At 44.1% G+C, this 57,671-nt stretch carries 44 protein-coding genes and 4 tRNA genes (2 of these 48 running past the window's edge); 32 read left to right on the plus strand and 16 right to left on the minus strand.

Annotated elements, in window-relative coordinates; translation table 11 throughout:
- The 3 genes in view from ACQEXS_RS01810 to ACQEXS_RS01820 are tightly spaced (at most 56 nt apart) and all read right to left on the minus strand, a layout consistent with a single transcriptional unit that may run on beyond the window.
- On the minus strand, positions 1-1,645 hold the 5' portion of the coding sequence (locus tag ACQEXS_RS01810; RefSeq protein ID WP_427012597.1) for an Hsp70 family protein. Its footprint begins 1,181 nt before the window's first position; only the first 1,645 of its 2,826 coding nucleotides appear in the window; its start codon is at positions 1,643-1,645; the stop codon falls past the left edge of the window.
- Positions 1,646-1,701: 56 nt separating this feature from the next.
- The gene (locus ACQEXS_RS01815; protein WP_427012598.1) at positions 1,702-3,666 is read right to left on the minus strand and encodes an Hsp70 family protein; all 1,965 of its coding nucleotides are present in this window, start codon (positions 3,664-3,666) and stop codon (positions 1,702-1,704) included.
- Positions 3,666-4,298, minus strand: coding sequence for a DUF2760 domain-containing protein (locus ACQEXS_RS01820; RefSeq protein ID WP_367988813.1), 633 nt, complete (start codon positions 4,296-4,298; stop codon positions 3,666-3,668). Before ACQEXS_RS01820 ends, ACQEXS_RS01815 begins: the two co-directional genes overlap by 1 nt.
- Positions 4,299-4,600: 302 nt before the next feature.
- Between ACQEXS_RS01820 and ACQEXS_RS01825 the strand changes: the two genes are divergently transcribed.
- Together ACQEXS_RS01825 and ACQEXS_RS01830 are read left to right on the plus strand one after the other, a co-directional pair.
- Positions 4,601-6,130, plus strand: a complete 1,530-nt coding sequence (locus ACQEXS_RS01825) for a sensor domain-containing diguanylate cyclase (protein WP_427012599.1) — start codon at positions 4,601-4,603, stop codon at positions 6,128-6,130.
- An 88-nt stretch (positions 6,131-6,218) separates the two neighbouring features.
- Positions 6,219-6,749, plus strand: a complete 531-nt coding sequence (locus ACQEXS_RS01830) for an exonuclease domain-containing protein (RefSeq protein WP_367988815.1) — start codon at positions 6,219-6,221, stop codon at positions 6,747-6,749.
- A gap of 40 nt (positions 6,750-6,789) precedes the next feature.
- Here ACQEXS_RS01830 and ACQEXS_RS01835 read toward each other — a convergent pair whose 3' ends face one another.
- The 3 genes from ACQEXS_RS01835 to ACQEXS_RS01845 form a co-directional block, all read right to left on the minus strand.
- Positions 6,790-7,242: a TerB family tellurite resistance protein gene (locus ACQEXS_RS01835; protein ID WP_427010245.1), complete on the minus strand. Its 453-nt coding sequence runs from the start codon at positions 7,240-7,242 to the stop codon at positions 6,790-6,792.
- Between the two features lie 172 nt (positions 7,243-7,414).
- A complete protein-coding gene (locus ACQEXS_RS01840) occupies positions 7,415-9,337 on the minus strand; it encodes a PTS fructose transporter subunit IIABC (RefSeq protein WP_427012600.1) in 1,923 nt (640 codons plus the stop codon).
- 190 nt (positions 9,338-9,527) lie between these two features.
- A complete protein-coding gene (locus ACQEXS_RS01845; RefSeq protein WP_427012601.1) occupies positions 9,528-10,586 on the minus strand; it encodes a hypothetical protein in 1,059 nt (352 codons plus the stop codon).
- Between the two features lie 114 nt (positions 10,587-10,700).
- Here ACQEXS_RS01845 and ACQEXS_RS01850 point away from each other — a divergent pair, with 114 nt between their 5' ends.
- Positions 10,701-11,483, plus strand: coding sequence for a phytanoyl-CoA dioxygenase family protein (locus ACQEXS_RS01850; protein ID WP_427012602.1), 783 nt, complete (start codon positions 10,701-10,703; stop codon positions 11,481-11,483).
- Between the two features lie 53 nt (positions 11,484-11,536).
- Here ACQEXS_RS01850 and ACQEXS_RS01855 read toward each other — a convergent pair whose 3' ends face one another.
- A complete protein-coding gene (locus ACQEXS_RS01855; protein ID WP_427012603.1) occupies positions 11,537-12,223 on the minus strand; it encodes a GntR family transcriptional regulator in 687 nt (228 codons plus the stop codon).
- Positions 12,224-12,463: 240 nt separating this feature from the next.
- Between ACQEXS_RS01855 and ACQEXS_RS01860 the strand changes: the two genes are divergently transcribed.
- The 4 genes from ACQEXS_RS01860 to manA are packed head-to-tail and all read left to right on the plus strand — an operon-like array spanning position 12,464 to position 17,891.
- The gene (locus tag ACQEXS_RS01860) at positions 12,464-14,755 is read left to right on the plus strand and encodes a pyruvate formate lyase family protein (protein WP_427012604.1); all 2,292 of its coding nucleotides are present in this window, start codon (positions 12,464-12,466) and stop codon (positions 14,753-14,755) included.
- 36 nt (positions 14,756-14,791) lie between these two features.
- The gene (locus ACQEXS_RS01865) at positions 14,792-15,694 is read left to right on the plus strand and encodes a glycyl-radical enzyme activating protein (RefSeq protein ID WP_427012605.1); all 903 of its coding nucleotides are present in this window, start codon (positions 14,792-14,794) and stop codon (positions 15,692-15,694) included.
- A 14-nt stretch (positions 15,695-15,708) separates the two neighbouring features.
- Positions 15,709-16,701 (plus strand): Gfo/Idh/MocA family protein, encoded by a 993-nt coding sequence (locus ACQEXS_RS01870; RefSeq protein WP_427012606.1) that lies wholly within the window; start codon positions 15,709-15,711, stop codon positions 16,699-16,701.
- Between the two features lie 2 nt (positions 16,702-16,703).
- A complete protein-coding gene (gene manA / locus ACQEXS_RS01875) occupies positions 16,704-17,891 on the plus strand; it encodes a mannose-6-phosphate isomerase, class I (RefSeq protein ID WP_427012607.1) in 1,188 nt (395 codons plus the stop codon).
- A gap of 8 nt (positions 17,892-17,899) precedes the next feature.
- Here the strand turns inward: manA and ACQEXS_RS01880 are convergent, their stop codons facing one another.
- Positions 17,900-19,810 (minus strand): alkaline phosphatase D family protein, encoded by a 1,911-nt coding sequence (locus tag ACQEXS_RS01880; protein WP_427012820.1) that lies wholly within the window; start codon positions 19,808-19,810, stop codon positions 17,900-17,902.
- Positions 19,810-20,178 carry a hypothetical protein gene (locus ACQEXS_RS01885; RefSeq protein WP_427010236.1) on the minus strand — a complete coding sequence of 123 codons (369 nt, stop codon included), beginning with the start codon at positions 20,176-20,178 and terminating at the stop codon, positions 19,810-19,812. Before ACQEXS_RS01885 ends, ACQEXS_RS01880 begins: the two co-directional genes overlap by 1 nt.
- 120 nt (positions 20,179-20,298) lie before the next feature.
- Here ACQEXS_RS01885 and ACQEXS_RS01890 point away from each other — a divergent pair, with 120 nt between their 5' ends.
- The 8 genes from ACQEXS_RS01890 to ACQEXS_RS01925 all read left to right on the plus strand — a co-directional run bounded on the left by ACQEXS_RS01890 (position 20,299) and on the right by ACQEXS_RS01925 (position 31,923).
- A complete protein-coding gene (locus tag ACQEXS_RS01890; protein ID WP_427012608.1) occupies positions 20,299-21,630 on the plus strand; it encodes a MipA/OmpV family protein in 1,332 nt (443 codons plus the stop codon).
- 424 nt (positions 21,631-22,054) lie between these two features.
- Complete coding sequence (locus tag ACQEXS_RS01895) at positions 22,055-24,502, plus strand: DmsA/YnfE/YnfF family dimethyl sulfoxide reductase (RefSeq protein ID WP_427012609.1); 2,448 nt, start codon at positions 22,055-22,057, stop codon at positions 24,500-24,502.
- Complete coding sequence (locus ACQEXS_RS01900; RefSeq protein WP_005483443.1) at positions 24,502-25,131, plus strand: DMSO/selenate family reductase complex B subunit; 630 nt, start codon at positions 24,502-24,504, stop codon at positions 25,129-25,131. Before ACQEXS_RS01895 ends, ACQEXS_RS01900 begins: the two co-directional genes overlap by 1 nt.
- Positions 25,131-25,982, plus strand: a complete 852-nt coding sequence (locus ACQEXS_RS01905; RefSeq protein WP_427012610.1) for a dimethyl sulfoxide reductase anchor subunit family protein — start codon at positions 25,131-25,133, stop codon at positions 25,980-25,982. Before ACQEXS_RS01900 ends, ACQEXS_RS01905 begins: the two co-directional genes overlap by 1 nt.
- A gap of 111 nt (positions 25,983-26,093) precedes the next feature.
- Positions 26,094-26,705: a TorD/DmsD family molecular chaperone gene (locus ACQEXS_RS01910; protein WP_427012611.1), complete on the plus strand. Its 612-nt coding sequence runs from the start codon at positions 26,094-26,096 to the stop codon at positions 26,703-26,705.
- Positions 26,692-27,189 (plus strand): 4Fe-4S binding protein, encoded by a 498-nt coding sequence (locus tag ACQEXS_RS01915; RefSeq protein ID WP_427012612.1) that lies wholly within the window; start codon positions 26,692-26,694, stop codon positions 27,187-27,189. The genes ACQEXS_RS01910 and ACQEXS_RS01915 overlap by 14 nt, the downstream gene beginning before the upstream one ends.
- 140 nt (positions 27,190-27,329) lie before the next feature.
- Positions 27,330-31,259 carry an ATP-dependent RNA helicase HrpA gene (hrpA, locus tag ACQEXS_RS01920; protein ID WP_427012613.1) on the plus strand — a complete coding sequence of 1,310 codons (3,930 nt, stop codon included), beginning with the start codon at positions 27,330-27,332 and terminating at the stop codon, positions 31,257-31,259.
- Between the two features lie 160 nt (positions 31,260-31,419).
- On the plus strand, positions 31,420-31,923 hold the full coding sequence (locus tag ACQEXS_RS01925) for a porin family protein (protein WP_367988831.1): 504 nt from the start codon (positions 31,420-31,422) through the stop codon (positions 31,921-31,923).
- Between the two features lie 12 nt (positions 31,924-31,935).
- Here the strand turns inward: ACQEXS_RS01925 and ACQEXS_RS01930 are convergent, their stop codons facing one another.
- The gene (locus ACQEXS_RS01930) at positions 31,936-32,400 is read right to left on the minus strand and encodes a hypothetical protein (RefSeq protein WP_427012614.1); all 465 of its coding nucleotides are present in this window, start codon (positions 32,398-32,400) and stop codon (positions 31,936-31,938) included.
- A gap of 174 nt (positions 32,401-32,574) precedes the next feature.
- On the opposite strand from ACQEXS_RS01930, the gene ACQEXS_RS01935 reads away from it, so the two are divergent.
- Positions 32,575-33,417 (plus strand): SMP-30/gluconolactonase/LRE family protein, encoded by an 843-nt coding sequence (locus ACQEXS_RS01935; RefSeq protein ID WP_427012615.1) that lies wholly within the window; start codon positions 32,575-32,577, stop codon positions 33,415-33,417.
- Positions 33,418-33,841: 424 nt separating this feature from the next.
- Positions 33,842-34,138 carry an integration host factor subunit alpha gene (ihfA, locus tag ACQEXS_RS01940; protein WP_367988834.1) on the plus strand — a complete coding sequence of 99 codons (297 nt, stop codon included), beginning with the start codon at positions 33,842-33,844 and terminating at the stop codon, positions 34,136-34,138.
- A gap of 130 nt (positions 34,139-34,268) precedes the next feature.
- On the opposite strand, the gene ACQEXS_RS01945 is transcribed toward ihfA, so the two are convergent.
- Both ACQEXS_RS01945 and yeiP read right to left on the minus strand, forming a co-directional pair.
- Positions 34,269-34,589, minus strand: coding sequence for an HI1450 family dsDNA-mimic protein (locus ACQEXS_RS01945; RefSeq protein ID WP_367988835.1), 321 nt, complete (start codon positions 34,587-34,589; stop codon positions 34,269-34,271).
- Between the two features lie 2 nt (positions 34,590-34,591).
- Complete coding sequence (gene yeiP / locus ACQEXS_RS01950) at positions 34,592-35,158, minus strand: elongation factor P-like protein YeiP (protein WP_367988837.1); 567 nt, start codon at positions 35,156-35,158, stop codon at positions 34,592-34,594.
- A 188-nt stretch (positions 35,159-35,346) separates the two neighbouring features.
- Here yeiP and ACQEXS_RS01955 point away from each other — a divergent pair, with 188 nt between their 5' ends.
- Positions 35,347-36,114 carry a nucleotidyltransferase domain-containing protein gene (locus ACQEXS_RS01955; RefSeq protein WP_427012821.1) on the plus strand — a complete coding sequence of 256 codons (768 nt, stop codon included), beginning with the start codon at positions 35,347-35,349 and terminating at the stop codon, positions 36,112-36,114.
- Between the two features lie 76 nt (positions 36,115-36,190).
- The gene (locus ACQEXS_RS01960) at positions 36,191-38,254 is read left to right on the plus strand and encodes a PTS sugar transporter subunit IIC/EAL domain-containing protein (RefSeq protein WP_427012616.1); all 2,064 of its coding nucleotides are present in this window, start codon (positions 36,191-36,193) and stop codon (positions 38,252-38,254) included.
- Here ACQEXS_RS01960 and ACQEXS_RS01965 read toward each other — a convergent pair.
- Positions 38,251-40,614: a DNA polymerase II gene (locus tag ACQEXS_RS01965; RefSeq protein WP_427012617.1), complete on the minus strand. Its 2,364-nt coding sequence runs from the start codon at positions 40,612-40,614 to the stop codon at positions 38,251-38,253. The genes ACQEXS_RS01960 and ACQEXS_RS01965 overlap by 4 nt on opposite strands.
- Before the next feature lie 497 nt (positions 40,615-41,111).
- Between ACQEXS_RS01965 and uvrY the strand changes: the two genes are divergently transcribed.
- The 7 genes from uvrY to ACQEXS_RS02000 all read left to right on the plus strand — a co-directional run bounded on the left by uvrY (position 41,112) and on the right by ACQEXS_RS02000 (position 44,846).
- Positions 41,112-41,756 (plus strand): UvrY/SirA/GacA family response regulator transcription factor, encoded by a 645-nt coding sequence (uvrY, locus tag ACQEXS_RS01970; protein WP_367988840.1) that lies wholly within the window; start codon positions 41,112-41,114, stop codon positions 41,754-41,756.
- Entirely contained in the window at positions 41,756-43,588 is a 1,833-nt protein-coding gene (gene uvrC / locus ACQEXS_RS01975) for an excinuclease ABC subunit UvrC (protein ID WP_427012618.1), read from the plus strand. Before uvrY ends, uvrC begins: the two co-directional genes overlap by 1 nt.
- A 78-nt stretch (positions 43,589-43,666) precedes the next feature.
- A complete protein-coding gene (gene pgsA / locus ACQEXS_RS01980; RefSeq protein WP_367988842.1) occupies positions 43,667-44,224 on the plus strand; it encodes a CDP-diacylglycerol--glycerol-3-phosphate 3-phosphatidyltransferase in 558 nt (185 codons plus the stop codon).
- Positions 44,225-44,451: 227 nt separating this feature from the next.
- Positions 44,452-44,525 (plus strand) — tRNA-Cys (locus ACQEXS_RS01985).
- Positions 44,526-44,528: 3 nt separating this feature from the next.
- A tRNA-Gly gene (locus tag ACQEXS_RS01990) sits at positions 44,529-44,604 on the plus strand.
- A gap of 70 nt (positions 44,605-44,674) precedes the next feature.
- A tRNA-Leu gene (locus ACQEXS_RS01995) sits at positions 44,675-44,761 on the plus strand.
- A 9-nt stretch (positions 44,762-44,770) separates the two neighbouring features.
- A tRNA-Gly gene (locus ACQEXS_RS02000) sits at positions 44,771-44,846 on the plus strand.
- A gap of 39 nt (positions 44,847-44,885) precedes the next feature.
- On the opposite strand, the gene ACQEXS_RS02005 is transcribed toward ACQEXS_RS02000, so the two are convergent.
- Complete coding sequence (locus ACQEXS_RS02005; protein WP_427012619.1) at positions 44,886-45,968, minus strand: PQQ-dependent sugar dehydrogenase; 1,083 nt, start codon at positions 45,966-45,968, stop codon at positions 44,886-44,888.
- A gap of 197 nt (positions 45,969-46,165) precedes the next feature.
- Between ACQEXS_RS02005 and ACQEXS_RS02010 the strand changes: the two genes are divergently transcribed.
- The 4 genes from ACQEXS_RS02010 (at position 46,166) to ACQEXS_RS02025 (ending at position 51,529) form a co-directional block, all read left to right on the plus strand.
- On the plus strand, positions 46,166-46,954 hold the full coding sequence (locus ACQEXS_RS02010) for a TetR/AcrR family transcriptional regulator (RefSeq protein WP_427012620.1): 789 nt from the start codon (positions 46,166-46,168) through the stop codon (positions 46,952-46,954).
- Between the two features lie 181 nt (positions 46,955-47,135).
- Positions 47,136-49,520, plus strand: a complete 2,385-nt coding sequence (locus ACQEXS_RS02015) for an efflux RND transporter permease subunit (RefSeq protein ID WP_427012621.1) — start codon at positions 47,136-47,138, stop codon at positions 49,518-49,520.
- A gap of 75 nt (positions 49,521-49,595) precedes the next feature.
- A complete protein-coding gene (locus tag ACQEXS_RS02020; RefSeq protein ID WP_427012822.1) occupies positions 49,596-50,327 on the plus strand; it encodes an outer membrane lipoprotein-sorting protein in 732 nt (243 codons plus the stop codon).
- A 26-nt stretch (positions 50,328-50,353) separates the two neighbouring features.
- Positions 50,354-51,529 (plus strand): hypothetical protein, encoded by a 1,176-nt coding sequence (locus ACQEXS_RS02025; RefSeq protein WP_427012823.1) that lies wholly within the window; start codon positions 50,354-50,356, stop codon positions 51,527-51,529.
- A 57-nt stretch (positions 51,530-51,586) separates the two neighbouring features.
- Here ACQEXS_RS02025 and ACQEXS_RS02030 read toward each other — a convergent pair whose 3' ends face one another.
- A complete protein-coding gene (locus ACQEXS_RS02030; RefSeq protein ID WP_367988847.1) occupies positions 51,587-52,069 on the minus strand; it encodes a GNAT family N-acetyltransferase in 483 nt (160 codons plus the stop codon).
- A gap of 233 nt (positions 52,070-52,302) precedes the next feature.
- Here ACQEXS_RS02030 and pheS point away from each other — a divergent pair, with 233 nt between their 5' ends.
- Together pheS and pheT are read left to right on the plus strand one after the other, a co-directional pair.
- Positions 52,303-53,286 carry a phenylalanine--tRNA ligase subunit alpha gene (pheS, locus tag ACQEXS_RS02035; protein ID WP_004413586.1) on the plus strand — a complete coding sequence of 328 codons (984 nt, stop codon included), beginning with the start codon at positions 52,303-52,305 and terminating at the stop codon, positions 53,284-53,286.
- Between the two features lie 18 nt (positions 53,287-53,304).
- Positions 53,305-55,710: a phenylalanine--tRNA ligase subunit beta gene (gene pheT / locus ACQEXS_RS02040; protein ID WP_427012622.1), complete on the plus strand. Its 2,406-nt coding sequence runs from the start codon at positions 53,305-53,307 to the stop codon at positions 55,708-55,710.
- A 96-nt stretch (positions 55,711-55,806) separates the two neighbouring features.
- Here pheT and ACQEXS_RS02045 read toward each other — a convergent pair whose 3' ends face one another.
- On the minus strand, positions 55,807-57,671 hold the 3' end of the coding sequence (locus ACQEXS_RS02045) for a hypothetical protein (protein ID WP_427012623.1). Its footprint extends 3,028 nt past the window's final position; the window shows 1,865 of its 4,893 coding nt (coding positions 3,029-4,893); its start codon lies off the right edge, out of view; the stop codon is at positions 55,807-55,809.

Genomic DNA, 57,671 nt, shown 5'->3' on the forward strand with positions numbered 1-57,671 from the left:
CAACGTCCACCATCACACCGTTTTGAATGGCAGTGTTATTGGTTAAGGTGTCGTGGGTAGAAGTCAGCAGGTTAAAGCGAACGGGTTCACCTAAGGTAAGCGAGAAACGACGACCACTTAAACGGATCTCGTGACCTTCTTCTGTGCCTTTTGCAAGCAAACAGAGCGCTTTGCCCATCTTGTTCTTTTCTTGAAGATGCAAGAAGTAAGAACGCGCTGCACCACCACCAATTTTTAGCTGTGCACCACGACGTGCTTTACCAAACGCAACCGCACCTAGTGCAACAGACCAATCTGGATGTGGGTTATCTAATACCGTAACCGGTGCGCCGCGCCAATCGGAAAGTAGGGTAGTGACTCGCTCAGTCACAAGTTCACTATTGAACACACCACCGTTAAGTAGTAAACCGACTGGAATTGCATTTTGTTTGTCGTCTTCAAGGCCAAGAGCGGCACGAGACACTTGTTGGTGCTGAGTTAAGAACTCGGCAACGTGTTTGCTCACTGCTGGGTCTGCAACGTATGGAAGACCAAACTCGACAACGGCGCTGCGGCGCTTGTCTGGTACTTCACTGAAATCAGAAAGCGGGAAGAAGCCATCTAAAGCGATTTGGTGTACTTCTTGTTTGCTCAGCCCAATACTCTTTGTTCCGCCAAGAAGTTTCGAGCCGCTGCCCAGCATGGTGATTTTTACTTCTTCAGGTGCACTTGCTGAAAGCAGGTTTTCTTTCGCTTTACGAGTTTGCTGAATCAGCTTAGTCAGGCTTGCTGCAGTGAGCTTCTTGCTTTGTTCCCCTTTATTTTGAGAAAGGCGGCTTTCCGCAAGGTGCGCTAATGCTAAGTCGAGGTTGTCACCACCCAGCATCAAGTGTTCGCCAACGCCAATACGATCAAGGGCTAGCTCATTTTGTGAAGAGAAACTTGCTTCAATCAAGCTTAAGTCGGTGGTACCACCACCCACATCGCACACCAGAATCAGTGGCAGATCTTTGAGCTCATCGGCTGCGGTTTGCTGGTGGCGTGCATACCAGTCGTAACATACGGCTTGTGGTTCTTCGAGCAGGACGATTTTTTTCAAACCTGCCAACTCAGCGGCTTCAAGCGTGAGCTTACGAGCAGTTTCATCGAACGACGCTGGAACGGTCACAACCACATCTTGGTCTTCTAACTTATTGCTAGGATGGCGGTAGTTCCACGCTTGGCGAATGTGGTTGAGGTAGCTTGCGCTGGCAATGACAGGTGAGACTTTATCTACGTCTTGCGCGCCCGCCCAAGGAAGAATGTCTGAGCTACGATCCACCGCTTGGTGTGATAGCCAGCTTTTGGCACTGGATACCTGACGTCCTTCCACCTTTGCGCCTAATTCACGAGCCCATTCACCCACGATCACATTACTAATGTCGCCGGAAACAGGTTCGTTTTCCCAAGGGAGTGTCAGGTCAGAAGGGGAGATTTGACCAACTGCAGGGTGATAGCGGAAAGAGGGCAGCAGTGGCTTACGAACCACTTCACCCGGACCAATCAATTGGTCGATGTCGAATAGGGATACTTCGGATTGTTCAAGGTTGTCGGTGATTTCACAATACGCCACCACAGTGTTTGTGGTGCCAAGGTCAATACCAACAAGAAAACGAGGAGATGCCATACAAACCTTCGTGTATTTAAAAACGGCACCCGATTGGATGCCGTTTGATTTTCTATTTATTCTTCTTCGTTTGAGTCGCTTTTCGCGTCTTCGCGCACATCGAACTCAACATGCCATTTTTGACCGTTATCAGCGGCGATGGCTTCTAAGTAAAGCGTACCAAGCTCTGTCACGCGAGAGGCTAGGGTGACTGGAACCACTTCACCTTCACGACGACCTTCAGATACTGGCAGCGTTACTTGGATTTCTGGTAGCTCTTCAAGCTCTTCTGGTGCCCAGTAGTCTAGGTGAGTACCTGCTAGGTCATCACGACGAACGGTTGAGCCGAAGAATTGGAAGTTAACTGGCTGACCGATGATCAAACCAAACTCTTGGCTTGGTACGTCAACACTTGAGCCTTCTTCCATACCAAATGGTGCTACACACAGTGCTTCCATTGGCGGCGCCATGCCCGGAATTGCTGGCATCGCACTTTCGATACCCACGTAGTACGCCGAAGCAATACCACCACGGATACGAACACCTTGACCACGACGTACAGAGCCGTAGTAAGCCGCACCGCTAGCAACCGCAAGGTCTAGATCCACACCTGTTAGGCGTTTCGTCATTTCTGCATCTGCTTCAAGTAGCCATTCGTTGATCGTGTCTTCTAGACGAGTTGCTAGAAGTTTCGATTTCAGAACACCACCGTTGAATAGGATTGCCGTTGGCTTGATGAAGTCAGCTGATTGCGCTGCATCTGCACCTGGCATACCAGGCATGCTAGCAAATGGGTTGAAATCTTGAGCTGCTGCTTCTGCGCCATTTCCTGAAGCAGAAAGAGCATTGGCTTGCTTAGACAAGAACGCTGCAATGTGACGAGTAATACCTGCATCTTGTGCGTAAGGCAGACCCATTTGCGTTAGTGCACCACGGTTACGTTGAACAGGGTGGTCAGTAATCGCAACTTGAGGGAAGAAGCCGTCAACCAGTGTTTGTTGTACTTCTTCTTGAGTCAGTTCTGTTTTCAGCGTTGCGCCAAGCAGTTTAGAACCACGGCTTGGTACCACGATTGGCACTGACTGAAGCTCGCTGTCGTTCAATAGTGTTTCTTTAGCATCACGACATGCGTGCGTCATTGCCTGAACTTGCCATGGCTGTAGCTCTTTGCCTTCTTGCGCTAGCTTCATCTTCAAACGGTACGCAAGTGCAAGATCCATGTTGTCACCGCCAAGTAGGATGTGTTCACCTACCGCGATGCGGTTCAGAGTTAGGTTGCCTTCGTCTTCAGTGACTTCAACCAAAGAAAGGTCGGTTGTACCACCACCGATATCGACCACAAGCACGATGTCGCCAACTTCAACTTCGTCGCGCCATTTGTCGTCGCTGTTATCAATCCAGTTGTAAAGTGCAGCTTGTGGCTCTTCTAGAAGCGTTAGGTGCACAAAACCAACGTTGCGTGCTGCTTCTGCAGTTAGGTCACGAGCAGCAGGATCGAAAGACGCAGGAACCGTGATAGTCACGTCTTGATCGGCAAGGTTGTGATTTGGATTGGTGTGATTCCAAGCGTCTTTTAGATGCTCTAGGTAAAGCTCTGTCGCGCGAAGAGGGGATACTTTTTCTACTTCTTCTGGGCTACCTGCTGGTAGGAAGGCATCACGACGGTTCACACCAGCGTGGCAAAGCCAAGACTTCGCACTTGCAACAAGGCGAATTGGTGTTTTTGAGCCTAGATTACGTGCAATTGCACCAACCAGTGCTTTTGGCTCGCTAGACCACGGAAGAACGCGTGATTGCGGGTTCATTTCGTGCTCGTGCGGCTGGTATAGGAAAGAGCCTAACTGGCTGCGAGTCTCTACTGTGCCTGGCGCAGTAAGTTGCGGGATAGGCATAACTTCAACGCGAGCGTCTTCGTCGTGTGTATCAACAAAAGACATTACACAGTGTGTTGTACCTAAGTCGATACCGACACTGAATTTAGGCGTCTGTTGAGTTTCAACAGACGCTTCTTGAGAATGGTTTTCTTGGTTCATGTGTTCCATTACAGCTCAACCTCAGCTGGAGCGATCACAGATGCATCGTAGTTCTCTGCTAGTTTTGGCAACGTCATTGATGTTGCTTTCCAGCCTTTATGAACTAGCGTGCCGTTGAATGGCGCGCTGCCTGTTACGTTGCCAGTTAGGCGGATTTCTTGTGGGTTGAAGCCTTCTTCAACCGTAATGCGAGTTTCTTCGTCTTCGTTGCGAACGTGTGCTAGCGTCACGTAGTCGTTCAGCACTTTCTGACCGCCAGTGTGGATTACGCGAGCAGCTGCGCCGACTTCTTCATCAGAGAATGACGTTAGGTCTTCTTTTAGGAAGTCAATCAGACGAGCTTCTTGCTGCATGATAGAAAGTAGCTGCATTGCAGAGTCTGTAGATGCCGTTGCAAGTTTCGATTCAACTTCTACAACACGTTCTACGACTTTCTCAACTTCCACTACTTTTTCTACTTCAACGATCTTCTCGACAGGCTTCTCAACCTCGACGATTTTTTCAACTGGTTTCTCAACCACTTTTTCAATGACTTTGGATTTGCGAGATACCGCAACTAGAAGTAGCAGAATACTTGAAGCTGTTAAGCCTGCATGCAGCATGTCAAAAGTTTGAGGAATCATTTGTAAATCGAAGTTCATGATGAATTCTCTTTAGATAGTTGTTGTATCGGGAATACTCTTGGGTAACCCGTGGCTTATTGCCAAGTAATAGTCGGTAAATTGGGGCGAATAGTACCATATTCAAGCGACTGGGCTTGTACAAATCGAGTCTCACTCATGCTTAAGAGGTTTAGTTGCTCTCTTTTTGTTCGCTTTTTTTACCCTAATGGATTTTTGTACGTGCTCTAGGTTGTATTTTTAGTTGTAATTCATAATTGTGCTTTCTGAGTTGGGATTGCTAGAGTTAGAATGACATCGATTAAACTTAAGCAATTCGGACCATGTATCTTATTTTCAATAAGAAATTCTTACTTCCTTTGGCTGCATTCGTTTTTACGATGATAGTGACGATGTTCTTCGTCTTTTTTTCCTACTCAGCACAGCAGCGCTATTTAACTTCATTGTTGGATAACCTTGCTCAGCGACAGGTTCAAACGCTACAAGAATATGTTGAACATGACTTAAGTTATATTGGCTCCGGTGCTAATTTTTTCTACGCTACGTTTCCTGAAGACTGGGATCAGTTTGATGTTTTTGCTAAGCGGCTTATTGATGGCAGTGATACGCTGATTGGTTTGCAGTGGATGCAAAAAGTAGAGAAGCAAGATCTCGATGCGCATATAAAAGAAGTACGTAAAACCTTCCCTTCTTTTGAAATCTATACCATTCCTAAAGATGGCCCTAAAACCATGGGTTATATCATGCAAGATGACCAACCTATTTTCGTCGCATCCGATATATATCCACGTACTAAAGCCAACCTCGATCTTCTAGGTTTTTATTCATCTCGTGTCAGATTCCAGCTTGTTCTTGATGCCATGCGCATCACGCATAAACCCAATGTTTCGGATAAAGTCCGACTGCTTCAAGATGGGCTGGATCAAAGTCTGAAAAAAGAAGGGATGCTTGTTTACCACCCAGTGTTTGATCTTTTTGATGACCAACAGATGATTGGCGTGGTTGTTGGGGTGATCCGAACTACGCGCTACTTTGAACAATTGATGGTAAGAACGGCAACAGAGCAAAGGTTATTAGTAAAAGTAACCGATTTAGGTTTTGATGCTGAAGACGACCCTATTTTATTTCAAAGCCCAGAATGGAATGCAATTGAAGGCATGGGCAGTGTTAAAAAAGTGGTGCTGCCAAATAGAGAATGGATGGTGGAGTTTAAGCTCGAGAAAAGTACGTCGGGTATTGAGCGGATGGTCTTGAAAGGCGTTGCTCTAGCGGGGCTCGTGATTGCGATCTTAGTGAGCTATATCGTGTTTATGATGGTACGTGCAAAAGAGCAACTGTCAGTACTACTCGACGAACGAACCAAAGAGTTACAGTTCCTTGTAAGTCATGATGCTTTGACGGGTCTGTACAATCGGCGTGCATTTAATAGTGCGCTTGCTGACTATATTGCACGTGGTCGAAAATTTACCCTAATCGGTTTTGATATAGATAACTTTAAATTAATCAATGATGAACACGGCCATGTCGCTGGTGATGAAATGTTGATCCATGTTTCCAAAGTTATTAACAACAAACTGAAGCGTGGTGACATGTTTGTTCGGATGGGAGGTGACGAATTCAGTATTCTGACCGAAGTTGTAAATCCTATTTTGCTGAAAGAGTATCTTGAAGAAATTCGAGTTGCTGTTGAACAGTCTGAATACCAGTTTGCAGAGCATCAAATATCTTGCACATTGAGTATTGGTGCCGTTGTTCGGGATAACCACAATGAAGAATCATTAATACAAGCTGCGGATAGCCAACTGTATCTAAGCAAGAAAGCGGGCCGAAACTGCTGTTCAATTGCTGATTAACTCAGCAAACGATTTTGCATGAGTCGAGTTTTTCCTTTAGCTAGGGTAAAATTTAGCGCTTTAACGACTTTCACACTAAAGGCGAGCGATGAACCACAACCGCATAGTTTGTTTCGATTTGGAAATGTGCTGCTGGAACAAAGATGGCGTAGGGACAACTGGAGAAATTATCGAAGTTGGCTTGGCTGAGATCGATATTGCCAAAGGTGAAATTGTAAAGCGTGCTCAATATTATGTGAAGCCTGAGCATGATGAAGTTTCATTGTTTTGTGCTGAACTTACTGGAATCACACCTCGGAAAATTGAAAAGCAGGGACGGCCACTTGCGTCAGTTATTCAATCGATGATCAAAAACTTTGGTGGCTCCAATAAGATCTATGCGGCGTGGGGGCGTGACGATTTAGTCTTGATGAAAGAGTGTCAGCAGAAAGGCATCGATGCACCATTTCGTGAGTTCATTAACTTAGCAACCTTATATCGAATTCAGAACCGCCTTAAAGATAAGCGCATCGGTCATCGTGCTGCTCAAGAAGCGAAGGGCATTGAATGGGAAGGGCGACAACATTCTGGCTATGTTGATGCCTATAACCTAGCTAAGCTAGCGTTAACTATGCTGTAAAGAACAACGGGGGGAGCGAAATGCTCCCCCCGTGTTGTTTCTAGGGCTTGCCGTCAGTGACTGACAGTTTTGCCCGTATAAATTCACTATGATCCACATAGAGTAGTTCTGCCGCCTTGCGAATGACCGCATCTTCTAGAGGATCAATTTCACCATCGGCATGTGCGACTTCCCACATTGCTTTGATAAGCTCAAAGCGTGTTTCCTGAGAAAGCTCTCGCAACTGAGAAGTAAAGTCGTAAAGGGAAGCGGAGTCTTTGACTCGTAGCTCAGCCCGTTGCAATAGCCGGTCTGATTCTTCTTCTGTTAAGCCTAAAAGACGGACGAGCAACTGATGCTTAGCTTCCTTTTCTTTCACATCAATTTGATGATCGGCTCCTGCCACTTCGCAAAGTAATGAAGCGATAGCAAGGTTGGCATCGTTTGTATTTTGCTGGGAAAGATCGTTGCCTTCCAGTAATTGTTTGAACAAAGAGGTGATCGAATTAAACATCGTCACGTTTCTCCTCTAATCGAGTCAATACGATTAAGATGGTGGCGAAGTCGAGAAATAACAAGTTTGGTTTCTAATTTGATTTGAAAGAGTAAATGATTGCAGTGTCATGGTCACAATGAAATAGGGGTATCAGTTAATACCCCTAATAAATTCAAGCGTGGGCGGGTTACTATTGTGCGGTTACCTGTCCTTGTTGTGCTGCTGCGATACGATTTAGACGCATCTTCTTCAATGCAATAGCGATTGCGGCTGTGGTGATTGCACCAATTGCCATGGCAAGTAAAGCGAGCAGTGGTTTGTTGAATGCACCAAGTAGTACAACGATCGGGCCACCGTGAGCCACATTACATGTTAAGCCAAATGTGAAGCCTAATACACACGCAACGGCTGAGCCGATCATGTTGGCTGGGATCACTGCAAATGGGTCGCGAGCGGCAAACGGAATCGCACCTTCAGATATGCCGACCATTCCCATCGCTGTGGCTGCTTTAGCGTTCTCTACTTCTTCTCCTTCAAATAGGTTCATTTTACTGCCGATGAAGGCGGCGAGAGCCATACCGAGTGGCGCTACAGGAATGGCAGCAGCTTGTGCACCCATAAATTGAGTCTGACCTTCTGCAATCAACCCAACACTGAAGAGGAATGCGACCTTGCCAAAAGGCCCACCCATGTCAAAGCCTTGCATCAAGCCGATAACAATACCAATAATAATTACATTGCCTGTAGAAAGGTTTGCAAGCACCTCATTCATGGTTTCCATGATGCCGGCGATAGGGGCACCAATGATGAAGATGAAGACGGCGGCAATAAAAAGTGAACCAGCAATGGGAGCGATCATGATTGGTACAAGTGGTTGAATCATCTTCGAATAGTTGAAGCTCACAATCCATTTAACGAAGTAACCCACAAGCAAGCCCGCGATGATAGCACCGATGAAACCTGTACCAGCGCCAGCGTCGTAGAACGAACCGTTGTTGGCAATCCAACCGCCAATTAAACCCGGAGCCAGCCCCGGCCGGTCAGCGATCGCATAGGCGATGTAACCAGCTAAAACTGGAATCATCAGCGTAAAGCCAACCACACCAACATCAAGAATCTTATTCCAGAGGCTACCTTCAGGAATCGCTAAACCACCCGGTGTAGGTTCTCCACCAATGGCAAGCGCAAGTGCGATGAGAATACCGCCCACAACCACAAATGGGATCATGTGGGATACACCATTCATTAGGTACTTATATAAATCTTTTCCAGATCCACCCGGACCAGTAACGCTTGCCGTTTGTGATGCGGCTTTATTATCACCCTCGAAAATAGGCGCATTCAATGCTTGCTCGATCAGTTTATCGGCTTCTTTGATGGCTGCTTTCACACCTGTAATGACTACTTTTTTACCCGCGAATCGATTGAGATCCACTTGTTTATCACAAGCAACCACAATTGCATCTGCGCGTTCGATATCCGCTTTTGTTGGGGTGTTGCGTACGCCTATAGAACCGTTGGTTTCGACGCAGTGTTCATACCCCATCTCTGTTGCGGCTTTTTCGATGGCTTCTGCTGCGAGGTAAGTGTGAGCGACACCAGTTGGGCACCCAGTCACACCGATAATAAACCCTTTCTTGGTCGCATGCTCGGTGGGTACTTCTTTATTCTCTTTTGAAATTAAAGCCAGTGCTGCTTCGGTGGTCTTCGCAGATTTCAAACTGTCAAGAAAAGCGGGTTCGATGAGCTTTGAAGAAAGACTTGCGAGCACCTCAATATGAAAATCAGAAGCTTGCTCTGGAGAGGCAATCATGAAGAACACTTCAGAAGGTTTGCCATCTTCGGCACCATAATCAATACCGGACTTACTAATTCCGACAGCAATCGCTGGTGATATAACGGCAGAACTTTTTGCATGAGGAAGAGCAACGCCGTCTTCAAATCCAGTGTTGCCCGTTTGTTCACGTTCCCATAAATCTTGAATGAATTGTTCTTTGTCTGACACTTTACCTGCTGATACTAGGACTTCAGCAAGTTCGTCGAACGCAGACTCTTTATCTTTAGCAGCTAAATCAAGTTTGATTAATTGCTCATTTAGGATCTCTTTTATCATAATGCAGATCTCATCGTTATATGTAGGGTGTATTGTTTATATGTATTTACAAATTCCAATCCATCTTATGTGCTCCAATTCTGTCTTAAATTGACATTAATCATATTTTTCTATTGTCGTAGATTGTAATTTACTCAATTTTAATTAAAGTGTGAGTTTGGTAACGCTGAGGAGTTTGAAAACTTAAGCACTAGTTTTCTTTTTTTGTTATGTCAAATTTCTTTGAGTGGCATTTTATTTGATATGGAAGACTTTGATGCGCACGCCATTGGCTAATGAGAAGTGTTTTTTCATCAATCGGTAATACATCATGGACATGAATAAACAATGAGTCAGCTTGAGCTTGTTTTGGGTGCAAGTCTTTGTCGGTATGTTCAGGCATCGCCGAGCCAATGGTGGTTACGACTTCTCCTTGCTTATTCAGTATGATGACAAAACCACTTTCATCTAAACGGTTAACATAGTTTGTCATTGCGTCATTGCTGACAACGGGGCCAGACCAACACACGCCTGCGTATAAGTACTCCCCTAAAATGGCTGCTCTGCAAGGGTATATCCCCGGCAAATATGTCTCATCAACGAATTCACCACTCAACGTAAAGTGTTTAAATCGGGACTGTTTACGAGATGAAATGACCAGAAGCGGATCACCCTTGGTATCCGTAAACCTGGGGTCGATTGCGATACCATGTGGATTGATAAGTGAAGAATCACTTGGTGCTTTTTCGCTTCCACCGAACGAAAATTGGTATGCCCCGTCTTGGGTAAAGCAATGGATGTAGCTAGCACCGTAGCCATCTGCAACATAGATATTGCCATTCGGCGCCACACAGGTTTCGGTTGGGTTATAAGTCAGTGGGTCACGATAAAGTCCTAATTCAAATGGATTGGAAAAGGTGTGCAGTACCTCTCCATCTAACGTGGCCTTAACCACTTCCCCAAGGCCTTTTTTCACTATTCCATTATGTTCAGTCACACCCGTTTGGGTGATCAATAAGTATTCAACACCATCATGTTCAAACAGGGTTAACCCGTGACAGCCGTCGTAGCCGAGCGTCCAATCTGTAATGAATTCACCATTTGAGGAAAATACGAGGATGTTATTGGCTGGGTGATCTACTGATAGGAAAACTCTACCGTCTTTACTACAAACGAGTTCATGACAATTCTCTATTTGTATGTGCTCCGGAACCTGTGCCCAATCTCTGTTTATGGTGAGATTCGTTGTGTAAGCTTTTTCTTCTGCCATAAATCCTCCCTTTTTAATAACAACACTTTCCATAATGAAATGATTCTATGTTTGCATAATGTCACTAATTTTATTAATTTGTAAATACAAATAAATAAAGAAAGGGATGGTTCAATGATTATTTCAAACTTAGAGCAGATTTCAGAGCTGGAGAGACAGCGTCTCTATGGACAATATCGTAAAGACGGTTATGTACTGCCTAAAGCACCGTTATTCCAATCGTCTGACTTTGCTGAGTTAAAAGGTATTTTCGAATCCTTGCTAGAAAATAAAGGCGATATGCGAGCCGATGAGCTTAACCGGCCACACTATAACGACCCGAGGCTGTTTAAGTTCCTGACGGCTGAGCCAGTATTGGCGTTGGTGGAGTCTATCATTGGTCCTAATATTGGCCTTTGGAGTAGCCACTTCATCTGTAAAGAACCGTATATCGGCCGAAAAACACCGTGGCATGAAGATTCAAAATATTGGGAAGGGCGTATTGATCGTATGGATAAGCTTGCGACGATTTGGTTGGCGATAGATCCCTCGAAAAAAGAGAACGGTTGCATGCGGGTCATTCCGGGAACGCACCTTATCGAAGAAGATTTTGAATATGTGGCGGTGGATAAGGTGTCGCATACTTTCGCTACCGAGCTACACAGCCGCTACTATAACGAGGATGATGCGGTTTATTTTGAATTGGAGCCCAATTATTGCTCGATTCACGATGGTCGTATTTTTCACGGCGCTCTACCGAATCATAGTGAATTGAGACGATGTGGCTATACCATGCGTTATGTTTCGTTAGACTGCAAAATCAACCCAGATCATCCAGACAATCACACGCATCGTTTATATCATTTACGTGGTGAGAATGTGGCGAAAAATAAAGTTATTTTGCCACCAAAGTTCTAGCAAAAATGTGAATGTAGAAGTGGCTTGATGAGGCATCAAGCCATTTGGAACAATTAGCGAATAGAAACGGTTGTGATCTCGTTAGAGGCTAAAGTTTCAATTGTATATTGCGCCAGAACGGAGTGAAGCAAATATACGTTATGTGCAATCACCAATGTGACGTGATTTGGCTCGGTTCTTAGTAAGAACGCTTCCTTTTCACTGAGAGTCTTACCGGATATGGTTTTCGCATCGTGACTGATATTTTGTCCGGCTACGTTTTCAATATAATTCAGTACTGAATGTTCACAATGCGTCGCGTTGAAGTCAGGAAATAAGCTGACTGGCATCCACGTTTCCTCAAGCATTGCAGGTTCACCATTGATAATGCGCATGCGCTTGTAATGGTGAAGAGCAGCGCCAACTTCAAGTTTAAATTTATTTGCCAGTGCCGCCGTTGCTGGTACCTGAGAAAATTCCAATACGATACTCTTGAGATCGGTTTCTTTGTTGATCCGCTCAGAAATACTCGTGAGATTATTGTCTTGATAAAATTCTGGAGGATTAACAAACATCCCTGAACCTTGGCGAGAATGGACAAACGATTCTTGCTTGAGTTTCTCGATTGCCTTGCGAAGTGTGGGTCTACTAACTCCGAACTTATTTGCAAGTGCATGTTCACCGTCTAATTGCGACCACGCAGGGTAGGTATTATTGACGATATCGGATTTAATTGCTTGGTAAACCTCTACATATTTCATATCAAATGTTCTTTCTTATCTCAATCTAGAAGCTGTTAACACATATTCTGTACGAAAAACTAAATTAAGCCTCGTTAGGTTGAGTACATGCTAACAGAGTTACTCAGTATAAAGTAGACAAATCATGATACTGCTTGATTTATGATCAAGATCATCAATTTACTTTCTTGTGATTGATTTGTATTTACATATTTTTGTTGTGGGTTTAGTTTTGCTTTATCGCCTCGAGAGGAACTAACTATGTCATCAAAAATCGACAACAACCCAAGCCAAGTGGATGTAAACAAGAAAATACCTTGTGAAAAAGATAGCCTGACCCAGTTAGCTATCATGGAAGCATACACACAAGCACATCAATCCGAAGAGGATGTTTATCTTCGTGAAGTGAAGTGTTTGGAGCAGTTGTATCCAGTTTTGTTTAGACAAATTGAAGAAGAGGATTGTGTTGTTGGGCGTGTAGATGCGTTGGCGATTGGCTTTGGTAGCGTGACTTCAGTCGGTGGTGTTGGTCACTACTGCAATTTTGATAAGCTCGCGGCATTTAAAAATGAGCTTGAAGTACCTGAACATCAGCGCGTTGATGCGCTTCTTGAGTACTGGAAAGTCCATGACACGCGCTCTATTTATTTTCGCCAAACATTAAATGATGCAACGTTAGGTAAGTTTGTGGATGTCAATTATCCAGCGATTGCGACCGCTCGTTTGAGCGGAATGTACCTTGATTACAACAAGCTGATTGATCATGGTATTCAAGGCATGCGCGTCATGATTGCCGATAAGCTGGTCAACGCAAAAGCCGCTGGTGATGTAAAAGCACAGTCATTACACAAGGCTTTTTTAGGCTGCCTTGATATTTTAGAAAACGTGATTGATCACCATATTGCGTTGTGCGCTAAAACGTTAAGCGCTGCCACGAGCTTAACTCGCAAGCACCAAATGAACACTCTGATCGATGCTTTAACCGCGATTCGTAGAGATAAACCGCAAACCTTTCTTCAAGGAATACAGTTATCTTGGCTGTTTAGCCTTTGTGCTGGTGTAGTGAACTATGGCCGTATGGATGATTACCTCGGTGATCTTTTGGCTGCTGATTTAGAAACTGGCCGCATCACCAAACGCCAAGCGATTGATTATATCCGCTCACATTATCGGTTGATTGAAGCTCGAAAAACGACGGTTAATGGCCGTGTAGTGGTTGGTGGGAAAGGTCGCCGTAATCCAGAGACGGCCGATGTTTATTGCCGTTTAGCTATCCAAGCGGTTCGGGAGAACCAAGATACAGAGCCACAGTTTACCCTGCGATTTTTCAAAGGGATGAATAACGATGTTTATCAAGAGGCTTTAGATGCCATCGGAGAAGGATTGACTTACCCCATTCTTTATAACGATGACGTGAACATTCCTGCGGTAATGAAGTCGATGCAGATCTCCGAAGAAGATGCCGAGCACTATGTGCCATTTGGCTGTGGTGAGTTTGTGTTATCAGGCAAGAGTGTCGGAACGCCAAATACATGTATTAACATTCTGAAGATTTTGAATATATCACTGACTGGTGGAACAGACTTTTGGGACGGTAAGGACAAAAGCGGTGGAACTGCTTTAATTCAACCAGAGCACATAACGACGTTTGAAGAGGTGATGCAAAATTATCGTGATCTTTTGGATTACTACATTGAAATAACCTCCAAAGCGCAAGCTTTCTCTTATGAAGTGATGAACCAAGAAGTAGGTTTTCTGTTCACCAGTATGCTAACGGATGATTGTATTGGTCGAAGTAAGGCTTTGCTGGATGGTGGAGTTTACAAGTTAGGTGGCACTAATGAGACCTATGGTAATACCAACGCCTATGATTCACTTGCGGCCATTAAACGTGTGATTTTTGAAGAGAAGAAATACAGCTATCAAGAGTTGATCGCTGCGTTGCAGGTCGATTTCAATGGTTACGACAGAATGAAATACGACCTCATTCAGGCACCAAAATTTGGCAATGATGACCCTTTCGTCGACGACATTGCCGTAGAGATGCATGAGTACATTTGTAATGGTATCAAGGATTCAGCAGCAAAGGTCGGTTTAGACAGCTATCTGGTTGTGATCATCAATAACCAAGTGAATACCGAATGGGGACGAGCGACGAGCGCGTCTGCTGATGGCCGTCATCAAGGTGTTTACATGAGCAATGCTAACAACCCACAGAGTGGGGCAGATAAGAATGGCCCAACCGCCATGTTGAATTCATTGGCGAAGTTAAAAGCGGAGGTTCATGCCGGGTCAGTACAGAATATGAAGTTCAGCAAGAACATGTACCGAGAGAAGCGCTTGATTATTGAAGCATTGCTTGATGGCTATTTTGAACAGGGTGGCCCGCAGATCATGGTGAGCGTTGTAGGTAAAGGTGAGCTTGAAGATGCTTACCACAACCCGGAAAAGTATCCGAACTTAGTGGTTCGAGTGGGAGGATTTAGCGCACGTTTTGTCAACTTAGATAAAGATGTTCAGCTAGAGATCCTCAATCGAACGCTAAATGATTAAAGCTGCTCGACTTCTTATCGCATATAAGTGAAGCATATGAACGGCATTGTTTTCGACATTCAAAAATTCAGCGTGAATGATGGACCCGGTGTTCGGACGGCCGTTTTTTTAAAAGGCTGTCAAATGAAATGTGTGTGGTGCCATAACCCAGAATCGCTGAGTGTGAAGCCACAACTCTCTTTCTCGAAAGATAAGTGCATTGGGTGTCGTGAATGTGAAAGGGTGTGTCCCAATGGGGTACACACCTTCGATCAGCAAGGTCTTCATCAGGTTGATTTTTCTCTGTGTGATGCTTGCGGACAGTGTGTTGATGCGTGCATTCAGAATGCACTTAAGATTTATGGGAAAGAGCAAAGCGTCGATGAGGTTTTTGCTGAAGTGATCAAGGATAAAATCTACTTTGATAAGTCCGGCGGTGGGATCACGCTTTCTGGAGGGGAAGCGCTGAAGCAATTTAACTTCTCCTTGGCACTAGCAAAAAAATGCAAAGCACATGGTATTCATGTCTGTGTAGAAACGAATGGTGCATCCAAGCCGCACCATTACCGCGAGATTGCGCCGTATGTAGATTTATTTCTCTTTGACTACAAAGCCACCGGTGAAAAGAAACACAAGCAACTTACCGGGCTTTCACAACATTTCGTGTTGCAGAATCTGGCGGTATTGAATGATATCGGCGCCAAGATCATTCTTCGCTGTCCTATTATTCCCGGTTACAACCTCTCCGACGCGCACTTAGAAGCGATTGCGCAACTGAGTCATTCGATGCCAAGTATCCAAAAAATCGAACTCTTGCCTTATCACAACTTTGGCAAAGGCAAGGCGGAAGCAATAGGTGAAGACTATGCCGTGAATGCCAAGGTGCCTGATCAAGAACATATCAATGAATGGCTTGAACGAGTTCGCTCTTATGGTGTAATTGACGTTAGTTTAAGTTGAGAGAGGCTCGGAACATGATTAATTTTGCAGTGATAGGTACAAACTGGATTACGGAAAAGTTCGTTGAAGCGGCGCAGGAGACTGGTTTAATGAAGCTCGCCGCCGTTTATTCGCGGGCGGCAACGTCAGCGCAAGAGTTTGCAGAGAAATTCAATATTGATTCGATTGAAACGGACTTAACCAGCCTTGCGCAGCGCAAGGATATACAAGCTATCTACATCGCTTCGCCAAACTCATTCCACTGTGCTCAATCTATCTTAATGATGTCTCATGGTAAGCACGTCATCTGTGAAAAGCCAATTGCGTCTAACTTGGATGAAGCAAAACAAATGTTCCAAGTTGCACAAGAAAATAACGTCATTCTCTTTGAAGCCTACAAAACACAGTACTTGCCAAATTTCGCTGTGTTGAAGCAGGTATTAGATAGCATCGGAAAAATTCATAAGGTGCACCTTACATACTGCCAGTATTCATCGCGTTATCAACGCTATCTTGATGGGGAGAATCCGAACACTTTTAATCCTGAGTTTTCTAACGGCTCATTGGTGGATATCGGGTTTTATTGTGTCTCGGCGATGGTTTCCTTGTTTGGAGAGCCCTTAAGTTTTTCATCTCGGGCAGCCTTGTTGGAATCGGGCGTTGATGGGCATGGTTCCGCGTCGTTTGAGTACCCAGATTTTTCAGTTGAGGTCTCTCATTCGAAAGTCTCTAACGGCTATGCGCCAAGTGAAATTCAAGGTGAAGAAGGTGCCATCTTGATCGACTATATCGCGGAGCTCAATCGGTTTACCGTTCACTATCGCAATGGCTTGATTGAACAGCACGAACTGCCTCAATCTGACAACTCGATGTTTTATGAAGCGAAAGCTTTTGCTGAACACATTATTGAACAGAAAAGTTATGACAATCGGCGGGCTCTAATTGTCTCAAGGCTCCTGACAGAAATACGCAGGAGTAATGGGGTCATCTATCCAGCTGATGCGAAGGCGAATCTCAGCAAGGTATAAACATGACACTGTATAAACTTGATAACGTTATTCAAAACTACGCTTGGGGCAGCAACAGCTCAATTGGTTCATTGTTTGGTATTGCTAACCCAAACAATGAACCTCAAGCTGAAATTTGGATGGGAGTTCATCCAAATGGTTGTTCAAAAGTGGCAGAATCAGGTCAACTACTATCAGAGCTGATTCAACAAGATAGAGAAAGGTTATTAGGTGAATATACGGCTTACCGTTTTGGGGACTTGCCATACTTATTTAAAGTGCTTTCTGCTCAAACGCCGCTGTCGATTCAGGTCCATCCGAATAAACGTAAATCGGAAGTGGGTTATGCGCGCGAAAATGATCAAGGAATTGAGTTAAACGCGTCAAATCGCAACTACAAAGATGCAAATCATAAGCCTGAAATGGTCTATGCGCTTACGTTTTTCAAGGCGATGAATGGTTTTCGTCCGATAGAGCAGATTGTCGCTTTGTTCAAAGAAATTGATATCCCCACCTTAGCGGTAGACGTCGCTTTATTAGAATCAGAACAAACCAGCCAGAGTTTGCAGACGTTTTTTAAAACGATTATGTCACTGGAAGGGAAGCGTAAAGAGGCGGCATTAAGTGAGTTATATACTGCATATGAGCGTCCAGCGAAAACCTTTATCGGCCGTGAAGCGCTAGCTTACAGTGCAGACTTTCGAACGTACTACAAGGACGATATTGGATTGTTTGCTCCTTTGCTGCTCAACACCATAGAACTAGCGCCAGGAGAAGCGATGTACCTCCATGCTGAAACGCCTCATGCGTATGTTTATGGGACGGCTTTAGAAATTATGGCGAATTCCGATAATGTATTACGTGCTGGCCTGACGCCTAAATACATCGACGTTTCAGAGTTGATTAACAACACCATTTTTAAGTCCATTGCGCCAGAAACGTTGAAGCTCTCTCCCACAATGAAGGATGGCAAACTGTCTTACCCGATACCCGTCGATGACTTTGGTTTTGATATTCTGTTTTCTGAGGTAGACCCCCAAACACAGTATGTTCGCGGCGCCGAAATTGTTTTTTGTGTTGAAGGTGAAGTGACGATAACAGACAGGCAAAAGCAATTGACGCTAACATCCGGAGAGTCGGTTTTTATCGCAAACGACTCGAAAGCGTATCAGTACTTCGGTTCAGGAACCTTGGCACGCGCCTACAACTAACTCAAGTCTTACTCGATTCGTTTAATTGGCATAAACTCAATCGTCTCACCATGCCCAGTGAGAATAGAAATCTGCTTTGGTTTGCCTTGAGCGTCCAATGTGAGTTCTCCTATGGCACTGCTATTTACAAGCCGTTTGTGCCCCGGCGAATCGGGATCGCGCTTATAAATCTTTAATCGCTTTCGTTTGGTGAAGAAATTCAGTGGGGAACGTGGAGAATAGAGCCATCGGTCCATAAAATCGCACAGCGTGAGTAATGGCTCTGGAAATTGGTTCTTAAATCCGCTGCAGGTGATTTGATAAATATTCGGGCTGTTGCCACGAAATCGCAGCTTGATATCGTAGGCGAAAGAATAGTGCACATCACCTGAGAGAATCACAAAATTAGTGGGCGTTTTGGTATGAGTAAAAATACTGATCAAGGTGTTCGCACTTCCCGGATGCGCCATCCAGTTTTCCGCATCAATCAGCAGTGGATAGCCAAGCCAAGTCATTCCCCGTTGTAGTGCTTCAATAAACTTGACGCCGAACATAGGAGCAGCAGAAACCACAATCACTTTATCTTGGTGCATTAATTCCTGCTGAAATTCGATCAGAGCTTCCCAGTCCATCAGCCCAGAAGGTTTATTCATTCGAGATTCGGAGCGCCATCGACGGGTTCGCGTGTCCAACACAACCACCTTAGGGGTGGTTTGAATGGTGTAATGCCAACGCTCAAAGGTAAATAAATACTGGATCAGTTCATCTTGATGTTGTGGCTCAGGAACCTTTAGGTAACGTGCGGTTAAGTCTTTTAACTCGTCAGGAAAATGTGCTGGCTCATTGCCCCAACCTTGGCAGAGCCAATAGGCGATCAGTCCATTACCAATAATTCGCTTAGAAAACGGGTTGGTGTAAGCAGCTTTTTCCCAGCCCACAGTGAGGTTCCAGTCATCCGTAATGTCATGATCATCAAAAATCATGTAAGTCGGGATATGAGCCATCAATCGGCGAACGTTAGGCAAATCCTCGACAAACTGATCGATATTGACCTTCTCTTCACGCCACTGCTGCTGCCATTTCGGTGATAGTGTGCGTTCTGCGTGAGTAAACTGTTGTTCGAGTAAGCGTTCTCTTTGAATGTAGTTCCACAATTCAGGTGACCAGTTTAACAAGTACATCGCAAAGAATTCGGCGAAGGTGATCAGATGGTTTTCACAGTCACGTGAACTAAAAATCGGGATGCCACGTTTTGGCAAAAGCTTTGCCAATAAACCGTCTTCATCTACATAGTGAGGCAGTAGCTGCTCTCGTCCTGCATAGTTATGTTTATGTTGGTACAGCGCTTGGCTGTTTTCAATCGGAGCTTGGGTAAAGGCTTCTTCTGGTAATCCCAACAACGCAATCACTTGCTGAATGGCATCTAACATAGGTAACGCGACGTGATCGGCGTAGATCTGGTCACCGCTCATCATCAGTAAATCAGGCCGTTGCTCCAAGGGTTGCTGAGCCACTTTTTTATCTGCGGCAGCAAGAGCATCTGGACTGGAGTGATGTGGATTTCGACATGAGCCATGCAAAATGTAATCAGCTTTCGAAGAGATGACAAAAGTAGGTCGATTTTCCTCTTGATAACAAAGAGAGGGGATGAGCGCAGATAACGGGCCGCGCTGAGTGACAAACTCGTAACTCAGTGCAGTGTATTCTGGAAAGTGTCCATGAAACTGCCATAGGTAAAGATACGCCTTCTTACCAACTTGAAACGGCTCCGAGCTGCTCAATTCTTGGCAGAAAACCTCACCCATGTCAGGTTCTAGGTAAAGGTGAAACGCACCGTCTATCGGTTCTGAAGTGACACCCCAGAACACCAGCTCAGTCGTTGTGGCTTTACGCAGAATAGGTCCTGCCAAAAATAGCGGTAAGCTCGAGTCGGTGGTCATCATTCCTCAGCTGGATCTTCTGGAACGGCAGGGTCTTCTAGAATCTCAATGATTTCAGAGCTGGAAAGCTCATGACCCATCAAAAAAAGCGCAAGCATGGCGTCTGCTTTAGTTTTCGTATCACTGGAGTCATCCAGAATTTGTTCAAAACGATGACGGATCATCTCCACTTCATGTGAGACGAAGCCCCGTCCTTCATTGTCTCCTTGAATGTCTTCTGGTGCATTATCAAACTCCAGAAATAGATGTTCATCCTCAAGGCGGGTGTGAACTAATAGTTCCGGTAACCATTCATCACCTGTTACAATGTTCGGGTCTATACCTTCAGGCAAAGTATTTAAGATATTTTTAAGTTCAGACGCTTTCACGATCATTCAGTAAGAGTATTTATATCTTTTTATTGTAACGGCGAATCGACCTGAAACCTAAGTATTAGTGACTCATTTATTTATAAAGTGAGCGCGTTGCCGATATTTTCAGAGCATAAAATGATAACAAACAATAAGTTAATCCTATTAAGTGGTTTAGTAGGAGCAGGATTCTCTAGTTCAGCATTCGCAGAGGAAGCCATTACGCGTGTGGTACAAGAGCAAGAGTGGGGCATTGCAGCCGTTGCTCGTGTTGCGTCTATTCCGTTTGCTACAGGGGATGGCGACCAGTCAGTAAGTACCTTTGTTCCGATGATGTTTTTTGAAAATGAGCATGTGTTCATTGATGGGCTAGAAGGTGGTGCTTACCTGTATTCGACAGAGGACAAGCAGTTTGAATTGAGTGCGTTAACTCGCTTACGTTTTGTTGATATCCCCGCATCATCACAAAATGCAAATCAGGGTGATTCGGCAGACTTTGGTGGGCGATTGAGATATCGACTTGATGACTCTTGGCATTTAGATGGCGAAATCATGAGTGACAAGAAGTTTCGTTTCCACGCTAACCTCACGCTGGGAGGTGAAGTGGAGATGGAAGATTGGCAGCTAAAGCCAAGGGTGACTCTACGTTACAAAGATGCGGACTTTAACAGCCAGTATTACGCGCTTTCTGATTATAGTGGCCAGAAAATAGGGGCTGGGATTGATGCAACCATCGGCTTGGATGCGCGATATCACGTGATGTCGAACTTATATCTACTAAGTGGTGCGAGCATCACTCGATTGGACGAAAATGCCTATAGCGCTAGTGCAATCGAGGATCGCTACCAAGGTGAGGTCTTTTTAGGTTTCGGTTTTTTTAATGACCAATCTAAACCACGCAAATCTGAACTAAGTCATAAACGTTACCTTCGGGTGGCACACGGCTGGGCAACGCCATCGAATATTGGCGATATTATGAAGTTCAACACGGAAAAAGATCCGCATAATAACCAACTGACGTCTTTCTTTTATGGACACCCTTTGACTGATGAGTTGTTTGGTTTGCCGCTCGATATTTATTTAACGCCAGGGGTTGTTCACCATTGGCGCTCGAACGTTCAATCTTCAAGTACCGAATACGTGGCAGCAATTAAGGCTTATTACACTTTCAATTGGCCAACAACATGGCGCTTCGGGGTTGCGGAAGGGATGTCTTACGTTGACAACATTACCTATATCGAACAAACCGAGATGGATGAAAAAGGTTATACGCCGAGTAATCTCTTAAATTACCTCGACTTCTCCTTTGATGTTAATGCTGGAGATCTGTTCAATAACAGTGATTTTAAGCATGTGTGGTTTGGTTATTCGCTCCATCACCGAAGCGCTATCTTTGAGAAATCCTCTCAGTATGGCCGGATCAAAGGTGGCAGTAACTACAACACGATTTACGTCCAGTTTGACTTCTAATTATTATTAATTTAGCCCTGAAACTATTCAGGGCTAAATGATAACGATTTATCTTTCTATTATTCAATATTTCCTGATTATATATTTCTTTCGTTATTCTTTTGTCGTGACCTATATATTTAGCTTTTATTTATAATTTAATTATTATTTCAATAATGAAATTTATTTTGGAATATAAGGTTGCAAAAACTCTTGCCATTAATTGATAAACGTCAATTTTAATCTCTACAAGATCATCAAGGATAAGCCCACCGATGATGCGGCTTAGCTTTACTCTTCGTCTTGTTGTCCATTGAGCATTGCTTTGAATTTAAAATTGAGCAATTAAAAATAATTTTTTCTATCCGCATCGCTTTTATTAATCCCTTGGTAAGTCGCCGCTATTACTTATTTGCTAGTAGTGACTGAATATTAGGAATAAGCCATGAATAAAAATGGTAAATTTAATCTCACCCGAAGAGATGCATTAAAGGGTGGGTCTGCACTGGGCGCACTTGCGGTAGCAGGAAGTTCACTTTCGCTGCCTTTTTCAACTAAAGCGGTTGCCAAAGAAACGCCAGCAAAACCAGATGAAAAAATTGTCTGGTCGGCATGTACGGTTAACTGTGGTTCTCGTTGTCCGCTGCGTATGCACGTGGTCGATGGTGAAATCAAATGGGTAGAAACTGATAACACAGGCAAAGATGTATTTAATCAGAGCCACCAAGTTCGTGCTTGTTTGCGTGGTCGCTCTATGCGTCGCCGTGTTTACTCGCCAGACCGTTTGAAATACCCACTGCTTCGCGTTGGTAAACGTGGTGAAGGTAAGTTCAAACGCATCTCTTGGGATGAAGCCTTTGACCTCATTGGTAACAACCTAAAACGCATCATTAAAGATTACGGTAATGACGCGGTTTACCTAAACTACGGTACGGGTACCTTGGGTGGTACGGTAACTAAGAGTTGGGATCCGAGCGCGACATTGGTTGCACGTATGATGAACCTTTGTGGTGGCTACCTGAACCACTATGGTGACTACTCAGCAGCAAACATCGAATGTATGTCTGAGTATTTCTATGGCACTTGGGTAGACAACAACTCGATTGACGACGTACAAAACGCAGATCTTTGTCTGATGTTTGGTAACAACCCTGCAGAAACTCGTATGTCGGGCGGTGGTCAGGTTCATAACTACGTGGACGCAAAAAACATCAGCCACACACGTACGATCTGTATCGACCCTCGTTACACAGATACTGCCGCTGGTCGTGAAGACCAATGGGTACCAATCAAGCATGGTACTGACGCAGCATTGATCGCTGCTATCGCACATGTATTGATTACGGAAGACAAAGTCGACCAAGATTTCCTTGATCGCTACTGTGTGGGTTACGACCGTAAAACTCTGCCTGCGTCAGCGCCAGAAAACGGCAGCTACAAAGATTACATCATGGGCACAGGTCCGGATGGTATCGAGAAAACGCCAGAGTGGGCTCAGCCAATCACAGGTATTCCTGCTGATGTGATCTTGAAACTTGCGCGTGAAATCGGCGATGCAAAACGCATTTACATCACCCAAGGTTGGGGTCTACAACGTTCAGCAAACGGTGAGCAAGCGTGTAAAGCGATCATGATGCTGTCTCTGCTTCGTGGTCAGGTTGGTCTACAAGGTGGTGGTACTGGTGCTCGTGAGGGTAACCACTCATACCCATTCCAACGCTTCCCGAAAGTGCCAAACCCGATCAGCGCTTCCATCCCAATGTTCCTTTGGACAGACGCGATTTTCCGCGGCACAGAGATGACCGATCTTACTGACGGCATTAAAGGCGTTCAGAAGCTACAAAACAACATCAAGTTCATTTGGAACTACGCAGGTAACTGTCTGATTAACCAACACTCAGATATCAACCGCACACACGAAATTCTTCAAGATGAAAAAGCGTGTGAAATGATTGTGGTGATCGACAACCACATGACGTCGTCTGCGAAGTATGCCGATATCGTACTGCCAGACTGTACAACGTCAGAGCAGTCAGATTTCTGTATGGATGGTGCTGCTGCATCAATGCCTTACTTCATCTTTGCAAGCCAAGCGATTCAACCTCGTTTCGAATGTAAGCCAATCTACGACATCATGTCTGGTGTGGCGAAGCGCATGGGCGTGTTTGATGAATTTACTGAAGGTCGCACTCAAGAAGAGTGGCTACAGTGGATGTATGCTGAGACCGTTAAACAAAACAACGATCCAAACCTACCGTCTTACGATGAGATGAGAAAGCAGGGCATCTACAAGAAGCAATTCGACCGTCCATATGTGGCGTTTGAAGATTTCCGTCGTGACCCAGAAGCGAATCCGTTGCCTTCACCGTCAGGTAAGATTGAGATCTACTCAGAGACGTTAGCGAAGATCAACGAAGAATGGGAACTGGACGAAGATGAGTCCATCAAGCCATTGCCTGAATACGTTTCGACGTTCAACGGCTGGGATTCGCCAGATCGTAAAGAGTTCCCACTTCAGTTGACGGGCTTCCACTACAAAGCTCGTGCGCACTCTACGTACGGCAACGTCGACATCCTAAAAGCAGCGGCACCACAAGAGCTTTGGATCAACCCAGTCGATGCGGCTTCTCGCAATATTGATAACGGCGATTTGGTCAGCGTGCGCAGCAAGTTCGGTGAAATGAACGTTCGTGTAAAAGTGACCCCACGCATCATGCCGCATGTGGTTGGTTTAGGTGAGGGCGCATGGTATGCACCAAACGCAAAAGGTGTTGACCAAGCGGGTTCAATCAACGTACTGACGACACAACGTCCGAGCCCGTTGGCAAAATCAAACCCGAGCCATACCAACCTCGTTGAAGTGACGCTAATTAAGAAAATGGGGGCTAAATAATGAGCACAGCGAAGCAGTATGGCTTTTACATTGATTCAAGCAAATGTACTGGCTGCAAAACATGTCAGCTCTCTTGTAAAGACAACAAAGATCTGGGTATCGACCGTAACTTCCGTCGTGTTTACGAATACGTAGGCGGCAACTGGACAGAAGAAAACGGCGCGTTCCGTCAAAACGTGTTCGCGTATTACCTATCGATCTCTTGTAACCACTGTACTAACCCAGCGTGTACCAAGGTTTGTCCATCAGGTGCAATGCACAAGCGTGAAGAAGACGGCTTTGTTGTTGTCGATGAAAGCGTGTGTATTGGCTGTAAATCTTGTCACATGGCATGTCCATACGGTGCGCCTCAATACAGCGAAGAAAAAGGTCACATGACTAAGTGTGATGGCTGTTACGAACGTGTCGCAGAAGGTTTAATGCCGATCTGTGTGGACAGCTGTCCATTGCGTGCGATTGAGTTTGGTCCAATTGATGAGCTACGCGCGAAATACGGTTCAAACGCGGATGTGGCACCACTGCCAGATTCTCGCATTACTAGCCCGAACCTTATCGTGAAGCTGAATCCAAATGGTCGTCCAACCAATGACCGCACTGGTTTCCTACAGAATCCAAGAGAGGTGAAATAATGTTATACGAAGCACCATTAGTTGCCTTTACGGTTCTTGCTCAAACTGCGGTTGGCGCGCACTTAACGGTTAACGCGTTCGAGAAATTCGGTAAGCCACCACGCGTGACAGAACCTCGTATGAACATCGCCCGTTTCGCTATTTTGGTTGTAATGGGGTTGGGTTTCTTGTTCTCAACCACTCACTTAGGTAGCCCACTTCGTGCCTTCAACGCATTAAACCGTGTTGGCAGTGCAGCGCTATCTAACGAGATCTTAACGGGTGCAAGCTTCTTGTCTCTAGCGGGTTTGTACTGGTTGCTAACGATTCTAAAAATCGGCAGCGAAGGCGTTCGCAAAATTGTGAACTGGTTGTCTATCGTGGTTGGCGTGATTTTCATGTTCGCGATGGCAAATGTTTACCAAATCGAAACGGTACCAGCATGGTACTCACCAATGACAACGGTTGCGTTTTGGTTCACGGTCGTGACTTCAGGCCTAATGTTTGGTTACACGCTGATCAACGTATTGGACGTGACGGCTGAGAAAACCAATCGTCGCCTTATGTGGGCTGGTGTCAGTCTGATTGCGCTGAACCTAGCGTTCTCAGTAATGCAGACGATTTACTTCGCAGGTATCTCAACGGCGATTCACAGTGGCTTGGATCAAATCACCATGTTATCTGGCTATGTTGCCGGTCACGTGCTGTTGCTTGTGGTTGCTGCTGCTCTTTGGGTATTCGCTGAGTTGTTTACTGCAGAAGGTCGTCAGAAGAACTTGCTGGTTATCGTGGCATTCGTTGCCTTGTTCGTTGCAGAGATTCTGGGTCGCAACGTGTTCTACGGCATGCACTTTACATCTGGTTTGTACTAATAACCGTTATTTGTACTGATAACCATTAATGGAGGGGGGCGAGTGTTCGTCCCACCTCTTTTCCGTTTTACTTAATCGAAGAATAAAAACACCAGTCATCAAAGGTACTTCATGCAAATTTCTCAACTTGAACCACAAGATACCAGCATCGTTCTTAAGCTGTTTGGTGCACTGTTTTACTACCAGCCAAAAGATTACCCAGCGACAAATCTCGATACGTTGCTGAGCAATACTGACACACCAATCGAAGCGCTTAATGACATGCTACGCAGCTTTCAAAGCGAGAGCGAAGAGGTACTGCAAATGGAGCACGATCGCATGTTTTCCGGTATTGGTGAGATGCCAGCGCCACCTTGGGGGTCGGCTTATCTAGATAAAGAAGCAGTGTTGTTTGGTGAATCAACCATTGAATATCGTTACTTCTTGCAGCGTTGTGGTTTTGCTTTGGAATCTGACCAACGTGAGCCAGAAGACCAGATCGGCTTGATGCTGATGGTGTTAGGCATGTTGATTGAAACTGAACAGCAAAAACTGGCGGCTGAAATGCTGCGCGAACACTTGATGACGTGGTTTGGTTTTTTCAACAAGCGCTTCAAAAAAGCGGTGACTCTCACGCCTTACTCAAAACTGTCGAACCTTACTGAAGAATTACTTCAATCCTTGAGTGAGCAATACCAAGTCGTTGTGCCAGCAAAGAGAGATTACTCGGATGCGCCAGTCTGAATCGGTTGATCTAAGCAAGCGACGTCTGTTTTCGTTCCGTCGCGCGCCAGTGGAACAAGCTCAAGAGCCTCGTGTTAAAGCGAGACCGCCTTATGCGGTGGAAGAGTCGATGTTCACAAGGCTATGTGATGGATGCGGAAAGTGCGCTTCTGCATGTCCAAGCCAAATCATAGAAATGGTTGATGGCGTTGCCGCGTTAGACATTAGTTACTCGGCATGTGATTTATGCGGCGCGTGTAAGTCGGCGTGCCCTACATTAGCACTTTCAAACCAAACAGAGTCTACAGGCTTGATAGCCACTATCTCGAACAGCTGCGAAAACTTATACGGTTATTGCGGCAGTTGCGAGGACAGTTGCCCATATGATGCTTTGCAATGGCAAGATGATATCAAACCTAAAATTGACGCCGCCAAATGCAAAGGTTGCGGACAATGCGCCAGTGCTTGTTATACAGGAACCATTCACTTCAACCTTCGACGCTAGCTCATGTGTTAGAAGCCTGTTTGAAGGCATCTACTACGTGATTCTCGCCTTTAATATTACGTTTCCCTAAGTTACTTGGAGTCATAGAGCTGTGATACAATCCGCGCAGTTTTATGTAATGAAAAGAAATAGGAAACGCTTTGACTTCGTCACAGCCTAATAAATCTGTCGAAACAGAACAGAAAGCTCAAGCGAATAGTGCGGCATCACTACGCAAGGCACTGAATCAGTGCATGATGCGTGACCGCTTCCGCTTAAGCAAACGTATTTCCGGTGCGAACAAAATTAAGAAAGATACAGCGCGTAACGCTGTGTTCGATGAAATTGCGCTGGATATTGCCAAATCTATGATGGTTGCCGAGCAACGTGGCAGCCAACAACCAACGATTGAATACCCAGAAATCCTGCCAGTCAGCCAGAAACGCGACGACATTGCCAAAGCAATTGAAGAAAACCAAGTGGTTATCGTTGCGGGTGAGACTGGTTCAGGTAAAACCACTCAGCTGCCAAAAATCTGTGCTGAGCTTGGTCGTGGTAAGTTCGGTCTGATTGGTCACACTCAGCCTCGTCGACTTGCGGCGCGTTCGGTTGCAAACCGTATTGCCGAAGAGATGGAAACCAAGCTTGGTGAGTTTGTTGGTTACAAGGTTCGATTCAACGATCAGATCTCTGAAAACACTCAAATCAAATTGATGACGGACGGTATCTTGCTGGCTGAAATTCAGCATGACCGTTTCTTGAATCAATACGATACCATCATTATCGATGAAGCGCACGAGCGCAGCCTTAACATCGATTTCATTTTGGGTTACTTGAAAGAGTTGCTACCACGTCGTCCTGATCTGAAAGTGATCATCACGTCGGCAACCATCGACCCTGAGCGTTTTTCAAAACACTTCAACAATGCACCAATCATTGAAGTCTCGGGCCGCACTTACCCAGTAGAAACGCGTTACCGTCCATTACGTGGTGACGACGATAACGATCGTGATCAGCTTGAAGGTATTTTCGAAGCGGTAGATGAACTGTGCGATGAAGGGTTAGGTGACATCCTAATCTTCATGAACGGTGAGCGTGAGATCCGCGATACCGCTGATGCACTGTCTAAACGTAACCTGAAGAGTACGGAAATTGTGCCGCTTTACGCACGTTTGTCGGCGGGTGAGCAGAACAAGATTTTCCAACCTCATGCCGGTCGCCGAATTGTACTGGCAACCAACGTAGCAGAAACCTCGTTGACGGTTCCGGGCATCAAGTACGTTATTGACCCTGGTACAGCTCGTATCAGCCGATACAGTTACCGTACTAAAGTTCAGCGTCTTCCAATCGAGCCAGTTTCTCAAGCGAGTGCGAACCAACGTAAAGGTCGTTGTGGTCGTGTGGAAGAGGGTATCTGTATTCGTCTGTACTCAGAGGAAGATTTTGAGTCACGTCCGGAGTTTACCGATCCTGAAATCCTGCGTACTAACCTAGCGTCGGTTATCTTGCAGATGACCGCACTTGGTTTGGGCGATATTCAAGCCTTCCCATTTGTGGAAGCACCTGACAAACGTAACATCCAAGACGGTGTTCGCTTGTTGGAAGAGCTGGGTGCGATTAACGCCGAAGCGAAGGACGCGAAAAAACGTCTAACCAGCATTGGTCGCCAACTTGCACGCCTTCCAATCGACCCACGTTTAGCACGTATGGTATTGGAATCACCAAAGCAAGGCGCGTTGAAAGAAGTGATGATCATCGCGGCGGCATTGTCGATTCAAGACCCGCGCGAGCGTCCAAGTGACAAGCAGCAATCATCAGATGATAAGCACAAACGTTTCTTCCATGAAGACTCAGATTTTCTGACGTTTGTGAACCTGTGGGATTACATCCAGAAGCAGCAAAAAGCGCTAACGGGTAACCAGTTCCGCAAGCAATGTAAACAAGATTACTTGAACTACTTGCGCGTGCGTGAGTGGCAAGATGTGTACTTCCAAATTCACCAGTCGATGCGTGAAATGGAATTCAAACTGAACGATGAGCCTGCGTCTTACCATGGCGTACACAGCTCAATCCTAGTCGGTTTGTTGTCACACATTGGTATGAAAGACCAAGAGAAGAATGAATACCAAGGCGCGCGTAACGCTCGTTTCCATATCTTCCCTGCATCAGGTCTATTCAAGAAACAGCCTAAGTGGATCATGTCTGCTGAGTTGGTGGAAACCTCAAAACTTTGGGGTCGTATCATCGCCAAGATTCAACCTGAGTGGATTGAACCGTTAGCGAAGCACCTGATTAAGCGCAGCTACAGCGAGCCACATTGGTCGAAGAAACGTGCAGCAGTTATGGCACACGAGAAAGTGATGCTTTACGGCGTGCCAATTGTACCGAAGCGTTTGGTGAACTACGGCAGTATCGATCCAACCGTCAGTCGTGAACTATTCATTCGTAGTGCGCTGGTGGAAGGTGAGTGGGAAACCAAGCACGCGTTCTTCAAGCAAAACCGTAAGCTTCTTCAAGAAGTGGAAGAGCTTGAACACAAATCTCGTCGCCGTGACATCTTGGTCGATGACGATGAACTGTTTGATTTCTACGATCAACGCGTTGGCACTGAAGTGGTTTCTGGTAAACACTTCGATACATGGTGGAAGAAAGCATCGAAAGACAACAAAGAGCTGCTGAACTTCGAGAAAGAGATGCTGTTCAAGGGCGATGCAAGCCACGTTACCGATTTGGATTACCCGAACTTCTGGCATCAAAACAATCTGAAACTTAAGCTGAGCTACCAGTTTGAGCCGGGCGAGGACAGCGATGGTGTCACAGTTCACTTACCGCTGCCGATCTTGAACCAAGTTGAGCCTGCAGGTTTTGACTGGCAGATCCCAGGTCTGCGTCATGAGCTTGTGGTGAGCTTGATTAAATCGCTGCCGAAGACAGTGCGTAAGAACTTTGTTCCTGCGCCAAACTACGCCGATGCATTTTTGGCTCGTGTTACGCCGATGGAAGCGCCTTTGCTTGACTCATTAGAGAAAGAGCTACGCCGAATGACGGGCGTCGAAGTATTGCGTGAAGATTGGAACATGGACCAACTTCCGGAGCACTTGAAGGTGACATTCCGTGCGGTTGACCATAGAAATCGCAAGTTGAAGGAGAATAAAGATCTTCATGAACTGAAAGAAAGCTTGAAAGACAAAGTTCAAGAAACGCTTTCAAAAGTAGCGGATGACGATATCGAACAAGAAGGTCTGCATACGTGGAGCTTTGGTGAACTGCCTAAGGTGTACCAACAAAAACGCGGTGGTTACGACGTTAAAGCGTACCCAGCGATTGTGGATGCTAAAGACAGTGTTGAAATCAAACTGTACGAGACCGAATACGAGCAGGTCACAGCAATGCAAGCGGGTCAGCGACGACTGATTCTGTTGAACGTGCCGTCTCCGATAAAATATTTGCACAGCAATTTGCCCAATAAATCAAAGCTCGGCTTATACTTTAACCCTTACGGTAAAGTTCTGGATCTGATCGATGACTGTATTGCCTGTGGTGTTGATAAGCTTATTGAAGAGCAGGGCGGTTTGGTTTGGGAACCGGAGCAATTTGACGCGCTAAAAGAACACGTTCGCGCAGAACTTGGTGATACTGTGGTGGAAATTGCACAGCAAGTGGAAACCATTCTCACGACGGCCTTCAATATCAATAAGAAGTTGAAAGGTAAGATCGATTTCACGATGGCGTTCGCGTTATCAGACATCAAAGCACAAATCGAAGGGCTGATCTTCAAAGGCTTCGCAACAGAATGTGGCTGGAAACGTCTGCCTGATATTCTGCGTTACATGCGCGCGATTGAACGTCGTATGGAAAAGCTGCCGATCGATCCAAACAAAGACCGTTTGCACATGCTGAAAGTGGAATCCGTTACGAGCGACTACAAAGAGTTGCTCAACAAAATTCCAAAAGGCATGGTGGTTCCGGAGAATGTAAAAGAGATCCGCTGGATGCTCGAAGAGCTTCGTGTGAGTTTCTTTGCACAACAATTGGGTACTCCTTATCCGGTTTCAGATAAACGAGTCAAAAATGCGATTAACGAATGTTAAGTAATCAATACCTAGGTGAAATATAACGTTATTTAATTTTACTTGGGTATATAACTTGCATACGATATAACAAATTCAATAGAACACGGAATTTTGACACGTAATGGCAAGCAGTTGCCGCATTATTCGTCGTCAAATTAACACATAGAGAAGGTTAATTATGAAAAAGACACTACTAGCGCTTGCTTTAATTGGCGCATCAGCGACGGCTTCAGCAGACTCATGGATTTACGGTAGCGCAAGCGTCGGTCAAGGCGACATGGGTGGTGATTCATCGACGAGTTACAATGTTCATGTTGGTACAGGTATTCTTCCTTTCATTGGTCTGGAAGCGGGTTACCAAAACCATGGTGAGTTTACTAACATCACTTATGGTAATTTGGCTGGTATCAATCTAGAAGGTCGCTCGGTTTACTTTGCAGCAAAACCTAGCATTGACTTTGGTCCTCTTCATGTTTACGCGAAAGCGGGCTTACACTCATATGAGCTAAAAGGCATTAACGGTACGAATTTCAATGAAGATGAAATTGATACGATGTACGGTGTGGGTGCCGAGTACTTCATCATGGGGCCTATTTCTCTAGGTGCTAGCTACAGCATTTACTCGATGAAAGAAGAAGATGTGAAGAACTTCTCGCTAAACGCAACGTTCCACTTCCTATAAGAAAAAAGCCGCTTAAAGCGGCTTTTTTTCATCAAGCTGGATGCCGACGGCATCCAGTCTTGCAATGTTTGACTGCATTGATCCCAGATACCACTCTTTTGGCATTGCGTTTAGTAAGCCTGCATTTTTTAATTGTCTAAATTCTTCCTCACTAATCACAACATAGCCTTGCAACGAATCGAGAAGTTGCTTCAGTGCGTCCTTTGTTTCAAGTAATCCCTGCTTCGACTGATACTTTATCCGCCCGACAATACAGTCATTGGGTATCAACGGTACTAATCGGCCAGAGTCGCGAGCGGCACATTTGGTTGATAAAGGGGCATTTCGTTTCATTGTTTCCCAGCATGGCTTATTGTTTTTAGTCGTTTGTTGGTGTGTATAGGCGTAATAAGGAAATAAGAAACGTTCAATTGATTGCCAGCGCCGAGTTTGGATTTCGAACCATATGTGTTGCAGTTCTATAAAGGCGTCATTCATACGAGATTGCAAGCTAAGAGTAGTGCGAAGCAGTGTAGCGTTAATGTAGAAGCAAACACAAATGGAATGTCACTGATTGTTGCGATATGGAAACAGTGATTGAATTGATGATGTATATATCAACAAAGTAAATGGCTCTAGTATTCATTCGTCAAATAAATGGAGACGAATGACATGATTAAACATATTTTACTTTCAACAGTTGCATTGACTTTTAGTCACATGGCGATTGCAGAACCTCAGTTTATTACCAATGTTTCTGATCTGGCTGGGGCTGAATCCGTGGTTTATGACTCACAGCGCCAAGTTTACTTTGTGTCATTGCAAGCGGGTAATAAAAACGAGGATGGCTCTGTAGTTGTTCTTAATCAGGATAAGAAGTTTATTGCGACGGTTGCTTCTGGGTTACAAGACCCAAAAGGCATCGCTGTAAAAGGTGACTTTCTATATGTCGGGGATATGAAGCACTTGGTGGAAGTGGATTTAAGATCTGGCGCAATCAAAAAGTATCAGCCGAAAGGAGCTGAGTTCTTAAATGACGTTGCTATCGACAAATCAGGTGATATCTATGTGTCTGATATGTTTACGTCCACGATTTACAAATTAAGTGATGGTGAGATCAGCTCGTGGATAAGTTCATCAAAATTAGAAAATCCAAATGGAATGCTATTTGTTGGTGATGCTCTATACATTGCTGCTTGGGGTTCATTTAGTGATGGGAATCCACTGAAAGCCCCTTATGGAAATTTACTCAAAGTCGATGTAGCTTCACAGCAGGTTTCTTCATTAACAAAGCAGCCTTTGGGCAACCTAGATGGAATCCAATTAGACAAAAATGGAGACTTCATCCTATCTGACTGGAAACGTGGTTTGATTTTTTCAGTGAGCTCAAAAGGGGACAGTAAGGTTGTTATTGATGTGGCACAAGGGGCTGGTGATATTCACTATAATATTGACGAACAAACATTGTTGATACCGATGGCTCTGGACGGCGAACTTCTTGAATACCGATTTTAATGAAATGGGGCTTAGCCCCATTTTGTTGTACAAGGTATTTATAAGCTAGCATTTTGTAAATTAGGTGCATATAGAAACCTATTAAATAACACCTTGAGTTATAAAGTCTTATCTAACTTTACACAAAATTTTCAAAACTCCATTCCGTAGTTTTAAATTTTGTTTATTGGTTTTAAATTGGTGTTTTGTTTTGGTTTGGCCTTGTGAATGCCATAAATATCACTGATATTTACTGTTTCAATACGTTTCTATCTATTTGTTTTATTTCACGAATTTACAATGCCTACTTAAAAAAGTTGGCGTAAATCATAAGGTTGGCATACACTTTCCAAGGTAAAGCCGATATGTTGTTGATTGGCGAAGCGAAATGCTTTGGTGCTGCTTAGTTCGCAGCAATGTTTAACACAGCTTTGAGGAAAGTTTTATGGCGCTCACAAAGGCCGAACTGGCTGAGAACCTGTTTGAAAAGCTTGGATATAGTAAACGGGATGCCAAGGAAACGGTTGAGGCGTTTTTCGAAGAAATTCGTAAGGCACTAGAAAGTGGCGAACAGGTAAAACTATCTGGATTTGGTAATTTTGATCTTAGAGATAAAAATGAACGTCCGGGTCGAAATCCGAAGACAGGCGAAGATATTCCTATCAGTGCTCGACGAGTAGTGACCTTCCGCCCAGGGCAAAAATTAAAAGCCCGAGTAGAAAATATCAAGATTGAAAAATAATCTGAGTGACCACGTGGTTTTTGCGTGGTTTTCTACTTTTAGATCTTAGATTTGATGTATGCGTAAGTATGCATTAACGCTAAGCTGCACCCAAGAAAAAACCCAAGTACGCGTACTTGGGTTTTTCGTTTTAGTCACGTTTCCACAAAATGTGGCAGAACTTATGTTCTGGATCTCGGCTAATGAGTAGACGTGCAAATACATCATCTAACACATCGTTTTCCTCGTTAACTAATCCAACGCGAACCTCTGCGTAAGTGTCTTTATCAACATCAAAGCCTACGTGTTCAGCCCAGTCATCACCAGTTTCTACTAGCTCTGCTGCACCACGCTCTTCAAATTGTGCTGTAAATATAATGACATCCGCAGCTTCTAAATTATCAGGAGCCATTTCTAGAAAAATGTCATATGCAGTGTCGATCGCGTCATCGTAGGACATTAAATCAGACATAGTTATGCTCGGCTCATGTATTTACGTTCTGTGGTGTTCACGACAATGCGATCACCTGTCGCAATGTACTCAGGAACTTGAACGACTAACCCTGTTGAGAAGCGAGCTGGTTTAGTTCGTGCAGAAGCTGACGCGCCTTTAATTGAAGGGTCGGTTTCTTCAATAACGAGTTCTACTGACGCTGGTAGTTCAATTGCAACCGCATTACCGTTAACTAAAATGACGTGCAAACCTTGAATTTCTTCAGTGATGAACAGTAGCTCATCTTCAATGTCAGACTGTTTAAATGTGAATTGTGAGTAATCTTCATTATCCATGAAAATGTATTCATCGCCGTCCACATAAGAGAATGCAGCTGCACGCTTGTACATGTCAACGGTGTCGACAACGTCATCTGATTTGTAACGCTCATCAACACGTGAGCCAGTTGAAAGGTCAGTACAACGAAGTTTGTAGATTTTTGCACCACCACGGCCACCCGGTGTGGTTACTTCAATGTCTTTAATCAGTAGTGTTTTGCCATTGCTTTCAATCGCAAAGCCTTTTTTTAACTCACTTGCCTTTGGCATGACAGTTATCCTTCATAGATGTATCGATGTTTCGGTCGGCATTATATACTCAAGTCTGAAAATGTTCTCATACATTTCGTATCTAGGGTTCATTTTCTAAACACGAGTATCTAGAGACGAATCAAATGCTTGATTCGTCAGAAGCTCTGAGAGAACATTACTTAACTAGCCCACAATTCATTATGTCCATGCTACTTTCCGTGATAGACCCTCAACAACCCTTTCAACCCGAGTATCAGCCAGCGTTGGAGGATATTTTAAAGCTCCTTAGAGGGGGACTTGGAGAAAACCTTCACAGTGTTTATGTATACGGCAGTGTTGCACGGAAAAAAGCGCGGCCCGGTTTCTCCAATCTCGATATCATCGTTGTTTCAAAACGTAGTTTTAGTGATACCCGTGCGACGTTGTACAACACCATCAAGTGGCGTTTCCAAAAAAGCTATCCGCATATTACGGAAGTGGCATTTAAAACGGTTTTGGCTCAAGAAGTCGCAAGCTTAGACAGTATCTTTTCGTGGGGTTTTTTACTTCGACATTGTGCAGTCTGTATTTATGGTGAAGATTTGTCTGAATGTTTTGGCGATTACGAGCCAAGCTGGGAAATTGCAAAACACTGGAATATGGACGTGGAAGACTGGGTAGCGGTATACCGCCATCGTATTGCTCGCTCTGCAACGGATGCGGAGCAAATTAAAGCACAGAAGATCATCGCCAAAAAACTGTTAAGAGCAAGCTATTCGTTGGTGATGTATAAAGATAAATGTTGGTATGAAGACCCTATCGAGTGTGGTCAGCAATTTCTTCGTTATTATCCAGAAAAACAAGTCGAAATAGAACGGCTTGGTATTTTGCTTACTGGGCGAGTGATTGCGAAACGTTCTGTAGTCGGCATTTTGGATGGCTTCGGAGAGTGGCTAGTGAAGCAATATCAAAAAACTGAATTTAGAATCGGTTAGCGATTTTCTTTAGTCGTTTTTACTAGAGAATTCTTTTCTCCCTGTGCTAACTTTATATGAGTAGTGGGGGGAAAGTATGGCGGGATTACATAGGGTAGTAGCGCGATCTGACTTAGGGATAAAACTCATTTACAGCCGCTATATTGTTTCTTCTTTGAAGGCATTAAGAGAAGGGATGATATGGTTAGTCCCTTGTCTTATGATCTCTTCTTTTGCGTTATTTTTCGCCTGTGTTGGTGAGTTTCTCTATGGTTATCGAACAGAAACGGTGACCACGTTTTATGACATTCATAGCGTCATTGCTCGGTTTTTTCCCTACTTAATGACGTCGACTATTTCCTATGTTTTAGCCATGCAATGGCGTCTTCCTCGGCCACCCATAGCGCTGCTTTCTGTGTTGTATTTAATCATTATTGGAGAAATATTACCGACAGAACAAACGGTGCTCACCTTCAATATCATCATGGCGATTCTTACGCCATTGTACGCCATTCCTTTTCTTGCCTATTTGCTGCGCTTTAATGTTTTGCAACTGACTCGTAGCGAAAGCGCTGGTCAGATTGTGAAAGAGTCACTGAATCTTGTACTTCCGGCAATTTTGACGGCTGGTTTGGTATTGGTGGTTAACTACTCGCTATTGATGAGCGTAACTCAGATACCAGTCCTTGAACTGATTGTTCTTGATTATGCCAATGAACCCACATGGTTTGGTGTCATGTTTGCAGCATTCAATTCAACGCTGTGGTTTTTTGGTATTCATGGGTATTACGCTTTGCTGCCAATGGTGGATTTACTGCAAGAGGCCAGTAATCTGAATTACTCTACGGTTTTGGCCGGAGGGGCTGGTCAATATCACATGAACCTCTCTTTTATGGGGGCGTTTGTTTTTATCGGGGGGGCAGGGTCGACACTATCGCTTGTGATTGCATTGCTGTTATTTGCAAAACAAAAAAGCCTGAAGATGATTGCGCTTGCAAGTATTCCTATCGGGCTGATTAACATCAATGAAATCTTGCTCTTTGGCTTACCTATCATCTTTAACCCGCGTTTGTTTATCCCTTTCTTGTTGGCGCCCATTGTGAATGTTGTTGTCGCAATGATGGCCGTTTCTTTGGAACTGGTTGCTTCACCGAGTGTTTCTGTCCCTTTTAATAGTCCAATATTGATCAATGCTTGGATGTCGACTTCTGGAGATTGGGGGGCTGTGGTATTGCAACTCATTAATCTCTTTTTGGGTGTGCTGATTTATTTACCGAGTGTAAGGCGCATGAATTTAGCCGATGCAAAGCATGCCATTCATTTGAGAGCGCTCGACACGACCTATTCACGTAGAGAAGAAGAAGCCAAAACCTTGATGGACGATCCTATTTTTCGAGCGATGCAAAAGGAACGAGAAACGCATCAAGTCGAACAACAATTACAGCAGTTGAGCCACACGGATTTTTGTATCGAATATCAGCCTAAAGTGAACCGAGTTTCTGGAAAAACAGTTGGTTGTGAAGCATTGATTCGGGCAAAAAATGAAAAAGGATCGTTGTTGTACCCTGGGCAATTTATGCCTTGGCTTGAAAAAGCAGGCCTGATGAAAGACGTGGATTTGTGGGTAATTAAGCAGGTAGTCAGAGATATTTCTTATATGCAAATGCAAGGGATTTATTTACCTGTCAGTGTCAATATCACGGCCGCAACTCTAAATGACAATGATTACATGGAGCAGCTTTGCGATGCACTTGGCCAGTATGGTGAGTTTATCCAATTGGAGATCACGGAAGAGTCGCTATTGTTAGATGAAAAACAGCTAGCGCTCGTTTTTAATCAACTTCATCAACTTGGGGTTGAAATTCATATAGATGATTTCGGTACGGGTTTTTCGTCGCTTAGTTATCTCAATAAATTTGAAATAGATGCAATAAAAATTGACCGTTCATTTGTTCTCGCGTTAGAGCATGAAAAGGGGCTTAGCGTCTTTACCAGTATATTGGCTATCGCCGACAAACTTGAGTTGAACGTTGTCGTTGAAGGGGTAGAGTCACAGGAGCAGCTTCAGTATATTCCTGCTAATGATAGTATTGCTGTGCAAGGTTGGCATTACTCTAAGTCACTACCGTTAGAGAAATTTACCCACTATGTTTTGTTTTAAAACAAACCCAATTGGGGCTCACTGAGTGCCTTAAAATCTAGCCCGATAAACGGCAAAATGGCTTCTGCTACTGGTTTGAGTTGTTTTTCAATGTAGTGCTGATAGTCAATTGGGCTTTTTTGATATTCTTTAGGCTCTGGGCCGTTTATGGTGATCACGTATTCAATGCGTCCCCGATTTTGGTATTGCAAAGGTCGGCCTAGTTGCTGGTTTATGTCATCGGCCATTCGTGCCGCACGAACCTGCGGTGGAATGTTTTTTTGATACTCATGCAGTTTTCGACGTAATCGCTTTTGATAAGTCAAAGAGTCATCATTCTGACCACTGAGTGTTGCTTCAACGAATTGACGTACGAACTCAGACGGATTTTCGTTATGGAAAACCATGTGATATAGCGTTTGCTGAAACTGTTGGGCGAGTGGTGTCCAGTCTGTCCTGGCGCTTTCTAGTCCTTTAAATACGATCCGTTCTTGCTCCCCATCTCCCATCAAACCTGCGTAGCGTTTTTTGGAACCTGTTTCTGAACCTCGAATGGTCGGCATTAAGAATTTTTTGTAGTGAGTCTCGTATTCCAGCTCGAGTATGGAATTCAAGTTGTATTCATCTTTGAGGTGTTTGGTCCACCATTGGTTGATGTAATCCACCAATCCGAGACCAATTTCATCGGCTTGCTGTTGTGAAAACTTACCGTTTAATGAGACGAATGTAGAGTCAGTGTCTCCGTAGATTACCTGATAGCCTTTTTCTTCAATTAACACTTTGGTTTGTTTCATGATTTCATGGCCACGCATGGTGATGCTGGACGCCAATCGAGTATCAAAAAATCGGCAACCGGAAGAGCCAAGCACACCATAAAAAGAGTTCATGATGATTTTAATAGCTTGGGAAAAGGCCTTTTCATTGTTCTTCTTAGCGATATCGCGAGCTGCCCACAATTTTTCAATCATCTCTGGCAAAAAGTGCTTTGAGCGATGAAATTGTCCACCTCGAAACCCGGGCACCGCTTGATCACTTTGCTTACCAATGTCTAATTTTAACCCCTCGATTAACCCCATAGGATCAATCAAAAATGAGCGAATGATGGAAGGATAAAGGCTTTTAAAATCAAGAACGAGCACTGAGTCATAAAGGTTTGGAATTGAATCCATAACGTAGCCACCCGGGCTAGCGATCCAATTTTCTGGGTGCAAATTAGGCGCAACGTACCCAGCTCGGTGAATTTGCGGTAAATAAAGGTTAGTGAAGGCTGCGACAGAGCCACCAATTCGATCAAGTTCAACACCGGTGAGTTTAGAACGCTCTATCGCAAACTCAAGTAGGTGAGTATGGGCAAAAATTTTATTTACCAAAACACAGTCTTGTAGATTGTATTTGGCGAGGGAAGGCTTATCCTTCCTGAACATGGTGTTGATCTCATCCATACGGTCGTGGACATTATGGATTTGTTTACCTTCACCAAGTAACTCTTGAGAAACGGCTTCTAAGGACCAACTACGAAAATGGTAAGTCGCCGTTTTAAGCGTATCAATGCCATCCATGACGACACGGCCGGGGATGGAAATAAACGATTGTTGTGTTGTTTTGGATGTTCGAAAGTAGCTTGCCTGATTGCCGCGACCAATGTTTAGTTTAACTTTGTTCCATTCTGCTCGTTTATGCAGTAAGCGGAAATCAAAATCAATCACGTTCCAACCAATAATGACATCGGGGTCAAATTGATTAAACCACCGTACCATCACTTTTAGCAATGCCTCTTCGTTTTCAACCCACTCGATGTTAGTGTCACTTGGTTCTGGTTGGCCAATCATGATCACTCTGCTATCCATTGGGCTATCAAATCCGATGGAATACAGCACACCCTTTTCAGAACACTCGAGATCGAGAGAAACGACTTTTAATGATGGGGTAAATTTGCCTTCACGGCACTTAACATGAGAGTAGCGTGTAAAACTAAATTGTTGCTGGGCTACACCAGTAAACTCAATGCTTCCTTTGATAAATCGTTCCATTAAATAACGATCTGCCAAGCGGATATCGTGTTCTAGCGTTTGAATATCGGCTTGGCGGAGGAGATCTGAGAGAGCATTGCTGTCTTTACTTGTTTGACAGTAGCAAGCGGATAAAGGTGTTTGTGAAAAATCTTTTAAAGGCAGTTCTTTTACTGATAACTCGATACCACCTTGCTGAGCAATTAAGGAGACGGCTTGTTGCTCGGCACTATCAATGAAAAATACTGGCTTTTCGCCACTAACTATAAGCTGGACAGGCCCATTTGCGGTAGAAACCCACAATTCAATTTGAGTGTGACCAGAAATATCACGCGATTGACGTGTTAAGAGAAAGCCTTCTTGTATGGACAATGTATGATACACCGAGTAGACAAAGCGCCTTAATCAGGAGCGACAAAGCCCAAATGGTATCATGGAATGGTCTCTCATGCAGTTGAGAGATGGGGTAACCCGTCTTTAGATGATGAAATAAATTTGCGTACTCTACGCATAATTGCTGCATTTTTTTACTTTAGAAAGATTACGCTATTAATCTTTACTGTGAATGTGAAAATAGCTTAATTATCCATGACTTAATGTACATGTATGCACTTTGTTCGTTTGGTGAGGAATTAAATTGACAGGGGCCACAAAGAGAGGCTAGGCTACATATCGCCTCGTAACTTGTTGATTAATGGGTTAATTACGTTTTAGCTTACAGATATAAGAATAAGTACTTGCTAAACTTTGCGTTTAGGCACATATTCAGTGTAAGCAAAAAATCGATTTTGAGTTAAACTAGGCATCGATGCTGATATCCACTACTTTGAGTGGGTGCAGAGCCAAATAAAAAGTGTGGAGATACAAGTTTGATAAGTGTTTTCCTTGTAGATGATCACGAGCTGGTTCGCACAGGGATACGACGTATTATTGAAGACGTCCGTGGAATGAACGTAGCAGGGGAAGCTGAAAGCGGTGAAGATGCAGTAAAATGGTGTCGTAACAATCATGTTGACGTCATTTTAATGGATATGAATATGCCAGGAATTGGTGGCTTGGAAGCGACCAAAAAGATCCTGCGATTCAATCCTGATGTAAAAATCATTGTTTTAACTGTTCATACGGAAAATCCGTTTCCAACTAAAGTGATGCAAGCAGGTGCCGCGGGCTACCTTACTAAAGGTGCTGGGCCTGATGAAATGGTGAATGCAATTCGCGTTGTTCATAGCGGGCAGCGTTATATTTCACCTGAAATTGCGCAACAAATGGCATTAAGTCAATTCTCACCCGCCTCTGAGAACCCTTTTGCCGACTTGTCTGAGCGCGAACTACAAATCATGATGATGATTACCAAAGGACAGAAGGTTACTGATATTTCAGAGCAGTTAAACCTTAGCCCTAAAACGGTCAATAGTTATCGCTATAGATTGTTCAATAAGTTGGACATTAGCGGTGATGTTGAGCTAACCCACCTTGCTATTCGTCATGGAATGTTAGATACCGAGACCCTCTAGTGATCGAAACTTTTGACTCGGTAGCCTTCTTAAAAACAGTTACTAATCAGCCCGGTGTTTATCGTATGTATAACACCGAGGCTGTTGTCATATACGTAGGTAAGGCGAAAGATCTTAAAAAGCGTTTATCAAGTTACTTTCGAAAAAATGTCGATAGTGAAAAGACGCGGGCGCTCGTCAGCAATATTGCCAAGATCGATGTTACAGTAACTCATACTGAAACAGAAGCACTTATCCTTGAACACAATTATATTAAGCAGTATTTGCCGAAATATAATGTGTTACTTCGTGATGACAAATCGTACCCATATATCTTCGTAAGTGGCCATCAACACCCTCGTTTATCCATGTATCGTGGCGCTAAAAAACGTAAAGGTGAGTATTTTGGCCCTTATCCAGATTCGGGAGCGGTTCGTGAGACTCTCCATCTTATTCAAAAAATCTTTCCTATTCGCCAATGTGAAGATACGGTTTATAGCAACCGTACGCGCCCTTGTCTCATGTATCAAATTGGTCGCTGTGCTGCGCCTTGTGTGAGCAGTATTATTTCTGATGAAGAGTACAATGAGATCGTTAATTACGTTCGGTTGTTCTTACAAGGAAAAGACAAGCAGGTTCTGAGTACATTAGTTGAGAACATGGAAAAAGCCAGTCAAGAACTTCGTTTTGAAGAGGCGGCGAAATTTCGTGATCAGATCCAAGCAATCAGGCGCGTGCAAGAACAGCAGTTTGTATCTGAAGACAGTATGGATGATATGGATGTACTGGGTTTCGCTCAAGAAAATGGCATTGCATGCATTCATATTCTAATGATTCGCCAAGGTAAGGTTCTGGGTAGTCGAAGTCATTTTCCAAAAATCCCGAATAACACCTCTCGACAAGAAGTGTTTCATAGCTTTTTAAGCCAATACTATCTCAGTCATAATGAAGCGAGAACGATCCCCACGCGGATTATTCTTAATGATGGTTTGGTTGATGATGCGTTGCCTTTGCAAGAAGCTCTAGCGGGCATTGCTGGTCGTAAAATCCACTTTCATATTGAGCCTACAGGAACAAGAGGCCGATACCTTAAGTTGTCGAATACCAATGCATTAACAGCGATTACCACCAAGATTAATCACAAAATGACGATCTCCCAGCGCTTTAAAGAACTGCAAGAGTTGATGGGATTAGAGTCTATCCAGCGTATGGAGTGTTTTGATATTTCACATACGATGGGGGAGAGTACCATTGCTTCATGCGTTGTTTTCAATCAGGAAGGGCCCGTGAAGCAAGAATATCGTCGCTACAATATTACCGGTATTCAAGGTGGTGACGATTACGCTGCTATGGGGCAGGTGTTAGAGCGACGCTACTCAAAACAATTGGATGTTGAAAAAATACCCGACATCATTTTTATTGATGGTGGTAAAGGGCAGCTTAACCGTGCACATGAGATTGTGAGCCAGCATTGGATAGACTGGCCGAAACGCCCAGTTTTGATCGGTATTGCCAAAGGGGTAACACGTAAACCCGGTTTGGAAACCTTGATCACGACGGAAGGGGACGAATTCAATCTACCTAGTGATGCGCCTGCGCTGCATTTAATGCAGCACATCCGCGATGAAAGTCACAATCATGCGATCGCAGGTCACAGAGCAAAACGTGGGAAAACACGTAAAACTAGTCCTTTAGAAGGGATCGAAGGTGTTGGTCCTAAAAGGCGTCAAGCTCTGCTGAAATACATGGGAGGCCTGCAAGAGCTTAAGCGTGCAAGTGTTGAAGAAATCGCCAAAGTTCCCGGGATAAGTCATTCTTTGGCAGAAAACATCTATCAAGCATTGAAACAATAGAAAAAATCCCGCACCATAAGGCCCTGCTAAAGCTAGTTGAGTAATGCAGTTACGCAAACGATAAGAGCCTTTAAAAATATGCGTTTAAATATCCCCAACATTTTGTCTTTGTTGCGACTTTTCTTGATCCCAGTATTTGTCGTAGTGTTTTACTTACCATACTCGTGGGCGCCGTTCGCAGCAGCAATGGTTTTTTGGGTTGCGGGTTTTACCGATTGGCTAGATGGCATGCTTGCACGAAAGTTGGGGCAAACTTCTCGTTTCGGTGCATTCATTGACCCCGTCGCGGATAAAGTTCTCGTTGCGACAGCGCTAATCCTTATTACTGAGTACTACCATAATATCTGGATTACTATTCCAGCAGTGACCATGATTGCCAGAGAAATAATCATTTCTGCATTGCGTGAGTGGATGGCCGAGATAGGTAAACGTGCCAGTGTGGCAGTTTCGTGGGTTGGTAAAGTGAAGACCTTATCTCAAATGTTTGCTCTGTGGGTGCTTATCTGGCGTTATGATGATTGGATGATATGGCTAGGTTATGCTGCACTCTATATCGCGACATTCCTGACATATTGGTCAATGGCGCAATATTTAATTGCAGCCAAAGACGATCTTCTCAACGAAGAACATCATTAAAAAACGGGCCTCGGCCCGTTTTTTTGTATCTGATGTAGAAAATACAATGCTATCTTCTTGAAATCCCCGTATTTACTGGTAGAAAAATCACCAAATTAGTGAGTTTTGCACGTAAAGTAGACAAACGATTCGAAAATTGAAAAATAGTGTTGACTCATTAGTTCGAATCCGTAGAATGCACTGCGTACCCAAGAGGAAACGAAGAAAAAGATTCTTCTTGAGAGTATGGCGCGTTGGCAGAGTGGCTATGCAGCGGATTGCAAATCCGTGGACCTCGGTTCGACTCCGGGACGCGCCTCCATTTGCGACACTAGCTCAGTTGGTAGAGCGCAACCTTGCCAAGGTTGAGGTCACGAGTTCGAACCTCGTGTGTCGCTCCAAAAAATTTGGAGATATGGCTTTTAAGCGATATCTAAAGATGGTGTCTAACCATCGCAAAAAGTTTTGCGTGCCCTGGTGGTGGAATTGGTAGACACAAGGGATTTAAAATCCCTCGGCGTTCGCGCTGTGCCGGTTCAAGTCCGGCCCGGGGCACCATCTATTTATGCGACACTAGCTCAGTTGGTAGAGCGCAACCTTGCCAAGGTTGAGGTCACGAGTTCGAACCTCGTGTGTCGCTCCAGATTAAAGCCCTTGCAGAAATGCAAGGGCTTTTTCTTTTCTACGATTTAGTATTTATGAGGTGATAAATATTACCGCTATCAGTACTAAAATAAATTTCTCCCGTCGGGCTAAGTTCAATATCTCTTATCCGTTCTCCCAAGTGTTCTAAAACACGTTGTTCCGCGATGATCTGTTCACCTTCCAACGTCAGAACATTGATGTGAGTAAGCTTCAAAGCACCAGCAAGTAGTTTGCCATTCAGGCTCGGGTGTCGATCCCCTCGATAAAGGACGATGCTTCCTGGGGCGATGGATGGAATATAAACTTTGCGAGGTGACTCGATTCCTTCTTTCTCAAGGCCTTCGCCAACGGCTAAAGGTCCCCAATATTCTTTTCCGTGTGAGGTAATGGGCCAGCCGTAGTTTGCTTTGCGCTTGATTAAGTTAATCTCGTCGCCACCTCTTGGTCCATGTTCAATTGACCACAAGTGTTTGCTAAGTGCGTCGTAGAAAAGTCCTTGCGGGTTTCTATGTCCATAACTCCAGATCTCATCTTGGATTTGTTTGTCAGAAATGAAGGGGTTATCAACTGCTGGCTGTCCATCTGGTGTGAGCCTTATAATACTACCTGCATGGGTGGAGAGATCTTGTCCATTGTCCCGTTCACCTCGATCACCAATTGATAAGTAAAGAGATTGCTCATCGAACGTTATACGGCTACCAAAGTGTCTACCACCATTGGATCCAGAGTATGAGGTAAACAGTACTTGCCAATTGACTAGCTGCTGGTCTTTTAGGTAAGCCTTAGCGAGCGCCGTTTCAATCGCATTTTTGGAAGCTGTACTGAATGTAAAATAGAATGCATTGTCTTCAAAAGGGGATTTTGCGACGTCTAGCAAGCCTCCTTGTCCCATTGCAACTACGTCTGGTGGTGAGAACAGTGGTTTCACGAGTTTGGATTTAAGATCCAAAAGGGAGATTTTTCCCTTTCTTTCAGTGATGAGTAGATATTGGCTGTCGACAGAAGAAAGCCCCCACGGGACGCCATTGAGCGAAGCTATCTTCTCTACAGTCCACGCATAGCTTGGAGCTGTCAGTAGAAAGGGGATGAAAAATAGTACAATAGATGGGATGAGCCGCATGATGCCTTCCTAATATTGATTCAAAATATACTTGCTACAAATATAAACTAAAAAACGACTTGATTTGATCAATGATTATACTATTATGACGAAGTGTCAAAAATGACGATGCGTCATAAAGGTGTGGTTCACACCTTTTGCATTCGTGTTACAATGTACCGCCAAGGAGTTTAGTAACTGAGACGGACTGGAAAATCATGTTTGGCTTTAGCTGTAATAAAAATGGAAAAAAAGAAAACGCAGGTTGTCCGTTTGGTAAAACCAAAAAACAACAAGCGATTGCTGATCGAGAAGTAGAGTTAACACTACTTGCTAAATCAATTGTTCAAGAGCAAGGGTTTACCAACCTGACTATGGACAAGTTGACTGCGGCTAGTCGTTACTCTAAAGGTACGATTTATAACCATTTTTGTAGTAAAGAAGATGTGATACTAGTTTTGTGCATTCATTCGCTGAAAAGCGAGGCAATCTTTTTTGAGCGTGCACTTTCATTTGAAGGTTCAAGCCGCGAGAAAATTACCGCCTTGCATGTTGCCTACCGTGTGTATGCGCGCATGGAACCTGTGTTGTCAACTTGTGCCATTATGGCAAAAAGTCCATGGGTGCTAGAGAAGGCTTCTCCTGAAAGGGTTGCAGCGTTAAATGAGCTAGAAGAGGTAGTGATAGCGCAAGCTGATACGTTAGTTAATAACGCCGTAGAAAGTGGAGATTTAAGGTTTTCTCCGGGTATTGGCTCTGATGCAATTGTTTTTGCAAACTGGTCAATTGCATTCGGCTCTAATGCGTTAGCGCAAAATGCATCAAACAGTCACTGTATCAGTCGGTTACAAGATCCTTTTTCGGTATTACACAATGCAAATATGTTGCTTGATGGTATTGGCTGGAAGCCGCTTTCTACAGAGTGGGATTACAGAAAAACCTGGCAACGTGTAGAAACTGAGTTATTTGTAGAAGAGTTGGAATATTTAGCTTCTGTCGGTCGCTAATTCTGTTTCTGTCATAAAGCCCATTAGGATGGGCTTTTTAAGTCACCTTTGTGACGGATCGTCAAAATATATTGTGAATCTTAAGTCTAGAGCGACTTAATGTATTCGAGTTAAAGCCAGTGACTGCATCACTGGCTTTTAAATCAACATTATTGACGAAACGTCACAAACGGAGAGTGTGATGAGTACCGAACAATCACCTATTTCACAGTCCACTGCCTGGCTGAAAGCCCCCACTCGTTTTTCGTGGTGGGTCCTTCTTATTACTTTGTTATTGGTGGTCGCCGCTACGTTAGGAGCAAAGAACCTATATTTTCGTGGTGACTACAATATCTTCTTTGATGGCTCTAATAAGCAGCTTCAAGCTTTTGATGAGATTCAAACTACCTTCGCAAAATCAGACAATATGGCAATTGTTATCGCACCTGATAGCGGAGATGTTTATACGGCAGAAGTGCTTACTTTAGTGCAACAGATAACAAAAGATGCATGGCAAGTGCCATATTCCAGTCGAGTGGACTCTTTAGCGAATTATCAGCATACCGAAGCTGTGGATGATGATTTGCTGGTTGAAGACTTACTTTATGAAGACTATCCACTGACCAGTGAGAGAATTCAGAAGATCCGCAACATTGCTATCACTGAACCTGTTTTGCTTCATTCAATGGTGTCGGAAAAAGGGGATGTTACGGTCGTTAATATTACGGTTCAACTACCAAAAGTTGACGAAACTGCAGAGGTGCAGCAAGTCGTTACTAGCATCAATCAAATGCTAGAAAAATACCAAGCAGCGTATCCCACGATCTCTTTTCACAAAGCGGGCATTATTGCGATGAATGATGCCTTCATGCAGGCGGCTCAAGATGATACCAGTACGCTAGTACCTACCATGCTATTGGTCATTTTGTTTTTCTTGACGCTGATGCTTCGCTCATTTCTAAGCGTATTGGCCACACTGGTTGTCATTATTGGTTCGGTAATGGCGACGTTAGGCCTATCTGGCTGGGCGGGGATGTTTCTTAGTACGGCCACGGTGAATATCCCAACCTTAGTGATGACTCTGGCTGTTGCAGACTGTGTCCACGTGATCGCGACTATGCGTCAGCAGATGAAGCTGGGTCACAGTAAGCAATACGCGATAGATTACAGCATTGCAATTAACTTCATGCCTATCTTGATCACGTCCATCACAACCGCCATTGGCTTTTTGATGATGAATATGTCGGACTCTCCAGTTTTAAGAGATTTCGGAAATCTGGCTGCGTTAGGTGTGATGATTGCGTGTTTGCTTTCACTCTCGTTGCTGCCTGCTCTTCTCAAGATCTTACCTGTGTCAGTGTCAAACAATACGAGTTCTGAAAAGGGGGCAACTGACTTCATGGACAAGCTTGGTGATTGGGTCATTGCCTATCGAAAAGCATTGCTGCCTTTAAGTGTCGTTGTGATTGCGGTTTCTGCTGCACTGATCCCACTCAATAAAGTCAATGACGAGTCCATTAAGTACTTTGATTCTAGCAGTGAGTTTCGCCAAGCCGCTGATTTTATGGAAACGCATATCAGTGGTATGACAAATATCAGCATTGCAGTGAAGACGCGAGAATCGCAAGGGATCGCCGACCCCGTATTTCTTCAAAAAATGGGCGAGTTTACGGATTGGTTACGCGCGCAACCAGAAACGGATCATGTCGCTTCACTTTCTGATGTGTATAAGCGTCTAAACAAAAACATGCATGGTGATGATGACGCATATTATCAACTACCGCTTGATCGTGAACTTGCTGCGCAATACCTGCTTCTGTATGAGATGTCATTGCCTTACGGCCTAGATTTGAATAATCAAATTAACGTTGACAAATCTTCTTTAAAAATGGTCGTCACTATCGACAATTTGGGCAGTGTGGAGCTTGTTGAACTGGAAAACCGTATTTATACGTGGTTTGCAGAGAATGCACCTCAATATGATGTGGTTGCCTCCAGCCCGTCTTTAATGTTTGCCCATATTGGGGAAACAAATATGGCGAGTATGTTATCGACTTTGCCAATCACACTAATTTTAATCTCGGCACTGATGATTTTCTCATTGCGCTCTGCACGACTCGGTGTGATTAGCCTTGTTCCCAATATTGCGCCTGCCGTTATCGGCTTCGGCCTATGGGCGATGATCTCCGGAGAAATCAATCTTGGTCTCTCCGTGGTGGTAACACTAACACTAGGCATCGTTGTTGATGATGCTGTCCATTTCTTATCGAAGTATCAAAGAGCAAGAAAGCAGGGACAAACCGCAGAAGAAGCTGTGCGCTACGCTTTTCACACTGTGGGTCGAGCACTATGGATCACGACTGTTGTGCTAGTTGCTGGGTTTTCTGTTCTCGCCATGTCTTCGTTCCGGTTGAATGCAGATATGGGGCAGCTCAGCGCGATTGTGATCTTTTTGGCCTTGGTGGTGGATTTTATATTCCTACCTACGTTGTTGATGAGATTCGATAAAGCCACTTATGAGTCGCCGGAAGCGCAATCACCAGAATCAGTACCTACTCAGCCACAAGCTATTCGTTCACAGGGATAAAGGAATACCGTTATGTCATTAGCAAAAAAAATTCAAACCATCTTAGCCACGTTACTTCTGGCTACCACAAGCTCAATGCCAGTGCAGGCTGATCCAGCCAAAGGGCTGGAAATTGCGACAGAGAGAAAAGCGAGGGATGAAGGCTGGGGAGACTCCGTTGCTACCATGCAAATGCTGCTCAAAAATGCTCAAGGTGAAAGCAGTTCGCGTCTGATGAGATTAAAGTCTCTGGAAGTGCAAGATGATGGAGACAAAGGGCTGACGATCTTTGATGAACCCAGAGATGTGAAGGGAACTGCGTTTCTCAATCATTCGCATACGACTGAAGCAGATGATCAATGGTTATATTTACCAGCACTCAAACGGGTAAAGCGTATTTCATCACGCAATAAGTCTGGCCCATTTATGGGCAGTGAGTTTGCGTATGAAGATTTGAGCTCATTTGAGCTGGAAAAATACCAGTTTAACTACATCAAGGATGAAAACTTAAATGGAACACAAAGCTTTGTTCTTGAGCAGATACCAACTGATAAAAACTCTGGTTACACCAAGCAAATTGTATGGCTTGACCAAGCGTATTACCGTCCAATAAAAGTGGAGTTCTATGATCGCAAAGGAGACTTATTGAAAACGTTGGAATTTAGCGATTACAAACTCTATCTCGATCGTTATTGGCGTGCTCATAAGATGGCAATGCGTAATCATCAAACCGGAAAAAGTACATTGTTAACCACCAATGAGCTTGCTTTCCAAACCGGATTGAAAGAGAACGATTTTCAGAAAAATGTGTTAAAGCGAGTGAAGTAGGATAGATCATGGTTCAGGTAGTTAATATGACAGGTCGCCTTATGGCCAGTGCGATAACAACTCTTGGCTTACTTGCTTCTCTACAATGCAATGCTGTCGAGATCGCAGGACAATTAAATGTGGAACATCGTCAGTTCTTTTCAGATGGGTTACAGGGACAATCAAAATCCCAGAGCGCCATTGTGTTCGCTCCAGAGCTGTATTGGGAACTTCAGGATGGCAATGCGAGTTTTACTTTTACGCCTTTTTATCGATTGGATAGTGAAGATGCAGAGCGTAGCCACGGTGATATCCGAGAAGCTCTCTATCTTACCTACTGGGATGACTACGAATTTAGAGCTGGGATAGGCAAAGTATTCTGGGGTGTCACGGAGTCGGTTCATCTTGTCGATGTGGTTAATCAAACCGATGCAGTCGAAGCGGTTGATGGTGAAGATAAGCTAGGTCAACCCATGGTGCACTTCACTGCGGTAAAAGAGTGGGGGACAGTTGATGCAATGTTACTTCCTTACTTCCGAGAGCGTACTTTTTCCGGTCAAGACGGGCGGTTAAGACCTGATGTTGTGGTTTCAGACCGTCCATTGTATGAATCTTCCAAAGAAGAAAAGCATGTTGATTTTGCAATGCGTTACAGCAAAATGCTTGGGGACTGGGATATTGGTTTAAGTTATTTTCAAGGCACCAATCGCGACCCGTATTTTCGAATACAAGGAGGTGAATTAAAGCCATATTATGCGCTTGCTAGTCAAGTCGGTATCGATATTCAGGGGATTGTCGGTGATTGGTTGTGGAAGCTAGAAAGCATTTATCGGGACAGCCAAGACAACCATACAGGTATTGTGGGTGGGTTTGAATACACCATAGTCGGAGCGCTTGACACGGTTTGGGATATTGGCTTTATCATAGAGTATCTTTATGACAGTCGAGGGAACAATGCACAAACCATTGGGCAAAACGATATTTTTGTAGGGACACGATTTGCATTAAATGATGAAGACGGAACGGAAGTTCTGATCGGTGTAACAAAAGATCTCGATAACAGCGATGTCTATAATGCAAAGTTAGAAGCGTCGAGCCGTTTAACCAATCAACTAAAATGGCGAATTGATGGATGGCTGTTTGAAAATGAAACGCCGAATGACTTACTGTACTTTGCAAGAAAAGATGACTTTATTGAGGTGTCATTGGAGTATTATTTTTAGTTAAGTAAGTTTGGTGAGTGCTGAAGGACTGCGAGCCTTCAGCACTTTTTGTATCGGCTAAAGTGTTTTTAGCATCCACACATCGCAACCATTGTGCTCTGTACCTTCCATAGGTTGATCTAAGTGCGAAAATCCAAGGGATTCATACAGTTTAATCGCTGCTTTCATCGAGGTAAGCGTATCCAAATAGCAGTGGGTGAAGCCTTGTTGTTTCGCAAAGGTTAAACATTGCTGTGAAAGCTGTTTTCCCAATCCCAACCCGCGTCCTTCAGGGAGTAAAAAGAGTTTCTTTAACTCACACGTTTTATGTGATGAGTTAAATGGGGCTAACCCACAACCGCCGACAATTTTTCCATTCAGGGTGGCTACTAAATAGAGGCTTTTCTGCTTTGGTGAATAGTGTTTACTCATACCAAGCACTTCAGGATCGGATGGACCAAAACCATCACCTACTGCGCCAAACTCTTTTCCTACGGATTTGATGATGGCGCAGATCGCTTCATCTTGATTGGGTGCGATGGGTTGAATCGATATCAGCATAGTTCGGCCTTTTTAAGCGCATTTTCTTTTATCTAACATGGTCATAAATTCACTTTTATCAAGCGTTGAGACGAATTTTTATCCAAAGGCGGTAAATAGCGTGATTTCAATTTGGATTTGACCCTCGCATTCGTTACTATGTACAGCTATTTGAAAATGCCCAAAATCCCTTTGACAAGGGAACCCTGTGGACACTACCACTTATGTCGAAAACATAGGTAGATGAGGAAACGATGCAACATCTAGAAGAGATCATTGCTAACGCGAATGCCGCTATTGAAGCTGCAGATTCGTTAGTTGCACTTGATGAAGTGCGTGTTCAGTATCTAGGTAAGAAAGGTGAGCTAACGGCTCAACTTCAAAGCCTAGGTAAACTACCACCAGAAGAGCGCCGTGAAGCTGGTCAAGAGATCAACAAAGCGAAAGGCGTTGTTCAGCAAGCGATCGCAGCTCGTAAAGATGCACTTCAACGTGCAGAGCTAGAAGCGAAGCTAGCCGCAGAAACAATCGACGTGACTCTACCAGGTCGTCGTATCGAGAACGGTGGTCTACACCCTGTGACTCGTACTGTTGAGCGTATTGAACAGTTCTTTGGTGAGCTAGGCTTTAACACTGAGTCTGGTCCTGAGATTGAAGATGCATTCCACAACTTTGATGCACTAAACATCGCAGAAGATCACCCAGCGCGTACTGACCACGACACGTTCTTCTTTAACCCAGATCTAATGCTACGTACTCACACGTCTGGCGTTCAGATCCGTACGATGGAAAATGGTAAACCACCATTCCGCTTCATCGCACCGGGCCGTGTTTACCGTAACGACTACGACCAAACGCACACGCCAATGTTCCACCAAGTGGAAGGCATGCTAGTAGACGAGAACGTAAACTTCGCACAGCTAAAAGGCATCCTGCACGACTTCCTATGTAACTTCTTTGAAGAAGAAGTTGAAGTTCGTTTCCGTCCTTCTTACTTCCCATTCACTGAGCCTTCAGCAGAAGTAGACGTGAAAGGTAAGAACGGCAAATGGCTTGAAGTTCTAGGTTGTGGCATGGTTCACCCGAACGTACTGCGCAGCGTAGGCATCGACCCTGAGAAGTACTCTGGTTTCGCATTTGGTATGGGCGTTGAGCGTCTAACTATGCTTCGTTACGGCGTAAACGATCTTCGTGCGTTCTTCGAGAACGACCTTCGTTTCCTAAAACAGTTCAAGTAATCCAGGGGATACATCACTATGAAATTTAGCGAATCTTGGCTTCGTGAGTGGGTAAACCCTGCGGTATCGACTGACGAACTTACACACCAAATCACAATGGCGGGTCTAGAAGTAGACGACGTATTACCTGTTGCTGGTTCTTTCTCTGGCGTTAAAGTAGGTAAAGTGGTTGAGTGTGGTCAACACCCAGATGCTGACAAACTACGCGTAACTAAAGTAGATGTTGGCGCTGAAGAACTTCTAGACATCGTTTGTGGCGCATCTAACTGTCGTCTAGGTATCAAAGTTGCTGTAGCGACTGTTGGTGCCGTTCTACCAGGCGATTTCAAAATCAAAAAAGCAAAACTGCGTGGTCAACCATCACACGGAATGCTGTGTTCATTCTCTGAGCTAGGTATCGACGTTGAATCTGATGGCATCATGGAACTAGCAGAAGACGCTGCAATCGGTACTGATTTCCGCGAATTCCTAGGTCTTGACGACGTAACAGTAGACGTAGACCTAACGGCTAACCGCGCGGACTGTTTCAGCATCCGTGGTATGGCGCGTGAAGTTGGCGTTCTAAACCGTGCTGACGTAACTGAGCCTGCGGTAAACGCAGTAGCACCAGCTATCGACGACACAGTTTCTATCGAAGTGAAAGCGACTGCAGCATGTCCACGTTACCTTGGCCGTGTGGTTAAGAACGTAAACGTTCAAGCTGAAACACCACTATGGATGCAAGAGAAACTGCGCCGTTGTGGTATCCGCTCTATCGATCCAGTAGTAGACATCACTAACTTTGTTCTTCTAGAGCAAGGCCAGCCAATGCACGCATTTGATCTTGCTAAGATTGAAGGTGGCATCGTGGTTCGTATGGCAGAGCAGGGCGAAAAGCTTACTCTTCTAGACGGCAACGAAGCTGAGTTAAATGCTGATACTCTAGTAGTAGCAGACCACAACAAAGCACTTGCTATCGCAGGTATCTTTGGTGGTGAAGAGTCTGGTGTAACGACTGAGACTAAAGACGTACTACTTGAGTGTGCGTTCTTTGCACCAGACCACATCCGTGGCCGCGCTCGTAGCTACGGTCTACACACGGATTCTTCAATGCGTTTTGAGCGTGGTGTGGATTTCGCACTGCAAACTAGCGCAATGGAGCGTGCAACAGAACTTCTCGTTGAGATCTGTGGCGGTGAAGTAGCACCGGTTGTTGCAGTAGAGTCAGAAGCTGACCTACCAAAAGCAAACACAGTATCACTACGTCGCACTAAGCTAGACAGCCTACTAGGCCACCACATTGCTGATAGCGATGTTGTTGAAATTCTAGAGCGTCTTGGCCTAACAGTTGAAACAACTGACGCAGGTTGGACAGCGACAGCACCAACATGGCGTTTTGATATCGCAATCGAGCAAGACCTAATTGAAGAAGTAGGTCGTATCTACGGTTACGATAACATCCCTAACCAAAGCCCAGCGGCAGCACTTAAGATGCACGACCACGTTGAAGCGAACATTCCGCTAAAACGCGTTCGTAACCTACTTGTTGACCGTGGTTACCAAGAAGCAATCACTTACAGCTTCGTTGAACCAGAGCAGCAAAAGCTTGTAGTTCCAGGTGTTGAGCCGCTAATCCTGCCATTCCCAATCTCTGCGGATATGTCAGCAATGCGCCTAGGCCTAATCCAAGGTCTACTAAACACTGTGGTCCACAACCAGAAACGCCAACAGCCACGCGTTCGTCTATTCGAATACGGCCTACGTTTCATCCCTTGTGAGTCTGCTGAAAACGGTATGCGCCAAGAGCCTATGCTTGCAGGTGTTATCGCAGGTACTCGCAGCGAAGAGCACTGGGACATCGAAACCAACACAGTTGATTTCTTTGACCTGAAAGGCGATCTAGAAGCGGTTCTTGAGCTAACAGCTAACGAAGCAGCTTACTCTTTCGCAGCGCTTTCTGCTGAAGACAAAGCAGCGAACCCAGCGCTTCACCCAGGTCAATCTGCAGCTATCATCGTTGATGGCAAGCAAGTTGGTGTGATTGGTACGGTTCACCCAGAGCTAGAGCGTAAGTTTGGTCTGAACGGCCGTACTATCGTATTCGAAGTGGAATGGTCTGCAATCAACACTAAAGTGATTCCAGAAGCTGTACAGCTTTCTAAGTTCCCATCAAACCGTCGTGACATCGCGGTAGTTGTTGATGAAGCAGTAGCTTCTGGCGACATCGTTGCAGCATGTCTAGAGCAAGGTGGTGAGTTCCTGAAAGATGCGAAACTATTCGACGTTTACGTTGGTAAAGGCGTTGAAGAAGGTAAGAAGAGCCTAGCTATCGCGCTAACGCTACAATCTGTAGAGCGTACGCTAGAAGATGCAGACATCGCTGGTGCGGTTGACGCTATCGTTGCTCACGTATCTGAGAAGTTTGGTGCATCGCTACGTGACTAATCACTTCTGATTAGATAGAAAACCAAAGGCCTCGCGATTGCGAGGCCTTTTTGTTTGTGTGTTCTTTTGACTTAAAGGTTGGTCAACACCTTTGAATCAAATTACTTCCATTTTATATTTTACTTTCTCACCGCTGAAGCGTCCCATTTTTCTATCAAGTAGAGGTGAAACTTTTTCATTTACACTCGCACGTTCGTCTAGCGTTAGTTTACTTATTTGAGAAATACGTTTGCCTAGACCGTTCAAGGATGTACCAATTGCTAGTCCACTATTGGGCGATAGCCACCAACGATCATGAATAGGTATTTGGTTCTTTTGACCATATCCAGCAAATGTAAACTCAAAACTAGGGTGGTCGCTATTGCTTATATTGTCGTTCCAGTATTTGTCGATAATTTCTGCAAAGTCGTCACCATATTTATTTTTTATCTTATTGTAGTTGTCTATACTAGTGAGAATTTGGATTCTAACTTCTGGGTCTCTGTTTATTACTTCTGAAACTGGCACTAAGTCATCTAATGAAAAGTAAGGGTCAATTATAGTAAAATCTGAAATATTTTCGTCCTCATACCAGTTTTTTATGAATTTTATTGCTAGGTCTTCTTCACCCTCCCCAATCATAATATGAACACGATTATTTTCAGTATGCTCAAGAACTTGTGGTATTAGTTCACTAGAGAATATCTCTTTTACTAAAGACATATTTTTAAGTAGCTCATCGAGTATAGGAAATATTCTTTCTTTTGCGGTCTTATGGCCAGGTGATACATTATCGATATAATGAATATAGAAGCTCAGTAGTTTATAGAAATCTCCAAAGCTAAAGTTTGATACGATATTTAGGTTTTTATTGATATCGAAGCCTTTTGAACAGTAGCAACTATTTGCATTTATTGACCCTAACTGGCTCCAAGCCAACTCTGGTAATTCAAAGGCTGATGGTGACTCAAAATCGATCTCATTTTTTTCGAATTTTTTACGTTGTTTATCCTCTTCAATTTTTTGTTGGATGTTGTCTTGAATTGCTTGTTTTCTTGCTGGATCTTCGTCAAACATTGATGATAAAGAACCTGCAAAAGAGTCCCCCAGCTTGTGACACATATCTATCGCATTTAATCTAGTTGGTGAATTAGGATCTATGTCGGAACGACTAGATATATATATGGCTTTTTTAATTACACTTCTTGCATGCTTAATATCAGTTTCTTTGATGAAATCACAAATCTGCCTATAACGTGTTACTTGCTCGCTTTTGCAATTAAGGCTATCAACAAGTGACTCAGATTCTTTATATAGCTCATCTCTTACCTGTTTCATAGAGTTAGGTAAATAAGATGCTATATTAGCTAGAGTAAAAGATAAATCGGAAGTACTATCTATATTTTTCGCCCTACTAATAATACTGTTCCAAGCTGACTTGTCGTCTTTGTTCTCAAGCAATAAAATGTTCGCCTTAACTAACAGAGAGTAGCCCTCATGCGTAATCCCATCAACTTTAGGTAATAGAGTAAGAACATCATGTTTTATCATATCTACAATACTAGAAATCTGCATTCGACTTATTGAGTTTCTCTTTCTTTGAGATTCTATTACTTCTATTAGATTTGACACTTGATGAACAATAGCACTATCATCATTATAGTTCTTTATTAACTTTATTACGGAGACCAAATCTCCATATGTAAGTTTGTATTGTTTGTTTTTAACTGGGTTATATGGATCATTTAATATACAATCGTTGTAAATGTAATTAATGCAATTCTCTATTATCTTATCACTTCTAAGCTTGTTCTTTTTGTTGATTTTTTTGAAATAAAGGTCAAAAACATCGCTATTATAATAATATATGACTGGTAGTGATGCTTCACAAGAAATCGTAAATTCCACATTACTATATTCAGAGTTATTGTCTAATGCTGGTATTAAGTAATTGTCTATGATGTGCTTTGCTTTATCAGGGA

The sequence above is a fragment of the Vibrio sp. TRT 17S01 genome, assembly GCF_050113695.1.
Taxonomy (GTDB): domain Bacteria; phylum Pseudomonadota; class Gammaproteobacteria; order Enterobacterales; family Vibrionaceae; genus Vibrio.

Coding starts and splice junctions, on each gene's coding strand:
- ACQEXS_RS01815 (WP_427012598.1), bottom strand. CDS start 3,666: ATGGAACACATGAACCAAGAAAACCATTCTCAAGAAGCGTCTGTTGAA.
- ACQEXS_RS01820 (WP_367988813.1), bottom strand. CDS start 4,298: ATGAACTTCGATTTACAAATGATTCCTCAAACTTTTGACATGCTGCAT.
- ACQEXS_RS01825 (WP_427012599.1), top strand. CDS start 4,601: ATGTATCTTATTTTCAATAAGAAATTCTTACTTCCTTTGGCTGCATTC.
- ACQEXS_RS01830 (WP_367988815.1), top strand. CDS start 6,219: ATGAACCACAACCGCATAGTTTGTTTCGATTTGGAAATGTGCTGCTGG.
- ACQEXS_RS01835 (WP_427010245.1), bottom strand. CDS start 7,242: ATGTTTAATTCGATCACCTCTTTGTTCAAACAATTACTGGAAGGCAAC.
- ACQEXS_RS01840 (WP_427012600.1), bottom strand. CDS start 9,337: ATGATAAAAGAGATCCTAAATGAGCAATTAATCAAACTTGATTTAGCT.
- ACQEXS_RS01845 (WP_427012601.1), bottom strand. CDS start 10,586: ATGGCAGAAGAAAAAGCTTACACAACGAATCTCACCATAAACAGAGAT.
- ACQEXS_RS01850 (WP_427012602.1), top strand. CDS start 10,701: ATGATTATTTCAAACTTAGAGCAGATTTCAGAGCTGGAGAGACAGCGT.
- ACQEXS_RS01855 (WP_427012603.1), bottom strand. CDS start 12,223: ATGAAATATGTAGAGGTTTACCAAGCAATTAAATCCGATATCGTCAAT.
- ACQEXS_RS01860 (WP_427012604.1), top strand. CDS start 12,464: ATGTCATCAAAAATCGACAACAACCCAAGCCAAGTGGATGTAAACAAG.
- ACQEXS_RS01865 (WP_427012605.1), top strand. CDS start 14,792: ATGAACGGCATTGTTTTCGACATTCAAAAATTCAGCGTGAATGATGGA.
- ACQEXS_RS01870 (WP_427012606.1), top strand. CDS start 15,709: ATGATTAATTTTGCAGTGATAGGTACAAACTGGATTACGGAAAAGTTC.
- manA (WP_427012607.1), top strand. CDS start 16,704: ATGACACTGTATAAACTTGATAACGTTATTCAAAACTACGCTTGGGGC.
- ACQEXS_RS01880 (WP_427012820.1), bottom strand. CDS start 19,810: ATGACCACCGACTCGAGCTTACCGCTATTTTTGGCAGGACCTATTCTG.
- ACQEXS_RS01890 (WP_427012608.1), top strand. CDS start 20,299: ATGATAACAAACAATAAGTTAATCCTATTAAGTGGTTTAGTAGGAGCA.
- ACQEXS_RS01895 (WP_427012609.1), top strand. CDS start 22,055: ATGAATAAAAATGGTAAATTTAATCTCACCCGAAGAGATGCATTAAAG.
- ACQEXS_RS01900 (WP_005483443.1), top strand. CDS start 24,502: ATGAGCACAGCGAAGCAGTATGGCTTTTACATTGATTCAAGCAAATGT.
- ACQEXS_RS01905 (WP_427012610.1), top strand. CDS start 25,131: ATGTTATACGAAGCACCATTAGTTGCCTTTACGGTTCTTGCTCAAACT.
- ACQEXS_RS01910 (WP_427012611.1), top strand. CDS start 26,094: ATGCAAATTTCTCAACTTGAACCACAAGATACCAGCATCGTTCTTAAG.
- ACQEXS_RS01915 (WP_427012612.1), top strand. CDS start 26,692: ATGCGCCAGTCTGAATCGGTTGATCTAAGCAAGCGACGTCTGTTTTCG.
- ACQEXS_RS01925 (WP_367988831.1), top strand. CDS start 31,420: ATGAAAAAGACACTACTAGCGCTTGCTTTAATTGGCGCATCAGCGACG.
- ACQEXS_RS01930 (WP_427012614.1), bottom strand. CDS start 32,400: ATGAATGACGCCTTTATAGAACTGCAACACATATGGTTCGAAATCCAA.
- ACQEXS_RS01935 (WP_427012615.1), top strand. CDS start 32,575: ATGATTAAACATATTTTACTTTCAACAGTTGCATTGACTTTTAGTCAC.
- ihfA (WP_367988834.1), top strand. CDS start 33,842: ATGGCGCTCACAAAGGCCGAACTGGCTGAGAACCTGTTTGAAAAGCTT.
- ACQEXS_RS01945 (WP_367988835.1), bottom strand. CDS start 34,589: ATGTCTGATTTAATGTCCTACGATGACGCGATCGACACTGCATATGAC.
- yeiP (WP_367988837.1), bottom strand. CDS start 35,158: ATGCCAAAGGCAAGTGAGTTAAAAAAAGGCTTTGCGATTGAAAGCAAT.
- ACQEXS_RS01955 (WP_427012821.1), top strand. CDS start 35,347: ATGCTACTTTCCGTGATAGACCCTCAACAACCCTTTCAACCCGAGTAT.
- ACQEXS_RS01960 (WP_427012616.1), top strand. CDS start 36,191: ATGGCGGGATTACATAGGGTAGTAGCGCGATCTGACTTAGGGATAAAA.
- pgsA (WP_367988842.1), top strand. CDS start 43,667: ATGCGTTTAAATATCCCCAACATTTTGTCTTTGTTGCGACTTTTCTTG.
- ACQEXS_RS02005 (WP_427012619.1), bottom strand. CDS start 45,968: ATGCGGCTCATCCCATCTATTGTACTATTTTTCATCCCCTTTCTACTG.
- ACQEXS_RS02010 (WP_427012620.1), top strand. CDS start 46,166: ATGTTTGGCTTTAGCTGTAATAAAAATGGAAAAAAAGAAAACGCAGGT.
- ACQEXS_RS02015 (WP_427012621.1), top strand. CDS start 47,136: ATGAGTACCGAACAATCACCTATTTCACAGTCCACTGCCTGGCTGAAA.
- ACQEXS_RS02020 (WP_427012822.1), top strand. CDS start 49,596: ATGCCAGTGCAGGCTGATCCAGCCAAAGGGCTGGAAATTGCGACAGAG.
- ACQEXS_RS02025 (WP_427012823.1), top strand. CDS start 50,354: ATGACAGGTCGCCTTATGGCCAGTGCGATAACAACTCTTGGCTTACTT.
- ACQEXS_RS02030 (WP_367988847.1), bottom strand. CDS start 52,069: ATGCTGATATCGATTCAACCCATCGCACCCAATCAAGATGAAGCGATC.
- pheS (WP_004413586.1), top strand. CDS start 52,303: ATGCAACATCTAGAAGAGATCATTGCTAACGCGAATGCCGCTATTGAA.
- pheT (WP_427012622.1), top strand. CDS start 53,305: ATGAAATTTAGCGAATCTTGGCTTCGTGAGTGGGTAAACCCTGCGGTA.